This is a genomic window from Sphingopyxis sp. L1A2A, assembly GCF_005502465.1.
GTDB lineage: Bacteria > Pseudomonadota > Alphaproteobacteria > Sphingomonadales > Sphingomonadaceae > Sphingopyxis.
In genome coordinates this window covers 1-57671 of record NZ_SCOT01000003.1, presented here as the reverse complement: position 1 = coordinate 57671, position 57671 = coordinate 1, and the positions used below count along the sequence as shown (strand labels likewise).

Here is a 57671-nt window from a genome sequence, read left to right as displayed (position 1 = left end):
CGCGGTGCCAGACGGACCAACAGGTCGCTCAGCCGCCCCGCCGAAATCTTCAGCGTTTCGACCATGTCGGCGCGAAAGTCGGGTTTGTCGGCATGGCGTTCGGCATTGCGCGCGAGCAAGCCGATCTGGCTCGCCAGATTCTTGATGTCGTGCATGATGAAGGCAAAGCGGCGGTTGAATTCGTCGAAACGCCGCGCCTCGGACAACGCCTCCTGACTTTGCGATTCGGCCAGATAGCTCGCCGCCTGTTGCCCCGCGATGCGCAGCACGTCGAGATCTTCCCAATCCAGCGCGCGCGACACCGGTGGACGGTGCAGCACGACGACCGCGATCATGCGCTGGAAATGCAGGATTGGGACCACGACCCACGCCCGCTGGTCGGCGATCAGCCAATCGGGGATCGCCAGATTCTCGTCCGATTGCCCCCGGCGCTCGGCATCCAGGTCGACGATGTGCCGCGTTTCCTGCAACATGAATGCCGATCGCAACGACAGCGCCGCATCGTCCGCGTCGACATCGACCGGCCAATGCCATTGTTCGGCAACACGAAAGCCGCCCCCGGCGGCGGGCAGCATCAACAGCGCGCCGGGGCTGCCGGTCAGCTCGGCCAGCGCCTTGGCGACCCGGCGATGGAGGTTGCGATCATCCTCGCCGCCGCCCTGACCCAGCGTCGCGGTAAAGCGCATCCACTCGGTCCGATAGTCGTAACGATGTTCGAAAAGATGTTTGGTGATCATCACCGACAGCCAGGCACGCGCCCGCGCCGACGCGATCAGCAATCCGCCGGTGCCCAGCGCCACGACCAGCGATGCCGCCTGGGCCAGTTCGGCATAATCGCCGCCGACCAGCCGCGCGATCGCCCCGGTCAACCCGATGACGATCAGATAGGCGGCGACGGCCAGCAAGATCAGCGTGCGCATCGCGGCGGTCCGCGACAGCTGCATCCGCTCGCGCCCGATATCCATCGCCGCAACGATATAGGTCGGCAGCATCAGCAGCACGACCGCAGGCAGCAACTGGATCAAGGTCGAGGCGCTCTTGCCGGTCAGCGCCCCGATCAGCTGGACGTTGAGTTCATAGGCCCACAGCATCGCAAACCCGCCGGCGACCGCCATCACCGGCGTCCGCAGGCCGGCACTCGCGTGGCGGACCCCGCTATCGACGATCAACAGCCCGCCGGTCGCGACGATCATCGCGGCAAAGGTCAGCGTTGGCGTCATCCACGGCTCTGCCGCGGCGCCGGCCCGCCAATGCGCTGCCGCGCCCAGCACCAGGGTCAGCAGGCAAATTGTCGCCAGCATCCGCAGGATCAGCCGCAGCGGCCGCGACATCGGCGCCCCCGGTGACCAGAAGGTCGTGGCCAGCCAGCCCAGCATCGCCAGGTCGCGCAGCGGCTGCGCCACCATTGCCTGCGACGATCCGGGCGTGAACAGCGCGAGCACCGCGCACCATAGCGCGGTAGCGGCGGCCGAGAGCGTCAGCATCCGCGGCGCCGGCATCAATGCCGCCATCCGCGCTGGTGGTCGCGCCAATAGCCACAGCGCGACCGCGGAAAAGCCGACCATTGCCAGCACCGAGAGAATTTCCGACACGCCGCCGAGCATGATCAGCGCGCGCCGTCAGGCCACAGCACAACGCGCACTGTTTGCAACAGGATCAACAGGTCAAGGAAGGGCGAGTAGTTTTTCGCGTAATACAGGTCATATTCCAGTTTGACCCGCGCATCCTCGACCGACGCACCATATGGATAGTTGATCTGTGCCCAGCCGGTCAGCCCGGGCTTCACCATGTGCCGTTCGGCATAAAAGGGCATTTTCTGTTCGAGTTCTTCGACGAAACAGGGGCGCTCGGGGCGCGGCCCGACAAAGCTCATGTCGCCCTTCAGGACGCACCAGGTCTGCGGCAGTTCGTCGATGCGCAGTTTGCGGATGATCCGTCCGACGCGGGTGACGCGCGGATCATTCTCGCTCGCCCACACCGCCTTGCCCTCGGCCTCGGCATCGGTGCGCATCGAACGAATTTTGAAAATGTCGTAGGGTTCGCCGAACAGCCCGACGCGCGGCTGGCGGTAAAACACCGGCCCGCGGCTGTCGAGTATCACCGCGATTCCGGCAACGATGATCAGCGGCAGGCCGACGACCAGCACGATCAGGCTGGCCAATATGTCGAACAGCCGCTTGCCGACCTTGGAAATCCGTTGCCCCGCCGAAAATCCGTCGGAAAAGATCAGCCCGCTGGGGTTGGTCGTTGCCAGATCAACGCGCCCCGTCTCCCGCTCGATAAAGCTCGCGATGTCGTTAACATGGACGCCGGTCGTCTTGACGCGCAGCAGGTCGTTCAGCGGCAACGCGTTGCGCCGCTCTTCCAGCGCCAGCACGACTTCGCCGGCGCGGAGCGTGACAACATGATCGGAAAGATTGGGGATCGTCTCGCGCGCGACCGCGCCGGAGACTGCCTTTTCGGCGTCGCTCATCGCGATAAAGCCGACCATCTCCAGCCCGCTGCCGGGCGCATTGGCGAGCGCCGCCAGTCGCGCGGCGCGCGGTCCGGCGCCCAGCACCAGGATGCGGCGACGAAACGCCTCCGCTCCCGCCGACTGGGTCAGCGCCAGACGGATGACAAACAGCGCCGCGATCGCCAGCGCCATCGCGTACAGGCTGTTGGCGCGCCACAGCGTCGCGGTCGGCAACAGAAACCCGAGCACCGAGAGGAAAATCACCCCGAGCGAGATCGCGGCGAGCAGGCGCGCGGTGGCAAAGCGCATCGAACGCAGCCCCTCGTTCCCGTACATACCGGTCGCCATCATCGCGAGCGAATTGGCGACGGCAAAGGTCGCGAGCGGCAGCCACCGGTCGGCGAGCGGCCCGGCGTCGAAGCCCGCCTGATGCGCATAAAGATGCCACGCCCCCTCGGCCGAGCCGAGCAGCGCGAAAAATTCGATCAACGCCAGCCAGACGACGGCGTGCGGGACATAATGTTTGAACAGCCGGAACATGAAAAATTACGCAGCCCTTTCGCATCCCCGATACTACAGTCGAGGCGTCAACTGTCGGTTAATTTTACACTTGCCATTTGCCCAAGCAGGGGTGACCCGCGGCGCCGGAGGCGATAGACCGGCGCGATGACCGTGATGATCCAACCCCTCATCTTGTGCGGCGGTGCCGGAACCCGGCTGTGGCCCGAATCGCGCGGCCACCGTGCCAAGCAGTTCTTGCCGCTGACCGGCACGCAAAGCCTGTTCCAGCAGACGGTGCAGCGCACCCCCGCCAGCGCCGCCTTTTTACCGCCGATCATCTTGTGCGGCGACGCCCATGTCGCCGCGGTGCGCGACCAGATGAACGAACGCGAGGCCGCTTTGGTCGTCGAACCGATGCCGCGCGGGACCGCCGCCGCCATCGCGCTTGCGGTTGCCCGCGCCGATGCGGACACGCTGTTGTTGGTGATGCCCAGCGATCATGTCATCGTCGACGTCCCCGCCTTTCACGCCGCAATCGCCAAAGGCGCGCAGCTGGCACAGCAGGATTGGATCGTCACCTTCGGCATCACCCCCGACGGCCCTGAAACCGGCTTTGGCTATATCGCCAATGGCGACGCACTCGGCGAAGATGGTTTCGCCGTCGACCGCTTCATCGAAAAGCCACCGCTCGCCGAGGCGGAGGCGATGCTCGCGGCGGGCGGCTACAGCTGGAACGCGGGCATCTTCCTGTTCCGCGCCGGCCGGATGCGCGATGCGATGCTCACCCATTGCCGCGCCATTTTCGAGGCCGCCGACGCCGCCGTCGCCGCAGCCATTATCGACGGCGACGCGCTCTATGCCGATGCCGTCCATTTCGCGCGGGCTCCGTCGGACTCGATTGACTATGCGGTGATGGAAAAGGACGACCGCGTCGCCGTCATCCCCGCGGCGATGGGCTGGTCCGACCTCGGCAGCTGGCAGGCCGTCCACACGCGCGCGCCAAAGGACGCCGTCGGCAACGCCGTCACCGGCGAAACCTTCCTCCACGACAGTCACGGCAATCTTGTTCGCAGCGGCGGCAAGCGCGTGTCGCTGATCGGCATGGACAATATTGCCGTGATCGTCGACGGCGACGATATTCTCGTCATGCCGCTCGCCCGGTCGCAGGACGTCCGCGCCGCGGCCAAGGCGCGCGAATAGCCGTTGCCGCCCGCATGACGCATCGCTCCGATTTTGCAGCCGCTCCGCTGGGGCTGATGCGCCATGGCGCCAACGAGCGGCGCGAACGCCACCGCCATGACGACAGCTTCGTCGCGGTCGTCCTCGAAGGCGGCTATCAGGAAGCTGGGGATGAGGGTCGCTGGAACGTGCGGCCGGGCGACGCGCTGATCCATCATGCGTTTGAATCGCATCTCGACCGCTTTGGCGCGACCGGCGCGCGCGTCCTCATCCTCGACCTGCCGCCCGGACTTTCCGGCACGACCGGTGTCCGCGGCCGGGTCGGCGACGCCGACCGGCTCGTGCAGCTCGCCGAACGCGACGGCCGGGCGGCGGCGGCGCTCTTTTCAGAAACCTTCGTGGCGACGCCGGCGCCGCCGCTCGACTGGCCGGACCTGCTCGCCGATGATTTGCGGCGCGGCGCGGTCTTCGCGCTGACCGATTGGGCCGATCGCTACGGCGTCCGCCCGGAAACGCTCAGCCGAGGGTTTCGCACCGCTTATGGCTGCACGCCCAAGGCGTATCGCGCCCATGTTCGCGCCCGTGCCGCGCTGGCGGCGATCCGCGCGACGGGCGAAACGCTGGCGACGATCGCCCACCGGCTGCACTTCACCGACCAGGCACATATGACCCGCGCGATCGCCGCGTTGACCGGTAGTACACCGGGGCGCTTGCGCCAGCGTCAATTGGTTACAATACAGGGCTGATGCGCCGCGGATAGACGTCCACGTCAGACGCTATTCTGGAGATCGCACCATGCTCGACCGCCGAACCTTGCTTGCCGCCGCCGCCGCATCCTCCATGCTCGCGGGCCTTCGTTCGCCCGCTCGCGCCGCCCTGGCGACGTCGCCTGCTGAAGAGGGCGCCCGGCTCACGGCGCTATATGAGCGCATCTATGACATGCTGCTCGACCTCGACCCCGAATTCGCCACCGCGCTCGGGCTCGACAAGGGCGACCGCGCCGCCGCAAAATCGCGCCTGGCCGACCGCTCGCCGGCGGGGATCGCGCGCGGCCAGAATCTCTATCGTCAGGGGCTCGCCGAACTGAAGAGCTTCGATCCTGCCAAGCTGTCGGGCATGGACCGGGTCAACTACGACACCTTCCGCGGCCCGTGGGAAACCTATGTCAACGCTTACGATAGCTTCAGCTACGGCCTCCACAGCTGGCCCGAACCGCATCCGGTGACCCAGCTCAGCGGTATCTATCGCCTGATCCCCGACTTCCTCGCCAATCAGCACAGCATCGCCAATGCCGCCGATGCCGAGGCCTATCTGGCGCGCTGCACGGCGTTCGCCACCGAACTCGACCATGAAACCGCGCGGATCACGGCCGAACATGCCGCGGGCATCATCCCGCCCGATTTTATCATCGACCGCACGCTTCAGCAATATCGCGCCGTCATCGCGCCGACGCCGCAGGCCAATCTGCTGACCACCAATCTTCAGACCAAGACCAAAAACATCCCGGGCGATTGGGCGGGCCGCTGCACCGCGATTGTCAAAGACCAAATCTATCCCGCGATGCAGCGCCAGATCGCCGCACTCACCGCCGTCCGGCCCCGCGCCACCCACGACGCGGGCGTCTGGCGGCTACCAAAGGGCGACGAATATTATGCCTATGCGCTGGCCTATGCGACCACGACGACCAAAGGCGCGGCGGAAATCCACCAGCTCGGGCTCGACCGCATCGCCGAACTGTCGGCGCGCGCCGACGCGATCTTTCGCAAACAGGGGATGACGAAAGGCACCGTCGCCGAACGGCTGCGCGCGCTGGGCAAGGATCCGCGCTTCATCTTTCCCAACACCGACGAGGGCAAGACGAAGCTGATCGCCGAACTCAACGACCAAATCCAGAAAATGCAAACGCGGCTGCCCGAAATGTTCGGCCGCCTGCCCCAGGCCAAGGTCGATATCCGCCGCGTCCCGCCGGAGATTGAGGCGGGCTCGCCCGGCGGCTATTATCAGGTTCCGGCGCTCGACGGTTCGCGCCCCGGCGCTTATTATATCAACCTGCGCGACACCGCCGAAAACCCCTCGTGGACGCTGCCCACCCTCACCTATCACGAAGCGACCCCGGGGCATCACCACCAGATCGCGCTGGCGCAGGAGGCGACGGGCATCCCGCGCCTCCGCCGCCTGCCCGCTTACTCGGTCTATACCGAAGGCTGGGGTCTTTATGCCGAACAACTCGCCGACGAAATGGGTGCCTATGCCGACGATCCGTTCGGCCAGCTTGGTTATCTGCAATCCTATATGTTCCGCGCTGCGCGGCTCGTCGTCGATACCGGGCTCCACCATTTCCGCTGGAGCCGCGAAAAGGCGATCGCTTATTACAACGAAGTGCTCGGCACCTCCGAAGCGTCGAACGTGACCGAGATCGAGCGTTATTGCGTGTGGCCGGGCCAGGCGACCAGCTATATGGTCGGACAGGTCAGCTGGGTCGCGATCCGCGAAAAGGCGCGCGCCGCACTGGGCGACAAATTCGACTTCCGCAGCTTCCACGACACCGCGCTCGCGGCGGGGGCGATGCCGATTTCGGTGCTGGAGTCGGTGATCGATCGCTGGGTCGCCGAGCGGCAGGCCTGATCGCTGGACGTCCATGCCGCCACGATCTCATGACCCGGTACGCCACTGGATTTGAGCGGCGGCACCGGATTGCTTAAGCCGCGGCGCAGCAGAGCGCGAAGGCGCCGGGTCGCCTCGGTCGGGGGATACAGATGGACGGGCTAATCTCGATCGCCGCGATTATCGTCATATTGCTCGTTACCGGCACCGCGCTCGGCCTGATCCGCCGCGACAGTTTTTCGATCCGCTGGCTCCTTGTCGCCGCAGCACTGGTGTTGATCAACGATCTGCTGCTCACCCGCGCCTATGGGCTGATCCCCAGCGTCCTGCCCGACAGCGACTGGAACTGGGAGGGCAAGATACTGGCCCTGACCGCGACGCTCGCCATCGCCGCGCTGCCGGCCTTTGGCTGGCGGCGGGTCGGCCTGACCCTGCGGCAGGCACCGGGAAGCTGGAAAGCCGCAATCCCGGTCGCCATCCTCTATTGCGCTTTCTTCGCCGCGCTGGCGCTGGCGTTTCCCAGCGAGGCGGGGTCGCCCGAATCGATCGCCTTTCAGCTCACCATGCCGGGGTTTGAGGAAGAGCCCTTCTATCGCGGCATCCTGCTGTTCGCGCTGGCGCAGGCGTTTACGGCGCGCGTCCGGTTTCTCGGCGTCGAGTGGAACTGGGGCGCCATCCTGTCGTGCGTCCTGTTCGGCCTCGCCCACGCCTTCGGCTATTCCGACGGCACCTTCTCGTTCGATCCGCTCTTCTTGGCGCTGACCGCAGTGCCGTCGCTCCTCGCGGTCTGGCTGGTGCTGCGGACGCGCAGCCTGGCGCTGCCGATCCTCCTCCACAACTTCGGCAACGCCATATCCTATTTGCTGTGACGCGGGGGCTGCGCCGCAATCTAGGGCTGCGGATCAACGTCCGGCGTCGCCGCCAGCACCCGCTGCACCATCGCCGGCCAGTCGTCAAAGCGCCAGAATGTTGGACTCGCGCGGCCGACAATGCGCGGCTCGCGGGCCGTCGGCGGAATTTCGCAGTCGACTGGCGCACATTCCGCCAGCAGGTCGCAATCGAAAAAGACGCGCACGACAATCGCCTCGCCATTCTCGCTCGCGCTGCCGGTGACAATGCCCAACACGCCGGTCGATAGGCTTACCAGCGTGCCGACCGGAAATATGCCCAGGCTGTCGGCGAACTGGTCGAGCAGGCGCGGGTCGAAATGACCCGGCCAGCTTTGCATCGCGCTCAGCGCCTCGCACGGCGTCCACGCCGCTTTATACGGCCGGTCCGACGTCACCGCGTCATAGACGTCGCAAATGGCCCCCATCCGCGCATAGAGCGACAGCGCTTCACCGCTCAAACCGCCGGGATAGCCCGTCCCGTCCATCTTTTCATGGTGGCGCAGGCACACCTCCAGCGCCGCGGTGGGAATGTCCGACGATTGCGCCAGCAAGCTATGCCCCGCCAACGGATGCCCCTCCACCGACACGCGCTCGCCCAGCGTCAATTTGCCGGGCTTGAGCAGGACGTCGTCGGCAATTGCGACCTTGCCGACATCGTGCAGCAGCCCCGCGACCCCCAATTCCTGAACCTCGGCCTCGCTCAGTTTCAGGTGACGGCCAAAGTTGATCATCAGCGCGCACACCGCAACCGAGTGGAGATAGGTATATTCGTCCTTCTGCTTCAACCGCACCAGATTGAGCAGCACCCGCGAATGGCGTGCGATCGAATCGCTGATCGCCTGCGCCAGCGGGGCTATTTTGTCGCCATCAACCGCGCGGCCCAGTCGGGCGGATTCGAACAGGTCGATCACCGCCCGCCGCGACTTGTCGATCACCCGCGCGGCGCGGCGGCGCTCCTGAGCATAGGTCGCGGGCCGGAACGCACGGGCGCGCGGCGACGGCGCAAATATCGCCGCGCGGCGTCGCTCAACCCCGCGATAGGGCGGTGTCATGCCGCTGGGGATCGTGGTCCGCCGCTCGACGGGAAACATCTCTTCGCTGGCGCCTGACACGACGCGACTGCGGTCGCGATCGACGATCACCGCGGTCACGTCGGACTCGCGAATGCGCGCCAATTGGTCGGCCGTTTCGACCAGAAACCGGCTGCGCCAGAACGGGTGATCGATCCAGCGCCCGTCGAACCCGCCGACGAACATGCCGATTTCGACCTGTTCGGGTTTGAGATGAAGCAACATCGGGTCCGGTCCTGAGCGGCGAATGCCACTCTCGCTTAACGACCGGAGAGGCCATGCTTTTAAGTGGGTTAGATATCTTGCGCCGTAAGAACCGGTCGCGGCCGTCCTTCTTCGACGATGGGGCGTCCCGGCACCGCCAAATGCGACGAACCGGCCCAGCATCTATTGCTAATGCGACTGCATCGCATTAGTCAGAGGCGCGACTCGTTTTAATCTTCAGGGGAATATCCACGTGAAAACCGCGCGTATCGGCATGCTTGTGTGCACCGCCTTGGCGAGCGGCGGCGCCTTCGCCGCCGAGGCTGCCTCGGCGGAGATCGAGGATCAGGATCAGATTGTCGTCACCGGCTATGCCGGAACCAAGACCGACACCGCGCTGATGGAACTGCCACAGCCGGTGAAGATCATCACCGCCGACCAATATGAGGCGCAGGGGGCGATCAACATCAGCGACACGGTGAAATATGCCGCCGGCGTGCTCGCCAACCCCTATGGCCGCGACACCCGGGTCGATGGTTTCAACGTCCGCGGTATCGACGCGCTGCAGTTTCGCGACGGAATGCGCGACATCTTCTCTTTCTATGCCAGCATCACCTCTGATCCCTATAATTTCGATCGCGTCGAAATCGTGCGCGGCCCGGCCTCCGTCCTCTTCGGACAGGGCTCGATCGGCGGCCTCGTCAACCTCGTGTCGAAAAGCCCCGACTTTGACACGCAGGGTGAAATCAATCTTGTGTACGGCAGCTATGATCGCAAGGAAGTGCTGGCCGACGTCAATCTCGCGCTATCCGATAGCTTTGCGATCCGCGCTGTCGGACGGGCTCGCGACGCCGATACCTATGTCGACCATGTACCTGATGACCGGGTGATGTTTGCGCCCTCGCTGCGCTGGAAGCCGACCCCCGACACCGATATTGTGCTCACCGGCCTTTATCAGGAGGATGACACCGGATCGACGTCACAGTTCCTCCCCATCGTCGGCACCTTCCGCCCCAATCCCGGCGCGCCGCGGCAACTCGACCGGTTCACCTTTGTCGGCAAGCCGGGCTGGGACCGTTATGCAGGCCGGTCGCTGCAGGGCATGGCGAGCGTCACGCACGACTTTTCCGACGCGGTGCGGCTCAGCCTCAAGGCGCGCTATATCGATAGCGACTTGGAGTATTTCACCCATTACACGAACAGCTACAGCAATCCGACCGATCCGTTTGCCGCCGACCGCCGCACCATCGGCCTCTATGCCGATGCCAGCGACGCGCGAATGAACGTGTTTTCGACCGACAATAACCTGCAGTTCAATTTCAACACCGGTGACAATATCGAGCACAAGTTGCTGATAGGCGTCGACTACAGCTGGAACGAGGTCGGAAAACGCGGCGTCTTCGGGTTCGAAACCATCGATCTTTACGACATCGATTATGATGCACTGCGGACCTATGATCCGACCGGCCCCTTCGCCGAGACGTCACAGAAACAGCTTGGCGTCTATGTGCAGAACCAGATCCGCTTTTTCGACCGGGTCTCGGTTGTCCTCGGCGCGCGGCGTGACCGCGTAACATCGTCGGTGGGGAACAAGGACAATGCCACCACGTTCCGCGCTGGCATCATCGGCGATATCGGCGCCGGCATCTCGCCCTTTTTCAGCTATACCGAGAGCTTCCTGCCCATCGCGGGCTCGCTGACCGACGTCAACGGCAACATCGGCGATCCCTTCAAGCCGCAGACTGGAACCCAGTTCGAAGGCGGTCTGAAATGGCAGCCCGGTCCGGGGACGCTGGTCACGGTCACAGCCTTTCACATCAAGGAGCGCAACCGCGTCCTTTACGGCGCAGGAAGCTCGACCACTCAGTCGGGCGAACTGACCACCAAGGGCATCGAGTTTGAGGCGAGCCACAGCCTGCCCGGCGATTTCGACCTGCTGGTCAACTATGGCTACAACAAGCTGCGTTCGGAAACGAGCACCGATCTTGACTATCTGCCGCGTCACATCGCCTCGATCTGGTCGACCAAGACCTTCGGTTTGCCCGACGAAGCGCAGCTGCGCCTGGGCGCCGGTGTCGTCTACACCGGCAAGCGCCGGTCGGACGGTCCGGCCTGGAACATCACGACGTCCGCCAACACCACGGTCGACGCGCTCGCCGAGGTCAGCTGGAACAATTGGCGCGTCGCGGTCAACGCCACCAACCTGCTCGGCAACAAGTTTTTCGCGTCTTGTCTCGCGCGCGGCGACTGTTTCGTCGGCGCGCCGCGCAACGTGATGGCGACGCTTGGCTACCGCTTCCGGTGAGCAGCACCGCACCTCTGGTCTGGATCGGTACCGCGGCGATCGTCGCCGCGGTGCTGCAACTCCGCCGTGCGTGGGCGCTGCCGCGCCGGTCGGCGGTGCAGAATGGCATCGGCTGGACACTGATGTTGGCGGGCACGGCGCTTGCTCTCGCGGGTGATGGCGCGTGGGGGGTTGCCGTGGCTTCGCTCGGCGGCATGATCGTCGCGGCGCTGCTGCTCGCCCACGCCGGATGGACAGCGCGACCGGGCAAGGGCCGCGCGTCGGCTCGCAAAGCGCATATGCTGCCCGAAAAGGGCGAGCCACGCCAGATCGGCCGCCGCCTGCTCACGTTCCTGCTCTCTGTACCGCTCGCCTTCGCGGCGTCCTTGCTCGTCGCGCTTGGCGCGCGAGCCCTGGCTGGACTCGCGGGCTGGAACGACGCCGACGGCAACGCCATGGCGCTCCTCCTGCTGCCGCTCCTCTGGGGCATACTCGCCTTCTGGCTGCTGATGCAGACGCATCGCCGCGCCCAATGGGCCTGGCTCGCGGCACCCGCAGCAACCGGCCTTGGCCTGATCTGGATCGGAGGCGCGCTGTGACCCTCGCTTTTTCAAAAGACAGTGTCCAGCGCGCACTGTCGGCGCATGCCGCGATCGGCCTGCTCGCGTCGGCGCTTCTCTATCTTATCTGCCTCACCGGCTCCGTCGTCGTCTTCTATCAGGAATGGCAGCGCATCGAACAGCCGGGCGCTCCCGAAATGGCAGCGATCGATCCCGATGCGGTGCAGCGCGCGGTCGTCGCGGTGCTTGCGACGGAAAAAGGCAAACCCGCCACCACCCACCTCTATGTCCATATGCCCGTCGACGGCCTGCCGCGCACGACGATCACCACCGATCATCAGGCGTTTCACGTCGATGCCGACGGCCGCATCGCCGGACCAGAAGAAAACGCCTGGTCCGAATTTCTGCTCGGTGCGCACTATGCCCTCAACATTCCGGGGCTCGTCGGCATGACGATCGTCGGCATCTTTGGCGTGATGATCCTTGCGCTTGCGCTGTCGGGCGTGGTCGCGCACCCGCGGATTTTTCGGGACGCCTTTCGCCTGCGAGTCCGCGATAGTCATGGCATCGGCCTCGCCGACTGGCACAACCGGCTTAGCGTGTGGACTTTGCCCTTCTCGCTTGCCATGGCGCTCACCGGCGCGATGATCGGGTTGGGCGTCGTCGGCGCCTATGGTCTCGCCGCCGCCTTTTACAAGAATGACGTCGAGGCAGCCTATGCCCCGATTTTTGGCGACGAAGCCAAACCCGATCCAAATCCTGCTCCGCTCGCGACCGTCGCCGCCCCGCTCGCCTGGATCGCGACGCAGCATCCGCAGGTTCGCCCAACCTATGTCATCCTTCACGACCCCGGCACGCGCGGCCAGCATGTCCAGATCGTCGCCGAGCATCCGCGCCGCCTGATCTATGGCGAAACCTATGAATTCGGCGCCGACGGCAGCTATCATGGCAAGGTGGGCCTGTCGGACGGTCATATGGGGCAACAGCTTGCCGCCTCGACCTATAATCTCCACTTCGGCAATTATGGCGGGCTGCTAGTCAAGCTGGCTTATCTCCTGTTCGGGCTCGCACTCACGGTCGTGGTCGCCACCGGCACCTCGATCTGGCTCGGCAAACGGCAGCGGCGCGGACTTCGCGAACCTCGGCTGCGGGCGGGGTGGGACGGCGTCATATGGGGCGTCCCGCTTGCCCTCACCCTCACCTTCCTCGCCCGCATCGTCATTGGGAACGGCGCGCCGATGATCGCGATCTTCTGGACGCTTACGGTGGCCATCCCGCTGCTGACGATGATCATCCGCCCCGAACCGCGCCCGAAGCGACTGCTCCAGCGCCTGCTCGTCGCCGCGGTCGTCGCTAGCATGGCCGCGGCAACGGCGGGCGTCGTCGCCGTCTAATCCCCGGCAAAGTCGAACGCGCTGACCCCGCGTTCGCCATCCCTGAACCGCAGCGGGCGGCCCAGCGGCGGCATCGATCGCTGGACGCAGCCGGTGCGCGTGCAGCGGCGGCAGCCGAGGCCGATCGGCGTTGCCCGCTCGCGCATCAGGTCGATACCGCGCGCCGCGATCAGCGGCGCCGCGACCTTCGCATCGACCCCAACGCACACCGCAAAGCGCGCCGGGGTGCCGCTGCCGCCCGCGCCCGGTGCCGCGACCGACCGCGATTGGGTGAACCAGCGCGATCCATCCTCCAATTCGACCAGGTCGGCGATCACTTCGCCGGGGCGGGCAAAGGCTTCGTGGACGCCCCACAGCGGACAGCGCGTGTCGCCATCGACCAGCGGCGACTGGCTCGCCCCGGCATAGCGTTTGCTCCCCTGCCCGGCGCGGTCGATGCGCAGCATGAAGAACGGCAACCCGCGTGCGCCGACACGCTGCAGCGTCGTCAGCCGGTGCGCGACCTGCTCATAGCCCGCGCCGAAACGCCGTTGGAGCAGCAGCAAATCATAGCCTGTCGCATCGCAGGCGCGCAGAAACCGGCCATAGGGCATCATCAGCGCGGCGGCGAAATAATGCACGAGATGCCGCTCGAACAAGCGCGCCGCTGCAGCCTCGGCAAATTCAGCGCCCGCGACCAGCGCGTCGATCTCGGCCTTCGCTTCGATCTGCGCCAGCGTCGCCGCCGCCTGAAAGGTTCGCGACGCGGGGCGCAGCAACTCGCTCAGCATCAATTGCCGCGCATGCCAGTCGAGCCAGCGCAGCCGGTCGGGCATCACATCGCTCGGCAGGATGCGGATGCCCAGCTGATGCCGGGTGCGCAGCCGCTCCGATATTGTCCCGTACAGATCGCCGCCCGCCAGCCGCAGTTCATCGGCCAGTTCCTCCGCCTTGGCATCCAGATCGGCAAAATGGTTGCGCCATTTCTCGATCGCGCGGCGCACTGCGGCAACTTCGGGGGCTTCTTCCTGTAACGCCGCGCCGCCCTCGGGCGCCGCATCAAACAGGCGGGCGAACGCCGCAGCGGTCGTCGGCGCGGTCTGCAACCACTCCTCGACCTCCTGCGCCCCGATCCCCAGATCGGCAAAGCGCGGATCGGACAAACGCCGCCGCAGTCCCGCCAATCCCCCCGGCAGCGCATCGGCGCCCAACGTCGCCGCATCGAACCCGAACCGCTCGGCCAGCTTGACGATCACCGTGGCGCTGAGCGGCCGCTGGCCATGCTCGATCAGATTGAGGTAGCTTGGCGAAATATCCAGCGCCTCGGCCATCGCCGCCTGCGTCATCCCCGCCTCGCGCCGCACCTTGCGCACTGCCGGCCCCGCAAACACCCGCCGCTCCGCCATCACTTGTAACTTTCTTTACTGCTTTACACGCCAATTTACACCGTTATGCCATATTTCACAAATATTATTGACAAAGATTTTCACTTTCCGCGCCACCTTCGCCAACATCCACCCATCACCTCCTCACAAGGACAAAGACGATGGGCTACCAAGAAGACATGGCGCAGACCGGCCGCCTGATCCGCGATTACGACGGCACCTGGGACGGCATCAGCAGCGAGAGCATCGCCCGCATGCGCGCCCAGAACAAGTTCAAGACCGGCCTCGATGTCGCTCGCTACACCGCGCGCATCATGCGCGCCGACATGGCCGCCTATGACGCCGACCCCGCCAACTACACCCAGTCGCTCGGCTGCTGGCACGGCTTCATCGCGCAGCAAAAGATGATCTCGATCAAGAAGCATTTCGGGACCACCAAGGGCCGCTACATCTATCTGTCGGGTTGGATGATCGCGGCGCTGCGCAGCGAATTTGGCCCGCTGCCCGATCAGTCGATGCACGAAAAGACCAGCGTCCCGGCGCTGATCGAGGAAATCTACACCTTCCTGCGCCAGGCCGACGCCCGCGAGCTCGGCGGCCTGTTCCGCGAACTCGACGCCGCGCGCGCCGAGGGTGACGAACTCAAGGCGAAGCAGATCCAGGCGAGCATCGACAATCATGAAACGCACGTCGTGCCGATCATCGCCGACATCGACGCAGGCTTCGGCAACGCCGAGGCGACGTACCTCCTCGCCAAGAAGATGATCGAGGCTGGCGCCTGCGCGCTGCAGATCGAAAATCAGGTCTCCGACGAAAAGCAGTGCGGTCATCAGGACGGCAAGGTCACCGTGCCGCATGAGGATTTCATCGCGAAGATCCGCGCCTGCCGCTACGCCTTCATGGAACTCGGCGTCGAGGACGGCATCATCGTCACCCGCACCGACAGCCTCGGCGCCGGTCTGACCAAACAGATCGCCTTCTCGAAAACCCCCGGCGATCTGGCTGACCAGTATAACAGCTTCCTCGATTGCGAAGAGGTCGATGGCGCGGGCAACCCCGGCGACGTGCTGATCAACCGCGATGGCAAGCTGATGCGCCCGAAGCGCCTGCCCTCGAACCTCTATCAGTTCCGCGCCGGAACCGGCGAAGACCGCTGCGTGATGGATTGCATCGCCAGCCTGCAGAACGGCGCCGACCTCTTGTGGATCGAAACCGAAAAGCCGCACATCGAACAGATCGCCGGCATGGTCGACCGCATCCGCGCAGTCGTTCCCAATGCGAAGCTGGCGTACAACAATTCGCCCAGCTTCAACTGGACGCTCAACTTCCGCCAGCAGGTGTTCGACGCGTGGGAAAAGGACGGCCGGGACGTCAGCGCCTATGACCGCGCCCGCCTGATGAGCGTTGATTATGACGGCACCGCGCTCGGCGACGAAGCCGATAATCAAATCCGCACCTTCCAGCGCGATTCGGCGAAGCGGGCGGGGATTTTCCACCACCTCATCACCCTACCGACCTATCACACCGCGGCGCTGTCGACCGACAATCTCGCCAAGGACTATTTCGGCGACGAAGCGATGCTGGGGTACGTCAAGGGCGTCCAGCGCGCCGAAATCCGCCAGGGCATCGCCTGCGTCAAGCACCAGAATATGTCGGGCAGCGACATCGGCGACGACCACAAGGAATATTTCGCGGGCGAAGCGGCCCTGAAGGCTGCCGGTAAAGACAACACGATGAACCAGTTTGCGGCCTGAAGGCCGCGGGTGAACCAGTTCGCCGCCTAATTCACGAGCTTGACGCGAGGGCTAGCGACCCAGCCCTCGCGCCTCCCGAGCTTTCCTGGGGAGGAAAGCCTGTCCGTCGGAAGCCGCAAGGCCTCCGGCGGACATTTTTATGGCTGCGCCGCGGCCTCTTCCTCGCGCGTTTTGACCAGCGACCAGATGATGCCGCCCGCGATCAAGCCCACCGTGACGCCCAGGCTGACCAGCGGCGGGAATTTGTCGCCGCCCAGGATGAAATCGGCGACGAAGATCTTCGACCCGATGAACACCAGCACCAGCGCGAGCGCATATTTGAGGTAATGGAAGCGGTGCACCATCGCCGACAGCGCGAAATACAGCGCGCGCAGGCCCAGGATCGCCATGATGTTCGACGTGTAGACGATGAACGTGTCGGTGGTGATCGCAAAGATTGCCGGCACGCTATCGACCGCGAACACCAGATCGGCGAGGTTGATGACGACGAGCGCAAGGAACAAGGGCGTCGCCGCCAGCACCAGCTTGCCGGTCTTGCTATCGGGCACGCGGACAAAGAATTTCTCGCCGTGCAGCTCATTGGTGATCGGGATGTGCCGCGACAGCCATTTGACCACCGGATTGCCCGCGACGTCCATCGGCTTGTCGCCCGCGAACAGCATCTTGATCCCGGTGAACACCAGAAACGCGGCGAACACATAGAGCAGCCATTCATATTCGGTGACCAGCGCCGCGCCGCCCGCGATCATGATCCCGCGCAGCACGATCACCGCGACGATGCCCCAGAGCAGCGCGCGATACTGGTAGCGCGGTGGGATCGCAAAGGTCGCAAAGATCAGCGAGATGACGAAGATATTGTCGATCGACAGCGCCTTCTCGATAAAGAAACCGGTATAATATTGCAGCCCCGCCTCGCCGCCCTTCGCGGCCCAGACCCAGGCGCCAAACGCCATCGCAATGCCGATGTAGAGCGCCGAGAGCCGCAAGCTCTCGCTGATCCCCATCTCCTTGTCCTCCTTGTTGAGGACGCCAAGGTCAAAGGCGGTGAGCGCGATGACCAGCGTGATAAACGCCAGCCAGAACCAGGCCGGGGTGCCCAGCCAGTCGGCAAACAGAAATTCCATGGTGATATTCCCTGGATACGCCAGAAGGCGCCGCCCCGGCGGGACGACGCTTCCGGTCTTGGTTAGGATGGATTAGCGCGCGAGCGCCGGGCGCAGCGACAGCGCCGTCAGGCGCCGCTTGACCGCGAGCTTCAGCGTTTTCAGCCGTAGCAGCCGAAACGGATCGGCCCCGCGCCGCCGCGCTTCGCGGCGCGCCGCCTCGTCGAGCTGGCGGTGCAACATGGTAAGCCGATAAAGATTGGGATTAAGCGTCATGAAAATGGGCCTCCTGATTGAAAATCAAGCAGGTGACGCCGATGCCGGACCCAGGGTTTGAGGGGGGAGGTAGGCCCAGAGCATCGGTGTCACCCGATGCGGTCCGACATCACGTGGCAGGAAAGATCCCGCCGACGCCAGAGGGGCCCGGCCCGCATGAGTCCGATTTAGGTGCGGCATGTGACGGTTTCAAGACCCCGCTCATGGGCTCCAGAAAATTTTCCGAGCGCTGCCGCAGACGTTCAATGCGGCGCCAATCCAATCTCTACACCCGTCTTGTCGTGAAGTGCGAATTTGTCGATGATGTCGGCGCTGGCACGATTGTATCCGACAACCTCCACCCCCCGCCCATCGCGCCGCAGCTTGGCGACAATTTTGTCGAGTGCTCCGACTCCCGAAATATCCCAGAAATGCGCTGCCGAAACGTCGATCAGAACATTGTTGGTCCGGTCCTCGGTTTGAAAAGCGCGGGTGAAGCGATCTACTGAAGCGAAGAATATCTGGCCGGTGACGCGATAGGTCGCGGTCATTCCATCGGCCGACACGTGACGCTCAACCGCGAACATCCGCTGCACCTTGCCGGCAAAGAAAACCCCCGACAACAATACTCCGGCGAGGACGCCGAGCGACAGGTCATGCGTCGCCACCACCACGATCACCGTCGTCAACATGACGATCGACGATGTTAGCGGATGGCGGCGCAAATTGGGAATCGAATTCCAGCTGAATGTGCCGATCGACACCATGATCATCACCGCGACCAGCGCTGGCATCGGCACCTGCCCGACGAACGGACCAAGCGCCGCCAGCAGGAACAGCAGGAATGCCCCCGCAGTAAAGGTCGACAACCGACCGCGCCCACCCGAGGTTACGTTGATCACCGACTGGCCAATCATCGCGCAGCCGCCCATCCCGCCAAAGAAAGCCGCGACGATATTCGCCCCGCCCTGCCCGGCACATTCGCGCTGCTTGTCGCTGTCGGTGTCGGTCATGTCGTCGACGATCTGCGCGGTGAGCAGGCTTTCGAGCAGCCCGACCGCCGCCATGGTGAGCGAATATGGCAGGATGATCTGAAGCGTTTCCCACGTCAGCGGCACATTCGGCAACGCAAAGGTCGGCAGACCTTCGGGCAATTTGCCCATGTCGCCCACCGTATTGACCGGCAGGCCGAAACCGATGCTGATCGCCGACAGGATCAGGATTGCAATCAGCGGCGACGGCACCGCCTTGGTCAGGCGCGGCAACAGATAAATGATCGCCAGCCCGCCCGCGACCATCGCATAGGTTTGCCACCCGACGTTGGTCAGCTGCGGCAACTGCGCCATGAAGATCAGGATCGCCAGCGCGTTGACGAAGCCAGTAATGACCGACCGCGACACGAACTGCATCAACAGGTCGAGCCGCAGCAGCCCCGCGACGATCTGGATCAATCCCATCAGGATCGTCGCCGCGAACAGATATTCGACGCCATGATCGCGCACCAGCGGGATCACTAGCACCGCGACCGCGGCGGTCGCGGCAGAGATCATGCCGGTGCGCCCGCCGGTAAAGGCAACGACCATCGCAATCGCCACCGAGGCATACAGCCCGACGCGCGGGTCGACCCCGGCAATGATCGAAAAGCCGATCGCTTCGGGAATCAGCGCCAGCGCGACGACGATCCCGGCCAGAATTTCGCGGCGCAGCGACGCGCCGTCGGTGAACCACTGCTGGCGATAGGAAGACAAGGAAACAGACATTGAAAATCCACAACAAGGCACATGGCGCCAGCTTGGACGCGAACAGGATTTCATGTGTGATGTCGTCCGGCGGATCGGCGGCCGGAATAGCCACCCGGATTTGCACCGGGTCCATGCGAGTGACGCGGCGCCTAGCTTGATGTCCGATCTAAAGCAAGCCTTGCGAAAGCGCCGCCCAAAGCGGCACCCGCGAGGGGCGTCTCAATTGCCCCAGTTTCTGAGGTAGAAGCCCCCTTACTTCCCCATCAACTTCATCGCCATCGCCGTCAGCGCCTCGGTCGCCGTCGCGATCACCTTGTCCGCTTCGGGTGCCCAGAACGGCGAGTGCAGGCTCGGCAGCGTCCGGCCTTCCTTTTTTGCCGCGTCATATTCGGCCTGCGGCACCCCGCCGACCCAGATGATCAGGCTCTTGATGTCCTTGTCGTCGCGCGAAAAGCGGCCGAAGTCTTCGCCGCCCATTACCGGCGGAATCTGCATCACGCGCTTGTCGCCGAAACTGGTTTTCAGATGCGCCGCCATCTCTTCGGTGAAATCGGGGGTGTTGAAGGTCGACGGGGTGAACTCGTCCTTCGCGACGCTCACCACCGGCATCTTGTCGTCGGGAATTCCTGCCGCAATCGCTTCGCCCTTGGCAATCCGCGCGATGCCGTCGAGCAGGTGATTACGGACCTCGTCGGAATAGCTGCGCACCGTCAGTTGCAGCCGCGCCTCGTCCGAAATGATATTATGCTTCGCCCCGGCGTGAAAGCTGCCGACGGTCACCACCGCGCTGTCGAGCGGGCTGATCTCGCGCGACACCAGCGTCTGCAACGTCGATACGATGCGGCTGGCCAGCACGATCGGATCCTTGGTCGTCTGCGGATAGGCGCCGTGGCCGCCGACGCCCTTCACCAAAATGTCGACGCTATCGACATTGGCGAGCGCATAGCCGGGCGTATAGCCGATCATCCCCGCCGGAAACTGCGCCGCGTCGTGGAACGCCAGGGCGTATTCGGGTTTGGGGAAGCGGGTATAAAGCCCGTCCGCCAGCATCATCCGCGCGCCCGCGCCGCGTTCTTCGGCGGGCTGGCCGATCATCACCAGCGTGCCCGACCAGTTCGCCTTGTTCGCCGCCATCAGCCGCGCGACGCCGACCCAGGCGGTCATATGCGTGTCGTGACCGCACGCGTGCATCACCCCGGTCTCGACGCCTTCAGCCGTGGTGACGCGGACTTTCGAGGCGCCAGGCAAGCCGGTCTGCTCGGTCACCGGCAACCCGTCCATGTCGGCGCGGATCAGCACCACCGGCCCGGGGCCGTTCTTCATCACCGCAACGATGCCGGTGCCGCCGACCTTTTCGGTCACCGCAAACCCCAGCTTGCGCGCCTCGGCCGCGAGGATGCCCGCCGAGCGCACCTCCATGAAGCTGAGTTCGGGGTTGGCGTGCAAATCGTCATAGATTTTCATCAGCGACGGCATCTGCTGTTGTACCTCGCCACCGAGTTGCGCCGCCGCAGGGGATGCCCCCGATACCGCCAGCGCCAGCGCCGCGGCGCCCGTCCACAGATTCCGCATCGTCATTCCCCTGTACCAAGTTGCTATGAGCCTAACCTAATCCGTTCGTGTCGAGCGAAGTCGAGACACGCTTGGAGCGCGCTACGCTGCAGGGTGTCTCGACTTCCGGCAAATGACGGAAGTTTACCCTGAGCGCCTGCAAGGCAGTCGAAGGGCTCGACACGAACGGGAATAAAGAATCCTCCTAAACGGTTGTCAGCCCGCCGGGACCAATTCGATCACGTCGACCAGCGATTCATACGCCGGCGCGGGCAGCACCAGCCGCCAGCGATTGTCGCCGATCCGTTCGACCAGCCCCGCCATGTCGCGCATCCGGTCGCTGCCGTAATTGACCGCCATCTTCTCGTCGCCCAGTTCGAGCGTGCCGAGGAAAATCTGGCGCTTCAGATTGTCGGGAAAGATCAGGCCAACGGGCCGCTGCGATCCGGTCAGCTTGGTCAGGCTCGACAGCCCCTGCTCGGGCGCCACGCGGCAGCGGAACCAGCCATAGGCAACATAGCTCAGCCCGCCGCGCCCCTTGGCGCCGACCTTGATCGTCCGGCAGCGATATTCGCCCGCCGGGACGTGCGGGTTCGGCAGCGCCGCCATCGGCTGGAGCAGCACGCCCTCACGGTCGATCTCGGCGCCATGGCCCTTGGCCCGCGCGTCGGCGAGCGCCGCCTCCCAGCTCGCGTACCAGCCGCGAATCCGTTCCTTGTCCGGCTCGGTCGCGGTGGCACGCCAGCTGCCCGTAGCGGGCGGCTCGTCCGCCGCCGATGGCGGCAGCTTCGGCACCGTCTGGCACGCGCCGACGCTCAGCCCCAGTGCAAGGGCAAAAATATATTTGGTGCGACCCCACATTCTCCGTCTCTCCCCTGATCCGGTTGCATTAACCTTAGGAGGGGAAACGAGAATGCTCAAGGCTTAGGCCGCGGTCCAGCCGCCATCGACGCTCAAATTGGCGCCGGTGATGTTCGCCGCCTCGTCGCGGGTCAGGAACGACGCCAACGCCGCGACCTGTTCGACGGTCACGAACTGCTTGGTCGGCTGGCCGGCCAGCAGGACATCGTTGATCACCTGTTCGCGCGTCATTCCGCGCGCCTTCATCGTGTCAGGGATCTGCCCTTCGACCAGCGGCGTCCACACATAGCCGGGGCTGATGCAATTGGCGGTGATCCCGGCATCGGCGACTTCCAGCGCGACGGCCTTGGTCAACCCGACCAGCCCGTGCTTGGCGGCGACATAGGCCGATTTGAATGGTGAGGCGACGATCGAGTGCGCCGAAGCCGTGCCGATGATCCGGCCCCATTTCTTTTTGCGCATCCCCGGCACCGCATGGCGAATGGTGTGGAATGCCGACGTCAGGTTGAGCGCCAGGATCAGGTCCCATTTGTCGACCGGAAAATCTTCGACCGGCGACACAAACTGCGTCCCGGCATTGTTCACAAGGATGTCGACCCCGCCCATGTCGGCGTCGGCGCGCGCGAACATGTCGGCGATCGCATCGACCTTGGTCAGGTCGGCGTCATCATAAATCGCCTTGCCGCCGCTCAGCCCCTCGATCGCAACGCGCTCGGCCTCGATCGCCGCCGCATCGCCGAACCCGTTGATGATGACATTCGCGCCCTCGCTCGCCAGCGCCTTGGCAATGCCAAGTCCGATGCCCGACGTCGATCCGGTGACGAGGGCGGTTTTTCCTTTAAGACGCATATTGGGAGTCCTTTCGGTGGGGGAGTATCAGCTGATGTCGGGGTCGGCCTTGGGCCGCAGGGCGTCGGATTGCACCGCAAAGCTGCCCGACCGCCCCTCGGCGATGCTGTCGGCGAGCAGGTGACCGTCCTTCATCGCGGCCTCGACCGCGGCGCGGCCCAGCGCCCAATTGACCTCCATCGTCGAGCGCGAAAATTCAAAATCGCGCGCCCCGGTCTGCCACACCGGCGGCTGGTGGATCAACTGGACGACATTCAGCGCCTTGCAATCGACCATCCGCTGCACCGCCTTGACCTCTGGCAGGTCGAGCGACTCCGGCGGCAGTTTCGCCAGCATCCGGTCGATCAGCCGATGTTCCTTGCGCCGCCGCACCAGCCCGTCCGAAATCCGCCGGGTGCGGCTGGAGTAGCGAATATCCTTCTCGCGCGACCAGGCTTCTTCCATATCGTGCGGCCGGTCGCCGCGCGCCGGGAACAGGTCGACCTGGAACACCAGCATATCCTCTTTCGCGGCATCGACGACATGCTCGAGCGGGGTGTTCGACACGAGGCCGCCGTCCCAATACCAGCAACCGTCGATCTCGACCGGCGGCAGCCCGGGCGGCAGCGCCCCCGACGCCAATATGTGCCGCGCATCGAGCGTTTCTAACTTGGTGTCGAAATAGCGGAAATTGCCAGTTTCGACCGCCACCGCGCCGACCGACAGCCGGACATTGCCCTTGTTCACGCGGTCCCAGTCGACCAGCCGATCGAGCGTCTGGGCGAGCGGCGCGGTGTCGTAAAAACTCACCGCCTCGGGGGTCTGCCGCTCGGCAAAGCTCGGCGGCGGCCAGCGCGGGGTAAAGAAACCGGGCACCCCGAACGCCGCCACCTGCCCCGCGGCGGCCATATGCGCCCACTCGCGCGCCCAGTCATTGTCGGCGGTCGGCAGCGACGGCAGCACCGACGACACCCCGTCCCAGAATTCGCGCAGCTTGCGCACCGCTTCATCGCGCGGATTGCCCGCGATGATCGCGGCGTTGACCGCGCCGATCGAAATCCCCGCGACCCAGTCGAGCTCGATCCCCAGCTCGATCATCGCCTCATACACCCCCGCCTGGAATGCGCCGAGCGCGCCGCCGCCCTGCAGGACGAGCACGACGAGGTCGGGGAGCGGAAGCGCGGCAGGGATGGCACGGCGTGGCATGGACTCGGTGGTTCCTTTGGTCCGCGAAAGCGCGATTGGTGCGCCGCAGCATAGACGAATGCAAGCGCCGCGTCGCGCGCGAAGTCTCTTTCAATTGCCGGTCGCTGCTGTAACTGTCGGGATGAAACAGACACTTTAGCGGCGGAGAACCCCCATGCGCCTCGACGATTATGATCCCGGCGACGACATTCGCGACCTCGGCCGCGGCGGTGGCGGCGGCTTTGGCGGGGGTGGCGGCGGCCTTGGCGGGCTGTTGATCGGTTTCCTGCCGATGCTGCTCGGGCGCAAGATGGGCTGCGGCACGATCCTGCTGATCGGTGCGGTCGCCTTTTTCCTGCTCGGCCCCGGCGCCAATATGCTCAGCAGTGGCGGCGGCACCGCCGACCCCGCGGCCGACAGCCGCGGTGGCGGCGGCGTTGCCTGCGACACCGCGTCCGAACGCTTCGCCTGCAACGTTTTTGGATCGACGCACACAGTATGGGAAGGGCTGGTCAGCGGCTATCAGAGGCCGACGCTCAACTTCTTCACCGACCGCAACAGTTCGGACTGTGGCCCGGCACAGGCCGCGATGGGCCCCTTTTATTGCCCCGCCGATCAGGGCGTCTATCTCGACACCAGTTTTTTCCGCGAGCTCGAACAAAAATTCGGCGCCGCGGGCGACGCCGCGCAAGCCTATGTGATCGCGCACGAGGTCGGCCATCATATCCAGACGATCAGCGGTATTTCCAACCAGGTCCGCCAGGCGCAGCAACGCGCGTCGCAGGCCGAGGGCAATCAGTTGCAGGTTCGCATGGAATTGCAGGCCGATTGCTACGCCGGCGTCTGGGCGGCGCGCGCGCGCAACAGCGCCGGTCAGCCGGTGCTCGAAGCGGGCGATATGGAAGAAGCGATGCGCGCCGCCAACGCGATCGGCGACGATACGCTGATGCGTTCGGCGGGTCAGCGTCCGGTCCCCGAAAGCTTTACCCACGGCACCAGCGAACAGCGGATGAGCTGGCTGCGCCGCGGCCTGCAATCGGGGGATCCGCGTCAGTGCAACGCGTTCGACACCGCCATCTGATCGCGGCGTTCGCGGCGGCGCTCACCGCGACGCCCGCCGCGGCGCAGTCGCTCTATGTCCAGGCCGGGCGGCTGATCGACGGCGTTTCGGACGACGCGCGGACCGGCCAGTGCATCACGATCGAGGCCGAACGGATCAAGGCAGTCGCGCCATGCGGGGAGCCGCCCGCGGGCGCCACCCAGCTCGACTGGTCGGGCTTCACCGTGCTGCCCGGCCTGATCGACCTCCACACCCACCTCGCCGACCTTGGCCAGAGCGCCGATCTGGCCGCGCCGATCAAGGCGTCGCCCGCCGAAACCGCGCTCGTCGGCGCGCGCAACGCCCGCGTCACCCTGAACGCGGGCTTCACCAGCGTGCGCGACGTCGGCACCTATCGCGGCCTTACCGACGTGACGCTGCGCAACGCGATCGAGCGCGGCGACGTGCCGGGGCCGCGGATGTGGGTCGCGGGCGCCTATCTGACCATCCCCAAGGGCGGCGGCGAATTGAACGGCGTGGTTCCGAACGAGGAACTGCCGCCTGACATGCGCCTCGGCGTCGCCGCTACGCCCGAGGAAGCTGCGGCAAAGACGACCTATTTGCTCGACCATGGCGCCGATTTCATCAAGACGATCGCGACCGGCGCGGTGCTCGCGATCGGCACCGAACCCGGCGCCCCCGAACTGACCGTCGATCAGTTGCGCGCCATCGTCCGCGTTGCTCATGCGCGTGGCAGAAAGGTCACCGCGCACGCGCATGGGGCGATTGGCATCCAGAACGCGATCAACGCCGGAGTCGACAGCATCGAACACGCGAGCCTCGCCGACGAAGCGACGCTCCAACTTGCAAAAAAGCACGGCACGTGGCTCGCGATGGACATCTACAACGGCGATTATATCGAGGATGTCGGCACCAAGGAGGGCTGGCCCGCCGAATATCTGCGCAAGAACCGCGAGACTACCGACGCCCAGCGCGCCGCCTTTCGCCGCGCCGTCGCGCTGGGGATCAATATCGGTTTTGCGACCGACGCCGGCGTCTATCCGCACGGGCTGAATGCGCGCCAGTTCCGCTACATGGTCCGCTATGGGATGACCCCGATGCAGGCGATCCAGTCCGCCACCGGCCGCGCCGCGGTCGAGATGGGCCGCGATGACATCGGCGCGATCGTGCCGGGCCGTTTTGCCGATATAGTGGCGGTCAAGGCCGACCCGCTGGCCGACATCGCGGCGCTGGAAAAGATCGACCATGTGATGAAGGGTGGCGGGCTCGTTCGTTAGCGACATTGTCCGGACAACGCGGGCGCCGCCCCGGATTGCTGCGCTAATATTCGACGATGATCCGGACCCGATTGGCGCTGAGGCCGACGGCGCGGGCGATCTGATCGCGGCTACGGTTGATCAGTTCCTGAACGTCCTCGGGCGCCGCATCGCCGAGCAAGTCAGCGACCGGGACACCCAGAATGGCGGCGAGTTTCACCATGCGGCCGCGCTTGGGGCGCGACCGATCCTTTTCCCAGCTGGAAACCGTCGGCGCGCTGACGCCCATCTGTTTGGCGACATCGGCCTGACTGAGCCCGGCTTTGGTGCGGAGCCGCTGAAGGCGGACGCCGAAGGTTTCGTGGATCACCGGCGCCGCGCGGCTTTCGTCGGCGCTGGGCGCCGGGTCGGCGGCGCTAGCCAGTTCGGGGGCCGGTTCAGGGACTAATTCGGGGACCAGTTCGGGCATCGGAGCGACGGCGCTTTTCAGTTCCACCGCGCTCAGCGTCGCCGGGGATACCGGACCTTCAAACTGGCAGCCGAACAGCCGCCCGCTGGCCCAGATGACGACCGCCGTTATATCACCGCCATGCGGAAGCTCGATTTCGATCCGGTCGCAGGCCGCCAGCTTGATATCGCTTTCAAACAGCAAGCCCGTTCCCGAGATATTGTGGATCTGCACCTCGATGCCGGTGCCGTCATGCTGCACGCCGCGCGCCAGCAGGCTGAGTTTTCGGCGCGGTTCATGACGTTTGTCGCCACTGGACGTCGATGGCAGAAAATGTCCGAAAATTGGCATATGCGACTGTTGGAGTTCGCTGGTTAAAAGAAGGTTAGCAAGCATCGCGAAAGGTGGCGAGCTCAGCCGCTAGCGACGCCGGGCGGCGGCATGAATTTCGGCGCGCTCCAGCAACAACGCCAGATCCTCGCGGCTGATGTCGAAGGTTTCACCCAGATCGGCGAGCGCGCCGTCGATGTCGTCCATCAGCAAACCGGCGGGCTCCTCGGCAACCGCCTTGCCATCGACCGGCCTTGCCCGGTGCGGATAGCTGTGTCCCGAAAAGCGGTGGAACAGCATGCCGATCGCAACGAGAATCAGCGAGTTGAGCAGCACCGGCACGAGGAAATCACCGATATGACTCGAAAAACTCGGCCAGCCGAGAACCGCGCTGAGCGCGACGGCGCCGCCGGGGGGATGGAGGCAACGCGCCAGAGACATCACCAGGATCGCCGTCGACACCGCCAGCGCCGCGGCAAATGCCGGTTCGCCAATCGCCTGCGCCACCACGATCCCGAAAATCGCGGATATCACATTGCCGCCGACGATCGACCAAGGCTGCGCCAGCGGGCTCGCCGGAACCGCAAAGAGCAGTACCGCCGACGCGCCGATCGGGGCGATGATCCACGGCATTGAAACCGGAAACAGGGCGGCGCAGATCATGCCCGCCAGACTGATCCCGACCAGCGCGCCAACACTCGCGACGAAGCGGTCGCGAAGGCTGGCGCCCGCTAACAGGGGAACAAAAATCCGACTCGAATCGGGCTTGGCCACACATGCCTCCTTTGGAAGCGGCCCGATGGCGTGCCAGGCATCGCAGCGCCAGAGAGGTTTGGTTTATCATCGCCAAGCCTGCTTTTCGGTCACCTCCCGGGACCGGATGGCAACCGCGACCGGTTCGTCCTTGAACCCACGCGCCACCCCGCTAAACCGCTTTCATGCGAAACCATATCCTGACCAGCGCAATCGCGCTCGCCGCCGCCCTGTCCACTCCCGCTTTTGCCCGGCCGATGACCGAGGTCGATCTGGCAATGCTCAAGCGCGTCGCGGCGCCGACCGCGTCGCCCGATGGCCGCTGGGTGGTGTTCCAGATGACCGAGACCGACACCGCGACTTACAAGCGCGCTACCGGACTGTGGCTGGTCGACCGCAATGCCAAGGACGCCGCGCCGGTGCGCGTCGCCGATACCGCCGACAAGAATGAAACCGCCCCCACCTTTCACCCCGATGGCAGCCTTTATTTCCTCTCGAACGCCTCGGGCAAAAGCCAGGTTTGGCGGGTCGATCCCCAGGTCGGCGGCGCCGCGGCGCAGGTCACCGACACCGCGGCCGACGTCTCGGGGTTCAAAATCTCGCCCGACGGCAAGCGCCTGCTCGCGTGGGGCGATGTGCCGCGCGAATGCACCGACTTCGGCTGCGAGGCGAAAGACAAGGGCGCCCTGCCCGGCCCCGGCACCGGCCGCCTGTACAAGGATGGTGCGGGTTTCGTGCGCCACTGGGACAGCTGGGAAACCCCCGGCACCTATAGCCGCCCCTTCGTCTTCAATCTCGACGGTGGCAAGGCCAGCGTCGCGCGCGCGGTCGATGGCGGACTGACCGGTGACAGCCCGTCGAAACCCTTCGGCGGCGGCGAAGAACTCGCGTGGGGCGCCGACAGTCGCACCGTGTTCTTCACGCTGCGCAAGGCCGACAAGGACGAGCCGACCTCCACCAACCTCGATATCTATAGCTGGCTGGTCGACAGCCGGATGATGCCGCAGAATTTGACTGCGGATAACAAGGCCACCGACACGCTGCCCACCCCCTCACCCGACGGCAAATGGCTGGCCTATGCCGCCATGGCGCGTCCGGGGTATGAGGCCGACCGGCAGGTGCTGATGCTGCGCGACCTGTCGACCGGCGAAACGCGGAAACTGACCGATGCATGGGACCGTTCGGTGGGTTCGATCGCGTGGGCGGCGGATGGCAAGTCGCTTTATGTCACCGCGCAGGATGTGCTCGATCACCCCGTGTTCCGCGTCGATGTGAAGACCGGCAAGGTGACAAAGCTCAAGGCTACCACCGAAGCCTATGAGGGCAATATCGGCGACGTCACCCCGCTGCCCGGCGGCGCGCTTCTCTATTCGCGCAATAGCGTCGAGGTACCGACCGACCTGTTCTTCCGCGATGCGAAAGGCAAAGTCACGCGCCTGACCGACGTCAACCGCACCCAGCTCGCCGAAATCGATCCCGTCGATGCGAAACGCTTCAGCTTCAAGGGCGCGAACGGCGACACCGTGTGGGGGCAGATCGTCAAACCCGCCGATACCAAGGGCAAAATCCCCGTCGCCTTCCTCGTCCATGGCGGTCCACAGTCGAGCTTTGGCAACAGCTGGTCGACGCGCTGGAACCCGCGGCTGTTTTCGGCGCCCGGCTATGCCGCGGTGACCGTCGATTTCCACGGCTCGACCGGCTACGGACAGGCCTTCACCGACAGCATCAACCAGGATTGGGGCGGCAAGCCGCTCGAAGACCTCAAGCTCGGCCTCGTCGCCGCTGGGACGCAGGACGCCAATGTCGACACCGCCAACGCCTGCGCGCTTGGTGGCTCTTACGGCGGCTATATGATGAACTGGATCGCGGGTCAGTGGCCCGACGGCTTCAAATGCCTGGTCAACCATGCTGGCGTGTTTGACCTGCGCGCCATGGCGTTCGAGACCGAGGAAACATGGTTCGACGAATATGATCATGGCGGCCCGTGGTGGCAGCGCGCCGAGGGCGAGAAATGGAACCCGGTGAACCATGTCACCAAATGGAAGACCCCGATGCTGGTGATCCATGGCGAAAAGGACTTCCGCATCCCTTACAGCCAGAGCCTCGCTGCGTTCCATGCGTTGCAGCGGCAGGGCGTCGAAGGCGAATTGCTGGTCTTTCCCGACGAGAACCACTGGATCCTGAAAGGCCAGAACAGCGTGCAATGGTATCAGACCGTGTTCGGGTGGATGGGCAAGCATCTGAAGAAGTAAGAACCTCTCAATTCAGTTCGTGTCGAGCGAAGTCGAGACACCCCGAAGGCGCGCGCCCACGATGGACATCTCGACTTCGCTCGATGCGAACGGAAACTCTATGGGTTCCCCCTTGCCGCGCCGCACCATGGCTGGCAAAGCGCGGCGCATTATGCCGATGGAAAAAACATTCGATCCCGCCGCGATTGAGGCGAAATGGGCCACTGAGTGGGAAAGCCGCGGGCTGTTTCGCCCGCATCGCCCCGACGCCACCCCCTTCACGATCGTCAACCCGCCGCCGAACGTCACCGGCGCGCTGCACATCGGCCATGCGCTCGACAACACGTTGCAGGACGTCCTCGTCCGCTACGAACGCCTGCGCGGCAAGGACGCGCTATGGGTCGTCGGCATGGACCATGCCGGCATCGCGACGCAGATGGTCGTCGAACGCCAGCTGGAGGCGCGCCAAGACAAGCGCACCAATTACAGCCGCGAAGATTTCATCGACAAGGTGTGGCAGTGGAAGGCGGAAAGCGGCGGCCAGATCACCGGCCAGCTGCGCCGCCTCGGCTGCTCAATGGACTGGAGCCGCGAGCAGTTCACGATGGACCCGCATTTCACCGCCGCGGTGGTCAAGGTGTTCGTCGACCTTCACAAAAAGGGGCTGATCTACCGCGACAAGCGCCTCGTGAACTGGGATCCCAAGCTCAAGACCGCGATTTCGGACCTCGAGGTCGAGACGCACGAGGTGCAAGGCGGATTCTGGCACTTCAAATATCCGCTCGCCGACGGCGTGACGCTCGACGACGGGCGCGATTACATCGAGGTCGCTACGACGCGCCCCGAAACGATGCTCGCCGACATGGCGGTCGCGGTGCACCCCGACGATGGGCGTTACCAAAGCGTGATCGGCAAATTTGTTGAACTGCCGATCACCGGGCGCCGCGTGCCCATCGTGGCCGACGAACATGCAGATCCCGAGCTGGGTTCGGGTGCGGTGAAGATCACCCCGGGACATGATTTCAACGACTTCGACGTCGGCAAGCGTGCGGGCTTCAAACCCGCCGAGATGCTCAACATGCTCAACGGCGACGCGAACGTCATCCAGACGAGCGACGGGCTGATCCCGGCCGAATTTCTGGGCCTCCATCGCTTCAAGCGCGATGGCAAGGACGGCGCGCGCGAACTGGTCGTGCAGCGGATGAAGGAAGCCGGCTTCCTCATCCCGCATATCGTGACTTCAAAAGAGGGGGACGTCGTCGAGCACGACGCCGAGCCGCGCACGATCCAGACCCCGTTCGGCGACCGCGGCGGCGTGGTGATCGAGCCCTGGCTGACCGACCAATGGTATGTCGACGCCGAAACGCTGGCGCAGCCGCCGATGGCGGCGGTGCGCGACGGGCGGATCAACATCGTCCCCAAGACGTGGGAAAAAACTTTCTTCAACTGGATGGAGAATATCCAACCGTGGTGCGTCTCGCGCCAGCTGTGGTGGGGACACCGGATTCCGGCTTGGTACGCCGACGACGGCCGTATCTTCGTCGCAGAAACCGAAGAGGCAGCACAAGCGGAGGCCGGTGCCGGCGTTGGGCTTACGCGCGACGAGGACGTCCTCGACACCTGGTTCTCCTCCGCCCTTTGGCCCTTCGCCACCCTCGGCTGGCCCGAAGACACCGACCTCGTCAAACGCCATTACCCCAACGACGTCCTGATCTCCGGCTTCGACATCCTGTTCTTCTGGGATGCGCGCATGGCGATGCAGGGGATGGAGTTCATGCGCGATAACAACGGTGACGGAATTGTCCCGTGGAAGACGCTCTACCTCCACGGCCTCGTCCGCGCGCCCGACGGCGCCAAGATGTCGAAGTCAAAGGGCAATGTTGTCGACCCGCTCGGGCTGATCGATCAATATGGCGCCGACGCGCTGCGCTTCTTCATGGCGGCGATGGAAAGCCAGGGCCGCGACATCAAGATGGATGACGCGCGCCTTGCGGGCTATCGCAATTTCGCGACCAAGCTGTGGAACGCCGCGCGTTTCTGCGAAGCCAATGGCATCTCGGCCTCGACCAGCCTCGTAGCCCCGGCCGCCACCCTGCCCGTCAACCGCTGGATCATCGGCGAGGTGGCGGCGACCGTCACCGCGATGGAAACCGCCTTCGCCGCCTACCGCTTCGACGAAGCCGCGAACGCGATCTACAGCTTCGCGTGGGACCGGTTCTGCGACTGGTATCTTGAGCTGATCAAGCCCGTTCTTTCTCCCCTCCCGCTTGCGGGAGGGGTCGGGGGAGGGCCTGTTTCGGAGGATGGGACGGCTGATCACATGCCCTCCCCTAACCCCTCCCGCGAGCGGGAGGGGGACGATGTCGCCGAAACCTGCGCCGTTGCCGGCTGGGTGCTCGACCAGATCCTCGTGATGCTCCACCCCTTCATGCCCTTCATCACCGAAGAGCTGTGGACCGGGCTGGGCGACCGCGCAGACTATCCGCTGATCACCGCCAAATGGCCTGCGCCGGACGGCGTGCGCGATAGCGATGCCAGCGCCGACATCGACTGGCTGATCAAGCTGGTCAGCGAACTGCGCGGCGCGAAGGCCGAACTCGGGCTCCCGCCCGGGGCGCGCCTGACCGCGCATTTCCCGGCGTCACTCAAAGGCCGCACCGACAGGCTCGCCGCGCAGCTCGACCGCCTCGCGCGCCTCGAAACCATCAGCTTCGATCCCGCCCCCGCGGGCGCCTCGGCGCAGCTCGTCGTCGAGGGCGAAACGATCATAGTTCCCCTCGAAGGCGTGATCGATATCGCCGCCGAACGCGACCGCCTGAGCAAGGCGCTCGCCGCCGCGGCGAAGGAACGCGACGGCCTTGCGGGCCGCCTGAACAACCCGTCGTTCGTCGAACGCGCCAAGCCCGAAGCGGTCGACAAGGCGCGCGCCGATCACGCCGCGAAAGAAGCCGAAGCCGACCGCCTGACCGCCGCCTTGGCAAGGCTCGGTTGACCGACAACACGCCCGTCACGCCGACCCCGGTCGCCGCGGCGGCCGACCCCGCCGCCAATCCCGTCCCGCCGCGCCAGACCGCGCGCGGCGGGATGGACCTGACCAGCGGGCCGATCGCCAAGACGCTGATCATCTTCGCCCTCCCGACGCTCGCCTCGAACATCCTGCAAACTCTCTCGGGCTCAGTCAATTCGATCTGGGTCGGGCAGTTCCTCGGCAACAGCGCGCTTGCCGCGACCGCCAATGCCAACATCATCATGTTCCTGATGTTCGCCACTTTCTTTGGCTTCGGAATGGCCGCGACGGTGCTGATCGGACAAGCGATCGGGCGCGGCGACATCGATGCCGCGCGCCGCGCCGCGGGCGGTGCGATCGGGCTGGCGGCGTTGTTCGCAGTGGTCATCGCGGCCGTCGGCTGGTTCGCCTCCGACGCGATCTTGCGCCTGCTCGAAACCCCGCCCGAAGCCTTTGCGCTGGCACATGATTATCTGCGCGTCACCTTTGTCGCGATCCCCGCCAGCATGATTTCGGTCACGCTGATGATGGCGTCGCGCGGCGCGGGCGATGCCGTCACCCCGCTGCGTTTCATGGTGCTGACCGTTGTCATCGACATTGTCCTGAACCCGGTGCTGATCCTCGGGCTCGGCCCCGTCCCGCGCCTTGGCATCGCGGGCAGCGCGCTCGCGACCGCGATCGCCGGGACGATCAGCCTGATCGGCATGATCATCTGGTTCTATGCCAAGGATCACCCGCTCCGCCTGCGCGGCCGCGAATTGGCCTATCTGGCGCCCAGCTGGCGCGAACTGCGCTTCATCATCGCGCGCGGGCTGCCGATGGGCGCGCAGATGCTGGTGATTTCGGGCGCGGGCCTCGTCATGGTCGGGCTCGTCAATCGCGAGGGGCTGGTCACCGCCGCCGCTTATGGCGCCACCCTCCAACTGTGGAACTATGTCCAGATGCCCGCGCTCGCCGTCGGCGCCGCGGTCAGCGCGATGGTCGCGCAGAATATCGGCGCCAACCGCTGGGATCGCGTGTCGACGATCACCAACAGCGGCATCGCCGTCAACCTGGCGATGACCGGCGTCCTGATCGCGCTGCTGCTCGTTTTCGATCGCGCCGCGCTCGCGCTGTTCCTTGGCCGCGAAAGCCCGGCGATCGATGTCGCGCGCCATATCCAGCTGATTGCGACATGGGGTTTCCTGCCGTTCGGGACCACGATCGTGCTGATTGGTACCTTGCGCGCCAACGGTTCGGTTGTCCCGCCGCTGATCATCCTGTTTCTGTCGGCGTTCCCGATCCGCCTCGGCCTCTATTACCTGACGTACCCCTATCTTGGCGGCGACGCGATCTGGTGGAGCTTTCTGGTTTCCATGCTCGCGTCGATGACGATGGCGTGGATTATCTATCGTCGCGGCAATTGGCGCCGCGACCTGCCCCAACCCGCCGCTGGCTGACGCTGCGGCTTTCGACCAAAGCGCGCGCCGCTTCGACTGGCGGCCCGGTGCCTGCTAGCCTTCCTGCCGGTTTTGGCGCTAAAGCAGGCGCAATGAACATGACCCCTCGCAAAGACGCGCTGCGCGACCAGCGTGCCAAGATGCTGGCGGCGGCGCCCGACTGGCGCGCCTCCGACGCCCGCGTCAACCCGCGCGTCGCGATCGGCTCGATCGTCGCGATGTGGCTGATCTATTTCCTGATCACCACCGGGCTCGGCCTGCTCACCGGCGTATCCGAACAATGGTCGTCGGCCGGCCGCCGCGGCATTGTCGTCGTCGCGGGCATCCTGTGTACCTTTGTGCTGTACCAGCTGCTTCAGCGCGCCCAGCCGCAAAGTTTCGGCGCCCGCCTTGCGGCCGCCCTCGGCGCGGCGGTGCCGCTCGTCATCGTCTATGCGTCGGTCAATTTGCTGGTTTTTTATTATTGGTTCCCGGTATCCGAAGCCGCCAGGATCATCGAAGAAATGCAGGCGAAATATCCGGGCGCCTGGGAAACGGTGCTGATCCTCGATAGCTCGATCCGCTGGTATTTCTTTTTTGCGGTGTGGGCGGCGCTCTATGTCGCGTTCGGCTATGCCAATGAAATGCGCGCGGTCGAACGGCGCGCCAATCACTTCCGGCTCGAGGCCAAAAATGCCCAGCTGCGGGCGCTGCATTACCAGGTCAATCCGCACTTCCTGTTCAACACCCTCAATTCGCTGTCGACCCTGGTCCTCAAAGGATCGAAAAGCGAGGCCGAGACGATGATCATGAATCTGTCGTCCTTCCTGCGATCGAGCCTGGCGGTCGATCCCGAACAGCTGGTCAGCCTTGAAGAAGAAATCGCGCTGCAACGCTTGTATCTCGATATCGAACAGACACGCTTTCCCGACCGGCTGCAGGTCGAGGTGACGATGCCCGACGAGCTGAAAAATGCCTGTGTCCCGGTGCTGATCCTGCAACCGATCATCGAAAATGCGATCAAATATGGCGTCGCGCCGACCAAGGGCAAAATCGCCATCCGCCTGCACGCCAGCGCCGAATATGGCCTGTTGGTGCTGCGGATCGACAATGACATCGACGCGAAGGCGCCGGCGCCGCCTTCGGGGACCGGCCTTGGCCTCGGCAATGTTCGCGAGCGGCTGCTGACCCGTTACGGCCCAACCGCCGGGTGCGAATGGGGACCGTCGGACGATGGCGGGTTCGTCGTATCGTTGTGGCTGCCGCTGTCACGAGAGGCCTGCCCATGATCCAGACGCTGCGCACCCTGATCGTCGACGACGAACCGCTGGCGATCGAGCGTCTGCAAATCCTGACCGGACAACAGGATGGGGTGTCGCTGGTCGGCACCGCCAGCGACGGCGCCTCGGCGCTCCGCATGGTCGATGCGCTCGCTCCCGACCTGGTGCTCTGCGACATTGCGATGCCCGATCTCAACGGGCTGGAGGTTGCCGCCGCGATCGACCGGCTCGACAATCCCCCCGCGGTGATCTTTGTCACCGCGTTCGACCAATATGCGGTCGCCGCCTTCGACGTCGCGGCGGTCGATTATCTGCTCAAACCGGTATCACCCGATCGCCTCGCCCGCGCGCTCGCGCGGGTTCGCGAGTGGCGTGCGACCGAACGCGCGCCAAGTCAGAAAAGCAAATGGATCAACGAATTCTGGGTCCAGAACCGCGGCGAAATGCTGCGTATCGACGCCGGCCAGGTCGACCTGATCGAGGCCGAGCGCGATTATATGCGCCTCCATCTCGGCGCGCGTAGCTGGCTGATCCACCAGACGATCAAATCATTGGAAGCGCGAATGAACCCCGATCAGTTCATGCGCATTCACCGCTCGAAAATGGTCCGCCGCGACGGCATCGTCGGGCTGAAACATCATGGCGACGGCGCCTGGAGCGTCGACCTCGGCGAAGGCGGCGTCCACCGCATCGGCCGCACCTATCTGCACGACGTCAAGGCGATCATGCACGCCTGAACGGCAAAAGGCGGCCATGCCACCGGGGGTGCACGGCCGCCTTCCTCTTTTGCTCGCCGTTGCCGCGCCGTCAGGGCGCGGAAACAAAGATCGTCTGGCTGCGATCGGCCAGCCGGGTGCCGCTGCCATTCAGCAGGCTCGCCAGCTTGACGTCGGCATCGGCCATTGTGGCGGCCTCACAAGTCTCGGCGATCGCGCGCTCCTGCAGGCTGGGCCGATACTGCGGGCGGCTGTTGCACACCGTCCGCACCGCCGATTTGACGCGCGCATTGAGCCGCTCGCGGCCTTCGACACTGGCCAGATTCAGGTCGTTGTAGCGCACGACAACGGTCCGTCGTTCGCCAAAGTCATCCTCGGCCGCGGCCGGAACGCTCAGGCCGACACACGCCACCGGCGCGCTCAGCAGGATCAGGGAAAGTTTCGCCATGGGGGAGTCCTCTCTTCAAGGGATGCGGGATACCGGATCGCGGACCGGGGAGACCGTCGGTCCGATATCCCGCAAAGGGGTGATACCCCCTAGACGTCATCAAAATCGCGTTTGGATCGATCGGCGCAAACGGCCGCTCGATTGACGGACGAAAGCCGTTCACCGATCGACGAACGGACGACCGATGGGAAATTTCATGGCGTCCGGCTTGCATCCGACATCCCGACATGACCAAATCCGGCAATGATGCGGAAATTATCTTTCACCGCGAGTCGATCGCGCGGCAACCGGCGAGGCGGCAACCGGTTTGCCCGCTGGTCGGTCGTCGCGCTGGCCGGTACGGTTGGCGGCATCATCCTGGGCAATATTGCCGTCGGCCCCCTTGCTGACCAGCGCGCCGCCGCGACCGCGTCTTTTTCAGGCCTCAGCGCCAATCCCGACGCACAAAACGCGCAGGGCAAAAGCGCCACACCCTGCCTCGATTGCCCCGACAGCTATGGCGTTGGCGCCAGACTGCGCGCCGATCGCGACCAGCGGATGAGCGATGAATTTCGCGAACTGGGGGCGGTGGATGTCGATCCGCCGCTGCCGGTGGACCCCATCGACGACCATCGATACGGCGGCCGTTTTCCGGACCCCGAACCGCACGAGCAGGGCGCCGCGCCGTCCGTAGATCCGATTACCGCAGCACCGCCGACCAATGATGGGATGCCAGCGGACGCAATCCCGTCCCCGCCCGCGGAATAAGGATCGTTCAGCATAAGGATCGTTCAGCGCGGCGGCGTCGCCGGCTTGGCGCAGCGCGTCGTATCGCCGACCTTGCAAGCCGCGACATCGGCCTCCCACTTCATCCGCTCTTCGGCCGACATCGCGGCCACGCGCGCTTTTTCGGCTTCATAAACCGCGGTTTCTTCGGCAAACTCGCTCTGGTCATGCGCAACCTGCTGCGCCGCGGCCGACACTTCCTGCTGATAGGTCACGGTTTCCGCCTTCGCCCGCGATGCCTGCTCGGCGTTCAGCCGCGCCGTGTTGGACCGTTCCTCAGCCGTCGTGCCGTCTGGCAGCTTCTTCGCGGCAGCCGTTGCGGGCGTTGCGGCCGGTGACGCCTCGGTCGGCGCCTGAAAGGCCGCAGCCTGGCCAGCGCCCATCAGCGCCAGCGCGGCGGTGGCGGCCCAAATTATCCTGGTCATCGAAGCTCTCCTGCAATCCAATTCTCTGCCGCTCCAACGCTTGGCCCGATGGGGCGTTCCCGACATCGAATTGACCTTGCCGCGGGCAAGCGCCATGTTGCCGCCTCACCCTGTCCGATCGGCCCACCATTTGCCAGCATCGTCGAAGCATCCGCTCAATCGTCCGGTATTTTTCACCCCGCTCGCGATCCTGCTCGCCGCGGTGATCCTCAGCCTGTGGCAGGGTGCCGCGGTCCTCGCCGCCGAAACCGCGATCAACGACTGGATCCTGCGCTATTTCTCGCCGCTGTTCGCCTGGGCCGGACTCGCCTTTCTGGCGCTGCTCGCGGGCATTGCGCTCTCGCCCCTGGGCGGGCGGATCATCGGCGGGCCGCTGGCGAAGCCGATCTTGAGCCGCTGGCGCTGGTTCGCGGTCACGCTCTGCACCACCATCGCGACCGGCATCCTGTTCTGGGGCGCTGCCGAGCCGCTGTTTCACCTCAACGATCCGCCCGCGATGCTCGGCTTGCAACCGGGCAGCGATGCCGCCGCGACCTTTGCGATGTCGACGATGTTCCTGCATTGGACGCTGACCCCCTACGCGATCTACACCGTCGCCGGGCTCGCCTTCGCGCTCGTCTATTACAACCGCCGCGAACCGTTCAGCCTGTCGTCGCTGTTCGTCCCGTTGCTCGGTCGGCGCGCGCATGGGCCGGTCGGCACCGGCGTCGATATCATCTGCCTCTACGCGCTCGTCGCCGGCATGGCGGCGTCGATGGGCGCGGGCATCTTGGCGCTGGCGGGCGGGATCGAGGGGATTGGCGGCTTTGCGGGCGGCACCGCGCTGCGCTGGGCGATCGCCGCGGCGATCGTCGGCAGCTTTCTCATTTCCGCAGCGACCGGCCTGCAAAAGGGGATCGCCGGGCTGTCGGTGCTGAACACCTGGATTTTCTTTGCAATTATTGCCTTTGTGCTGATTGCCGGACCGACCGCCGAGATGCTGGGGCTTTCGCTGCGCGGCGGTGCCGATTATTTTCAAACCTTCATCCCCCGCAACCTGGGCCTCGACGTCGATACCGACTGGCACCGGCAATGGACGATCTTCAACTGGGCCAACTGGTTCGCCTGGGCGCCGGTGACGGCGTTGTTTCTCGGCCGTCTCGCCGTCGGCTACAGCGTCCGCGCCTTCATCCTTTACAATCTGATCCTGCCGTCGCTGTTCGGCGCGGTGTGGATGACCGCAATCGCGGGGGCGACAATCGCGCTCGACCAGCAAAGCGGCGCCAGCCTTTATGCGATCCTGACCGCGCAAGGCCCCGATCCGGTGCTGTTTCGCCTGTTCAGCGCGCTGGGCGGCGGCCCCGGCGTCGCGGCGGTCGTCCTGTTCGCGATTTTCCTCTCTTACGTCGCGGGCGCCGACGCCAATGTTTCGGCAATGAGCGCGCTGTCGACACGCGGCATCACCCCCGATGCCCCCGAAGCTCCGTTCGGGGTGCAGGCGGTGTGGGGCATCACCGTCGGGCTGGTCGCGCTGGTGCTGGTCGCGGGCGGCGGCATCGACGGCATCCGCATGATGTCGGTATTGGGCGGCTTTCCCGCGCTGTTCGTGATCATCGGCGCGGCGCTGTCGCTGACCGTGACGGCAGCACGGGGACGGCACGAAGCCGCCCCCGCCCAATCCTGAGAAAGCGGCATCAGGACTTACCAGATTTTGGTGCGCTCCTCGGGCTTCAGATAATATTTCGCCCCGGCCTGAATACCGAAGGCCTTATACCATGCGTCCACGTTGCGCACCGGCCCGATGATCCGCCAGCGCGCCGGGCTGTGCGGATCGCTCGCGACCTGCTGCTTGACCGCGTCGTCGCGCGCCTTGTCGCGCCACGCCTGCGCAAAGGCGAGGAAAAAGCGCTGGTCGCCGGTCAGACCTTCGATCACCGGCGCTTCCTTGCCGCCGAGCGAACGGTGGTAGGCGTCGTAGGCAACCTCCAGCCCGGCCAGATCGGCGATATTTTCGCCCATCGTCAGATCGGGGTTGATGAACGCGCCCGGCGCCGCCTCATAGGTCGCATATTGCGCGCCGAACGCCTTAGCCGCGGCGTCAAACTTTGCGGCATCCTCGGCGGTCCACCAATCGCGCACCGCGCCGTCCGCGTCGATCTTGCGCCCCTGATCGTCAAAGCCGTGGATGATCTCATGGCCGATGACGGCACCGATCGCGCCATAGTTGACCGCATCGTCAACGCTCTCGCTGAAATAGGGCGCCTGCAAGATGCCCGCCGGGAACACGATCTTGTTTTCCAGCCCGCCGTTATAGGCGTTCACTTCCTGCGGGTTCATCGCCCATTTCTTGCGATCGACCGGCTGGTTCAGATCGCCCAGCGCATAGGCATATTCGAACGCGGAGCTGCGCTTCACATTGCCGTAAAGGTCGGCCGGATCGATCCGGAGCGCCGCATAGTCGCGCCATTTGTCGGGATAGCCGACCATGACGTCCATCTTTGCGAGCTTTGCCAGCGCCGCGTCCTTGGTCGCCGGCGCCATCCAGCTGTTCGCACGAATACGATCGCCCATCGCCAGCTTCAGATTGGTGACCAGCACTTCCATCTTCGCCTTGGCGCTCGCCGGGAAATATTGCGCCGAATAGGTTTCACCGACCAGTTCGCCCAGGCTGCCGTCGACCAGCGTCAGCCCGCGCTTCCACCGCGGCCGCAGTTCGGACACGCCGCTCAGCGCCTTTGAATATTCGAACCGGCTGTCGACGAAGGGCTTGGACAAATAAGGCGCGGCATTGTCGGCGACGTGGAACTGCTGCCACAGCTTGATCGTGTCGAGCGGCGTTTTGGCATAAAGCGCCGCGATGTCGCGCACCGCGGTCTTTTCGTTGACGATGATGCGTTTCTGCGGCCCGATCCCGGCGCCCGCGAACCATGCCGCCCAGTCGAGCCCGGGCGCATAGGCGGCCAGCTCGTCCGACGACATCGGGTTGTTGATCTTGCCGATGTCGCGGCGGTCGGCGATCGCCCAGCTGACTTTTGCAATCTCGATCTCGAACGCCAGCACCGCATCGGCTGCCTTTTCTGGATCGGCCTGCCCCGCCATCGTCATCGTCCGCGCGATATAGGCGCGGTACGCATCGCGCTGCGGCTTGAAGCTGTCGGTCAGATAATAGTCGCGTTCGGGCAGGCCAAGTCCGGCCTGTCCCAGCCACAGCACATTGACCGTGGGGTCGGCGGTGTCGGCATAGGGCCCGCCGCTGACGATCGTCGCGCCGAACGTCCCCTGCGTGCCGCCCATGAACCGCGCCATTTCGGCCTTGTCCCTGATCGCCGCGACGGCGGCGATGTCGGCGAACAGCGGCTTGGCACCGAGCGCCTCGACCCGTGCTTCGTCCATGAAACTTTGATACAGCCCGCCGACCTGGCTCGTCGCCGGCGCCCCCGCGACGACCGCACGCAGTTGCCGCTGGGTCAGGTTGTACACGTCGTAACCGACCCCCGCCGACGCCTGGTCCGAAGGAATTTCGGTGCGCGCGAACCAGCCGCCATTGGCATATTTGTCGAAATCGTCGCCAGGCTTGACCCCCGGATCGCGCGCCCCCAGATCGACACCCCAGGTCCCGAAGGTCAGTGCTTTCAGCGATTCAGCGTCGCCCGCCGCTTCCTCGGCACCGGCTGCATGCAGCGATGCGGCCGCGGGTGCATCCTTCGCCAGCGCCGGTGTCGCGGCCAATGCGATAGCGATCGCAAGGCTCGCGGCCCCGCCCAGATATTTCATCATTCCCCAGTCTCCCTATGTCCCCGCGTCGCCCGAAACCGGACAACGGCCATAGTGCGACTGTCCGCCCGCGCTGCCAAAGGGTCAAGCGAGGGGGATGACGCTGGTCGAAGACATTGGGAAGTTGGTGGAAAGTCGGCACGCTACGGCGCTCAAGGCAGTGCGATGCGCTCGGCGATCAGATTTTGACAGACGTCGCAAAATTCGTCCCAGGTTTGGTTCATCCGGCAGCGCAGCATCGGGCGATACAGGCCGTGCGGTGTATATCGCGCGCCCTCGAACGCCGCGACGGTATCGGGATCCTGCGCGAGCGCAGGAATCTGACGCCAGTCGGCGTGGTGCGCCGCGGGGACGTTGACCGGCCATTTCACGTCAGCCAGCGCGCCGGTTCGCGACACATTGCCTTCCAAGGCAATCGCCGGGTCGAGTGGATCGAAGTCGGCGTCGGGATAGGCATGGCTATATTCATCGCCCAGCCCCAGGCCATGGCCAAGTTCGTGCAGGCACATCTGCCACCATTGTTCGCCGCGGCGCGACTTGATCGACGACCAGGAGGGGTAATAATAGTCGTGCCCCTGCCACCGCACGACCGAACCCCCGGCTCCGCCCCCGATCCGGCTGTCGATCAGGACGACCGCGCGCGACGAAGCCGAAGCCAAAGGCCGCAGCAATTCTTCCGCACACGCCCGGTCGCCCATGAACAGCCGTGCGTCATGGTGGGCATCGACACCCTGGACCGGATCGCGCGTTTCGAAATGGCCGTCCGCATCGAACGCGGGTGCAAAATGCCATGCGAGCGCCAGGCCATCGCGGACGCCTTGGCGGTTGAACGGTCGCGCTGCCATGATCGCGCCCCAGAATTCGTCAACCCGCCCCAGAAACCGGTCTCTATCCGAGAACCGTTCCGCCACGACATGCAGGATGAAGCGCGGCGCCGCGGCGCCCATGCGATCCGTCTCATAGCCCGCCAGCGCCGCATAACCGGCTGGCGGCGGTGGTCGCATCTCCTTTTTCGCCAGAAACTCGCCGGCGAAGAACAGGCGCGCCGCGACCGCACCTGCTGGCGGGGCATCGGCCATGCGCAAAGGCTGCGGCAAGGCGGTGGCGGTCATCGAACCGGGAAGCCCCGGATGCTCGACCGCGACCACCGGCGGTACCGGCACGGAGTATCGCGATCCGATCGCTTCGTCATTGTCGTCGAGCCATTCGATCGTCAGCGGCGATGAGGCTTCGGCCCAAGACGCGCCCCGATCACGCTCGCGCTGTTCGCGCAAACGAAGCTCGCTCCACAGCCCCGCATGAAACAGATCGAGGTCGCCCATGGGTTCACCCTTTCATTTCGGATTGCCGCTATCGCACGCGGTGGCGGCTTAACCGACCGGCACCATCGTCGCCTGCGGCAGGTTGCCCGATTCGCCCCGAACCCCTGCGGGCTGACCGCCCTGCCCCTGCTGGCCTTGCTGACCCTGCTGGCCTTGCTGCCCCTGGCCGTTGCCGCCGTCGCGCTTGTCCTGAACCTTTTGGTTGAGCGTCTCGGTCTTGTCGGCGACCGATTTCGCGACCAGCTGACGCATGCCCGTAAAGGAACAAATGCCGGCATAGGATTCGATCACCGACCGGGCCCCGGCATAGGTGGCGGGAAAGGCTTTTCCGTCGGTCGCGAAGACGGTCTGTTTGAACAGCGTCTGTTCGGCTTTCACCAGCCGTTCGACCTCCGGCATGTCGGGCCCCACCATATAGGCGGCGTCAAAGCCCTCCAACGTCCCGTTGATCAGGCCGAACGAGCCGTTGGCGATGCCGATCGCAGTATCGCCCGCGCTCGCCAGCGTCAGGATCGAGCCGACCAGCGTATCGACCCCATTGGTCAGATTCCGCCCGAAAATGCGATTCTGCTGGGACTCGCTCGCGATCGTGAAGAAGCGTTTGCAATAAAGGTCGGTCAGCCCGAAACCCGCGGTCAGATAGTTGGTCAACGCGGTCTTTCCGGAGCTGTTCGTGCCATCGACCGTCTTGAAGTTGACGCAGGGATCGTCCTTCATGAAGTTTTCGGGATCGTCGGTTTCACGATAACCCTGTGCCAGTTTCGCCTTGAACGCCCGCAAATCCGCGCCGGTAAAACAATGCGTGGCGGTGGAAATTTCGTAAGCGCCGCGCAGTGCGTTGATATAAGCGATCTCGTCCAGACGGCTGGGCAAGGGCTTGGCCGCGATGTCGGGGCGCAATCCTTCTACGCTGGTACAGCCCGGCAGCAACGACGCCACCGCGCAGGCGGCGACAAGCGAACGTAAAGACGCAATTTTCATGACAATTCTCCCCCCAGAACGGTGGGAGTGAATAAGCGCACGCGATAATTGTATTGGACCGAAACGCCAAATTTGTTCCATTGTGGCAGCATTTCCGCGTCACTATGTTGCGGCCACCGCGCCCCTTGCGCATCAAGAACAAATCTGGAACATACCCCTCCCATGAGTCTCACCCACATTTCCGTGCGCGGTGCGCGCGAACACAATCTTAAGGGCGTCAACGTCGATCTGCCGCGCGACGCGCTGGTCGTCATCACCGGTCTGTCGGGTTCGGGCAAATCGAGCCTCGCGTTCGATACCATCTATGCCGAAGGGCAGCGGCGCTATGTGGAGTCGCTCTCCGCCTACGCGCGCCAGTTCCTCGAAATGATGCAAAAGCCCGACGTCGAGCATATCGACGGACTGTCGCCGGCGATCAGCATCGAGCAGAAGACGACGTCGCGTAATCCGCGCTCGACCGTCGCGACGGTCACCGAAATCTACGACTATATGCGCCTGCTGTGGGCGCGCGTCGGCGTGCCCTATTCGCCGACCACCGGCGAGCCGATTTCGGCGCAGACGGTCAGCCAGATGGTCGACCGTGTGATGCAATTGCCCGAAGGCACCCGCGCTTACCTGCTCGCCCCCGTCGTGCGCGGGCGCAAGGGTGAGTATAAGAAGGAGTTGGCGCAGTGGCAGAAGGACGGCTTTACGCGCGTCCGCATTAACGGCGCGTTTTACGAGATTGGCGAGGCGCCGACGCTCGACAAGAAGTACAAGCATGACATCGAGGTGGTTGTCGACCGCATCGCGGTGCGCGAGGGGCTGGGGACGCGGCTCGCCGACAGTTTCGAGACCGCGCTGAAGCTCGCCGACGGGCTCGCCTACGTCGATCTTGCCGACGGCCCGGTGCCAGGGCGCGAAGAGGAAGACACCGGCGGCGCGATGAAGGGCGCGGGCATCCCCGCGAACCGGCTGATCTTCAGTGAGAAATTTTCCTGCCCGGTCAGCGGTTTCACGATCGCCGAGATCGAACCGCGATTGTTCAGCTTCAACGCGCCGCAAGGCGCCTGCCCCGCGTGCGACGGGCTGGGTGAGCGGCAGGAGTTCGACCCCGATCTGGTCGTGCCCAACCATGCGCTGAGCCTGAAAAAAGGCGCCGTGGTGCCGTGGGCGAAATCGAACCCGCCCTCGCCTTATTATATGCAGGTGCTGGAAAGCCTGGGCAAAGCCTATGGCTTCGAGCTGACCACGCCGTGGCAGGATCTGCCCGGTGAGGTGCAGCTGATCATCCTCTATGGCAGCGGCGGCAAGCCGGTCGAGCTGACCTTCAAGGACGGGCGCCGCAGCTATACGACGCACAAGGCGTTCGAGGGCGTCATCGGCAACCTCAATCGCCGCCTGCTGCAAACCGAGAGCGCGTGGATGCGCGAGGAGTTGAGCAAATATCAGACGCCGCAGCCGTGCGAGACCTGCCATGGCGCGCGACTGCGCCCCGAACCGCTGGCGGTCAAGATCGCCGGTGAGGACATCAGCCTGTCGGCGCAGCGGTCAGTGGCCGACGCCCTCCACTGGTTCTCCACCCTCGAGGAAAAGCTGAACGACACCCAGCGCCAGATCGCCAAGGCGATCCTCAAGGAAATCAACGAACGGCTCGGTTTCCTCAACAATGTCGGGCTCGATTATCTCAACCTCAACCGCACCAGCGGGACGCTGAGCGGCGGCGAGAGCCAGCGCATCCGCCTTGCCTCGCAAATCGGCAGCGGGCTGTCGGGGGTGCTCTACGTCCTCGACGAACCCAGCATCGGGCTCCACCAGCGCGACAACGACCGGCTGCTCGCGACGCTCAAGCGCCTCCGCGACCTCGGCAACACCGTCATCGTCGTCGAGCATGACGAGGATGCGATCCGCCACGCCGATTATGTCGTCGACATGGGCCCCGGCGCGGGGCTGCACGGCGGCGAGATCGTCGCCGAGGGAACGCTGGAAGAGGTGCTGAAAAGCGACAAGAGCCTGACCGCGGCGTATCTCAACGGCACCAAGCGCATCGAGATTCCGAAGCACCGCCGCAAGGGCAATGGCTTCGACCTGGTGCTGAAGGGCGCGCGTGCCAACAACCTGAACAATGTGACCGCGAAAATTCCGCTCGGCACCTTCACCTGCGTCACCGGCCTGTCGGGCAGCGGCAAGTCGAGCCTGATCATCGACACCCTCTATGCCAGCGCGGCGCGGGTGCTCAACGGGGCGCGGATGATCGCGGGGCCGCACGACAGCCTGAAAGGGCTGGAGCATTGCGACAAGGTGATCGACATCGACCAGTCGCCAATCGGCCGCACCCCGCGCAGCAATCCCGCGACTTATACGGGCGCCTTCACGATCATCCGCGACTGGTTCGCCGGGCTGCCCGAAAGCCAGGCGCGCGGGTATAAACCGGGGCGCTTCAGCTTCAACGTCAAGGGCGGGCGGTGCGAAACCTGCACCGGCGACGGCCTGATCAAGATCGAGATGCACTTCCTGCCCGACGTCTATGTGACGTGCGAGACGTGCCACGGCAAACGCTACAACCGCGAAACGCTGGAGGTAAAGTTCAAGGGCCACAGCATCGCCGACGTGCTCGACATGACGGTCGAGGATGCCGCCGAATTCTTCAAGGCGGTGCCGTCGATCCGCGAGAAGATGGCGATGCTGGTCCGCGTCGGCCTCGGCTATATCCATGTCGGGCAACAGGCGACGACGCTGTCGGGCGGCGAGGCGCAGCGGGTCAAGCTGGCCAAGGAATTGTCGCGGCGCTCGACCGGGCAGACGCTGTACATCCTCGACGAGCCGACGACCGGGCTGCATTTCGAGGATGTGAGGAAGCTGCTCGAAGTGCTCCAGCAACTGGTCGAACAGGGCAACAGCGTGATCGTGATCGAGCATAATCTGGATGTCATCAAGACCGCCGATTATATCCTCGACCTCGGCCCCGAAGGCGGGGTCAAGGGCGGCGACATCGTCGCCAGCGGCACGCCCGAACAGGTCGCGAAAAACCCGCGGAGCTTTACGGGGCAGTATCTGGCGCCGATGCTGACGGCGGGGTAAGAGGTCGGCACACCGCGCAACGGGAGTTTGCCGCATGCCCCTTGGTCCCAGACAGCTCGCCCTTCGCTTCGCCCTTCCCTGCGCGCTGCTCGTCCCCCTCCCCGCGGAAGCGACGACCGGCGCGGCTACCCCCGAAGCGGCACTCGAAGCCTATGTCGGGGGTTTGCAGGCGGGGCGCGTCGACTTGCTCGAGACGCTGTTCCTGCCCGACGGCCAATTCTGCAGGCTCCCGCAGGACACCGCGGCGCCGATCGATTGCCAGCGCTTCGCCGAGGTGCTGGGCAGCTGGGCCGCGCATCCCGACCCCCAGGCGCGCGGGCGCGTGCTCGACCGGCGCGACGCCACGCCGGCGATGAGTGCGGTTACCTATGAGCTGCATTTCGGCGACGATACCTATGTCGACCAGCTGCTGCTGTATCGCACCGCGGCCGGGTGGCGCGTCGTCGCGAAGACCACGGCGGTTCGCTGAACGCGCGCCGCGGCGCGCCCTGACGGTCCAAAGTTCAGCAAAGTTCAGCCTTGTGCGCTGATTTGCCGCCGCCGCATCCCGGAGGCGGGATGATCGGTCGCCAAGGTTGCGCGCGCTGGGCGACGACCGCTTTTGTCCATGATTTGAAAGAGCCGGGATAAAGGCTGGCACAGCGAAATAATGTAGGAAAGCGGTATTTGCTTCCTCGTCTTCCTCAGCCGAGGCACGTGACTCGGCCGCGGGTGACGAAGATATCCAATCCCGTTCGCATCGAGCGAAGTCGAGATGCCCCTCGGCCGGGCGCATGATAGATGGGTGTCTCGACTTCGCTCGACACGAACGGATAGCGAGGTTGCCCTACCCCATCACCTTCGCGCTGATGTCGCTGGCCTCGAAAATCCGCATCACCGGCGGCTGCGGCGAGAGGGCGCGCACGTCATCCCGGACTTGATCCGGGATCGGCGACGAAGGCGCCCGACGCGGGGACCGCGATCCCGGATCGGGGTCCGGGATGACCTGGGCGCGCACCACGGCCATATCCGCCCCGTCACCCCGGACCTGATCCGGGGTCGACAAAGACGAGGCGACTTTAGTCCGACTGTCCCGAGCGAAGTCGAGGGATATGGCAGTTGTTCGCCAGACACCCCGCCTCGCCGCGCGACCGCGCGCCGTCACCCCGGACTTGATCCGGGGGCGGCGCCGAGCGCGATCATGCGCTCGCGATGCTCGGGGGTCAGGATTACGTGGCCGGTGATAAGGATCACACCTAAAAAAAACGCTTCAGAATCGGGTCGCTCGAAAGCTTAATCTTTATGCCATTCAGGAATTGCTCTTTAGCTACATTCTCAACCAAAAGGTTATCGGCAATTACCGTTGCGATCCGTTCCAAAGCTAAGTCCATGTGTGCGGGCATGTTCGAGGCGATGTCGTTTACAACTTCATCTGTGACTTCCAACCCGCCATTTGCAGATTTCCATGCTCCAACCTCTTGTTTTAAACGTCGAATCTGTTCTTTTGTAAGCCAGTACGAGCCAGGGCGATCCAAAACTTTGGCGACATAATCATCTATGACCTGTTTGTGATCCACGTCTGCCTGCTCTTCGATCGCGGCCGTGGCGACACCGCCATACAAATTAGACGTAAGGTCGCCAACTCGCGCCGCGAAAATATCATCCAACTGGAGATATTTTGCACTCGCGCATACCTCGTAGTGCGAACTTCTCAGGGCTATGGATAACAGAAGAAAAGCACATCTATCGATGTTGTCAAAAAACAACTCTCCGGGCAGAAAGAGATATCCCTCTTCAGTGTTATGAATTATCCTACTTACAAAACGCTCAGCATCAATGCGCTTTGCACGATCGAGGCATGTTCCTGGAAATGAAGTGCTCTGCTTGTATTTTTTTAGCTGCCGGTCCACCAAGACCTCAAGCGGGCGCACAGCCGCCAATGTAATGTATCGAGCATTACATTTCCCACTTCGCATAACAAGATCGCATGTCGGTGTAAGCACCAGAAAAAAGTCGTAACAATCGGCATCGGCATAATAAGCATGGGCTTGACGAATAGCGTCTGCTAGCGCCTCATTTCGTTCAATAATGTCTCCCTGACGCAACTCGGTACCAGCGAACTGGCCATCGCGACACAGCATGAACGAAAAATTCTTCGACATTTTGGCGACGCGTTAACCGGTTTTCGTCTCAGCTTTTACCGACTTATGACCTTGAGACGACATGACACGGAAGCGACCATTCGATGAGAGCTTCACGCTAACGCTTTCATTGCGAGTGCTTGAAGCACCTCCCCGTGTGGCACCGGACTGTACATTACGCTCCGTTACTTCAACCATCGGCCTGCCCCTTCGCGTTTCGATTTAATGCATTCTGAAAATCAACTTCATCCAACTCGGGATAAAAGCCTTCCTTCAAAATCCTAACTGCATCAGCAAATTTTGCCTCGACACGACCATCAATTAGCGCGCCGACGGATTGAAGATTGACGGTGTCGGCATGAAAATTAAACCCTGCAACAAAGTTGTTCTGGTCATCAAATCCGCGCGTAAAATTCAATTTGGATTTATCGTCCGTTATGATGGTTGCCACCGACATCGCACGTTCAATCTTTCCATACTTTTCCGGTTCATCTCTCTGAGCCAGTAAATCAGCTACCTTCTCGTCAAAATCAGCCGATAAGAATCGGAAATTGACGCCAAACCCGCCAACCGGGGTGTGAGGGAGCGCGTCGCAAAGATTTGATGCAACCATCGAAGCCAAACTGATCGTTGGAGCCTCCCACCGGTCTATGAAAATCGACAGTCGATGTGGTTCGGCAACCACTGCGATATCTCTCATATAAGGTCGGCTTTGCTGCGTTTCGGTATCGAGCAGCATTACGCCGTCGATATCTTCGCCTTCTGGAATCTTATACAGAACAGCCGCGATCCACTCCGGCGTAAAGATAGCTGGATTGAACGCACCAGCAATCACCATCGTCGGGTGTCGAAGATCAAGAATCACAAATTGGCCACCTCTCAGCCCGAACCGATAATCTGCGCGGAGGGTAAGCGCAAACGATTCGAGTTTTTCCGTTCCTATTAAATGTTGAAATGTTTCCACGACCGCTGCTCACTCCATGACACTTCCATGACACTCCCTGTCACAAACACGTCACACAAAACCCCCAAATGGCGCTCAGCGAGTCGCCGCGGGGGTGGTGGCTTGGTTCGGTAACGACCCCCATCAACAGGATTTTCCATGGCTCAGAAATTCGCGCCCCGCACTTTTGGCGTCGTTGGCGCCGCCGTGTGCGCGCTGGCGCTTTCCGCCTGTCAGGATCAGGCTTCGTCGGGTGGCGGCGCGCGCGATTATATCAGCGCGGTCGGATCGTCGACGGTCTATCCCTTTGCCACCGCGGTCGGTGAAAAATTCGCCGAAGCGACGGGCAACAAGACGCCAAAGATCGACAGCACCGGCACCGGTGGCGGGTTCGAGCGTTTCTGTTCGGGCGTCGGCGGTGAAACCCCCGACATCGCCAACGCATCGCGCCGGATCAAGAAGAAGGAATATGACAGCTGCGTCGCCAATGGCGTCAAGGACATCGTCGAAGTCCAGATCGGCATCGACGGCATCGCGCTGGGCGAAGCGACGCGCGGCCCCGGCTTCAAGCTGACCGAAGAAGATGTGTACAAGGCGCTGGCCGCGACCCCCTATGGCAAGCCCAACACCGCCAAGACGTGGGCCGACGTCAACCCGGCGCTGCCCGCGGTGGCGATTTCGGTGTTCGGCCCGCCGTCGACCAGCGGCACCTATGATGCGTTCAAGGAGCTGATCCTGGGCCGCGGTTGCGACGCGAACCCCGAGATGAAGGCGCTGAAGGACAGCGACAAGGACAAGCATGAGGCGGTGTGCACCGCGCTGCGCGGTGCGCCCTTCTATGTCGAGCAGGGCGAGAATGATAATTTGATCATCTCGAAGCTCGACAAGAACCCGACCAGCCTGGGCATCTTTGGCTTTTCGTATCTTGACGCGAACAAGGACAAGATCAAGGCCGTCCCGGTGCAGGGCGTTGCGCCCAGCTATGCGGCGATCGCCGACGGCAGCTATCCGGGTTCGCGCCCGCTGTTCATCTATATCAAGAAGGCGCATGTCGGCGTCGTCCCCGGTCTCGCCGAATATGTCGCCGAGTTCCTGAAGGGCGCGGGCGAAGGCGGCTACCTCAACGCCAAGGGCCTGATCGTATCGCCCGCCGCGATCGCCGCGACGGCGACGGCGAACGGCACCGCCATGACGGCGCTGAACGGCGCCGATCTGAAGTAAGTTTCCCCCCGCTGGCGACCGGGGCGGGTTTCGGCCTGCGCCGGTCGCCGGTTTTTTCTCTGTCGTCATTGCGAGCGAAGCGAAGCAATCTCCAGCGAGGTCCCGCCCTTCCGATGGCTGGAGATTGCTTCGTCGCTTCGCTCCTCGCAATGACGGGTATGGTTGGATGAGGACCAAGTGACCTTCAACGCCGCCGCCCTGCTACTTCTGATCGCGGGCCTCGCGCTGATCGGCTGGATTGCCGGTCGGCAGCGGTCGAACCTGCTGGCGGGGCGCGCGGGGACCAAGCTCCATTCGCGGCCGCAATATCATGGCTGGTACGTCGCGCTGTGGCTGTTCGCCCCCGCGGCGCTGTTTCTGGCCGTCTGGTCGTCGGTGTCGCCGGGGCTGATCACCAACGAAGTTTTGACCGACGAGGCGGCGCAGTCACTGCCGTCGTTCGGGTTCGAGCGCGGCGCGATATTGTCCGACGCGCGCAGCGTGGCGCTGGACAAGCAGGACGCGGTGCGGCTGCCCGCCGCGGCGCCGCTGGTCCAGCCCTATGCCGATGCGGCGCATAAATATGCGTGGATCGGCATCGCGGCGATGCTGGCGCTGGCGCTGGCGGGCGGGCTGTACGCCTTCACCCGCATCAAGCCCGATTTCCGCGCCCGCACCCGGGTCGAACGCATCGTCATGGCGGTGCTGCTGCTCGCGTCGCTCGTCGCGATCCTGACGACGTTCGGCATCGTGCTGTCGCTGCTGTTCGAATCGATCCGCTTTTTCCAGCTGGTATCGCCGCTGGAGCTGTTGTTCGGGACCAATTGGGCGCCGCAGAGCGGCGCGCCGCAGCCCGATACCTTTGGCGGCATTCCCTTGTTCTGGGGCACGGTGCTGATCGGCGCGATCATCGCGATGATCGTCGCGATCCCGATCGGGATGATGACCGCGGTGTATCTGACCCAATATGCCGCGCCGGTGGTGCGCCGCTGGGTCAAGCCGATCCTGGAGATTTTGGCGGGGGTGCCGACCGTCGTCTACGGCTATTTCGCCGCGCTGACCGTCGCCCCGGCACTGCGCAATTTCGCGGTGCTGATCGGCGTCCCCAACGCCTCGACCGAAAGCGCACTGGCGGCGGGCATCGTGATGGGGGTGATGATCATCCCGTTCGTATCATCGATGGCCGACGACAGCATCAACGCGGTGCCGCAGGCGATGCGCGATGGATCGCTGGCGCTGGGCGCGACCCCGAACGAGACGATCCGCCAGGTGCTGATCCCCGCCGCCTTGCCCGGCGTGATGGGCGGCATATTGCTCGCGGTCAGCCGCGCGATCGGCGAGACGATGATCGTGGTGATGGCGGCCGGCCTGTCGGCGAACCTGACCGCCAACCCCTTTGCCAGCGTCACCACGGTGACCGCGCAGATCGTCAAGCTGCTCACCGGCGACCAGGAATTCGACAGCGCCAAGACGCTCGCCGCCTTTGCGCTGGGTCTCGTGCTGTTCGTCGTCACCCTGCTGCTCAACATCGCCGCGCTGCGGATCGTCAAAAAGTATCGCGAAGCATATGAATAGAGCAACCGCCCCCACCGACTGGAAAGGCGCCGCGATGCAGAAGCGCATCGCGGGCCGCTACGCCGCCGAACGCCGCTTCCGGCTGATCGGGCTGGGCGCGGTGCTGCTGTCGGGCGCGTTTCTGGCGTTCCTGCTGTTCGTGATGGTCGGCAACGGCGCGCGCGGCTTTACCTATACCCATGTCGCGGTGCCGATCGATTTCCAGTCGACCCCGCTGGCGATCGACACCACGCGGCTGGGCGATGCCGACGCCGATCAGGTGATCGCGAACGCGGGCCTCGCCGACATCGTCGCCTTTGCCGCCGACGAGGCGCTGGGCGATGGCGGGTCCGAGCTGATTTCCGAAAATGCGTGGAAAGAGGTCCGGTCGCAGATCAAGGACGACCCCGAATTGCTCGAGGGCAAGACGGTGTTTGAACTGCCCGCCGACAGCGCGGTCGACATCATGGCCAAGGAGGGCAGCCGCGGCGCGCTGGGCGCGCGGGTCGATGCGCTGGAGAAGGACGGCAAGCTGTCGACCGGCATCCACTGGCCGTTCTTCAAGAACGCCGATGCGACCGACCCGGCGGTGGCGGGGATCTGGGGGGCGCTGAAAGGGTCGGTGCTGACGATCTTCATCGCTTTCATCATCGCCTTTCCGACCGGGGTGCTCGCGGCGCTGTATTTGGAGGAATATGCGGCGAAGAACCGCTGGACCGACCTGATCGAAGTGTCGATCAACAATCTGGCCGCGGTGCCGTCGATCATCTTTGGCCTGCTCGCGCTGGCGGTGTTCATCAACTGGTTCGGCATCTGCCAGGCGAGCCCGCTCGTCGGCGGACTGACGCTGGCGTTGATGACGATGCCGGTGATCGTCATCGCCAGCCGCAACGCGATCAAATCGGTGCCGCCGTCGATCCGCGACGCCGCGCTGGGGGTCGGAGCCAGTCCGGTGCAGGTCGTGTTCCACCATGTCCTGCCGCTCGCCCTGCCCGGCATCCTGACCGGCACGATCATCGGCATGGCGCGCGCGCTGGGCGAGACCGCGCCGCTGCTGCTGATCGGCATGCGCGCCTTTATCGGCGACGTGCCCGGCGGCATCTGTTCGCCGTCGACCGTGCTGCCGATGCAGATCTTCCTCTGGTCGGACGAAGTCGACCGGGGCTTTGTCGAGAAAACCTCCGCCGCGATCATCGTGCTGCTAATCGTGCTGCTGTCGATGAACGCCTTTGCGATCTATCTTCGCAACAAATTCGAAAAACGCTGGTGAGCCCCATGACCCAAGACGATCTTACCATCGCCGATCCCAAGATGAAGGCGCAGGGCGTCGATGTCTTTTACGGCGACAAACAGGCGATCAACAATGTGTCGATCGACGTCGGCACCGACCTGGTCACCGCGTTCATCGGCCCGTCGGGCTGCGGCAAGTCGACCTTTCTGCGTTCGCTGAACCGGATGAACGACACCGTCGCCAGCGCCAAGGTGACGGGCCGCATTGAACTCGATGGCGAGGATATCTATGCGCCGTCGATGGACGTCGTCCAGCTGCGCGCCCGCGTCGGGATGGTGTTCCAGAAACCGAACCCCTTCCCCAAGTCGATCTATGACAATGTCGGCTATGGCCCCCGCATCCACGGGCTGGCGCCGACCAAGGCCGATCTGGATGTCATCGTCGAACGCGCGCTGGTTCGCGCCGGACTGTGGGACGAGGTCAAGGACCGGCTGCTCGAAAGCGGCACCGCGCTGTCGGGCGGGCAACAGCAAAGATTGTGCATCGCGCGGGCGATCGCGGTCGATCCCGAAGTCATTTTGATGGACGAGCCCTGTTCGGCGCTCGACCCGATCGCGACGGCAAAGATCGAGGAGCTGATCCACGAACTGCGCGGCAAATATGCGATCGTGATCGTCACGCATAACATGCAGCAGGCGGCCCGCGTGTCGCAGCGCACCGCCTTTTTCCACCTCGGGACGCTGGTCGAATATGGCAAGACCACCGACATCTTCACGAACCCGAAGCAGGAACGCACCAAGGATTATATCACCGGCCGCTACGGTTGATCCGTAGCCGCGAAAGGACAAGACGATGGCAGTAGTCAACGATCATACGGTCAAGGCTTTCGACGAGGACCTCAACCGCCTGCGCGGATTGATCAGTGAAATGGGCGGGCGCGCCGAACAGGCGCTGCTCCAGGCGATGACCGCGCTCCACAAGGGCGACCTCGACCTGGCGGCGCAGGTCGTGCGCGACGACAAGAAGATCGACGCGCTGGAGGCCGAAGTCGAACAGCTGGCGGTGCAGACGATTGCTCTCAGGGCTCCGATGGCCGACGATCTGCGCGAAATGATCGCGGCGCTGAAAATCGTCTCGGTCGTCGAGCGGATCGGCGATTATGCCAAGAATATTGCCAAGCGCGTGGCGCTGATGGATCAGACGCGGTCGATCGAGGCGATCCCGCTGCTGATGTCGATGTCGTCGATCGTCGCCGAACTGATCCACGATGCGCTCGACAGCTTTGCGGCGCGCGATGCCGAACTCGCGGTGCGGGTGACCGTCCGCGACAAGAATGTCGACGATTTCTACAACAGCATCTTTCGCACCCTCGTCACCTTCATGATGGAAAATCCGAAATATATTTCGGAAAGCGCGCATCTGCTGTTCGTCGCCAAGAACCTTGAGCGGATGGGCGACCATGCGACCAACATCGCCGAGATGGTCTATTATGTCGTGACCGGCGAACATATGGAGGAACGCGAGCGCGGCGAGCAGCCCGAAGATGGCGCCGCGGAGCAGGAGCAAGGCTGATGCCGCAGCCCGACCTGCTGCTGATCGAGGATGACGAGGCGATTGCCGAACTCATCGTCTGGCATTTCGCACGCGAGGGTTTTTCGGTCCGGCAAACGCCCGACGGCGAACAGGCGCTGGTGCTGGTCGAGGAGCGTGTCCCCGACATCGTCCTGCTCGACTGGATGATCGAAAGCCTGCCCGGTATCGAAGTGTGCCGCCGCCTGCGCCGCAACCCCAAATCGGCGAACGTCCCGATCATCATGCTGACCGCGCGCGGCGAGGAAGAAGACCGCATCCGCGGGCTGGAAACCGGCGCCGACGATTATGTCACCAAACCGTTCAGCCCGCGCGAACTGGTCGCGCGCGTGTCAGCGGTGCTCCGCCGCCTGCGCCCGGCGCTCGCCGGCGAGCTTTTGACCTATGCCGATATCGAGCTGGACTCGGTGGCGCACAAAGTCATCCGCAATGGCCAGACGGTGAACATGGGTCCGACCGAATTCCGCTTGCTGCGTCATTTCATGGAACATCCGGGGCGCGTCTTTTCGCGCGGCCAATTGCTCGACAGCGTGTGGGGTCAGGACAGCGACATCGAACTGCGCACCGTCGACGTGCACATCCGGCGGCTGCGCAAGGCGATCAATCTGCCGGGGACGACGGATATTATCCGCACCGTGCGGTCGGCGGGGTACGCGCTGGATTCGGGGAAGAGTGTCTGAGCCGATCAGGGGTCATTTTGCCGGAGCGGGAAGCAGATATTTCAAGCCGTGGGTGAAGCCGCGCGGTGCAACGGTGAAGTGATCTTCATCGTTCAGCACCTCCGCCTCGATGCGGAGTGAAGGATAGTTGCGCGACCGCAGCGCCTGATCCATGGCCCGGGTATCGGTGACCATATTGACGTCTTTGGCATAGCGCGGGTCGCCCGGCCGCATTTCTTCATATTCGCCGATGTACATATAGATGCGGGCCGGTAGATCCTTGTGCTTCGCCGCATAAGCCTTTTCCCGCTCCGCCATATGATGACGGTCGTACCAGAAGGACGGACTGCCGAGAATATAGCCGTCGAACAGACGGGGTTCGCTGAACAAGATTTCGCTGCCCAACAGCGCGCCATAGGAATGGCCCAGGAAAAGCCGCCGCCGTTCGTCGGTCCGGTAACGCCCGGCCACAAAGGGTAAGACCTGGTCGCGCACATAGGTGGCATAGGCTGCGGCCTTGCCGTGTTCGGCGTCGGCGGGCGCGGTGCTGGGTCCGTTCGGCGTCGGCGTATAATCGCGCCGCCGACTTTGCATCCCGCCCTCTCCTTTTGCGTAGGACAGGCCGACGAGGATGAACTCTTCGACGCTGGGCCGCTCGACGTTCAGCCGTCGGCCGATCTGCTTGATCAGCGGAAAGGCGTACTCGGCGTCGGTGACATACAGGACGGGGTAGCGGCGCTGGGGCTGCTCGCCATAGGAGGGCGGGAGGGCGACGAATATCTGATAGGTGCGACCCGAAACGGGATCGGCGACATCCCAGACTTGGGTGTCGGAGATTTCGTAGGGCAGCCCCTCACCGCGCTGCGCGGGCGCGGATGGTTTGGCGGAAGCCGCCGCCTGCCCGTTGGCGGTGTCGGAACAGCTGGCGAGAAGCAGGCTGGCCACCGCAGCGAACAAGAGGCTTTTGGTCAATTTGATGCTCCGTAGCGACGATCGGCCTGCAAACGATGCGACTGATGAGCCGTCAACGTGATTGTATGAGACGCTCATAAGCTAGCCGCCCGTCGGAGGAAGGCATTTTCTGTACCGGTTCGGCGCTTTACGAAGACGGTTGGCCGCATCAGACCCCGGGTAAGGCGGAGGCGAGAATAATGGGCGGCTTGCCAGTTGTGGTCATTATCCTCCCTGTGGCGCAGCCATGGGGAGGTGGCAGCGCGAAGCGCTGACGGAGGGGCTATGGCGATGCCGCCGCTGCCCCTCCACCCCCGCCTGCGGCGGCGGTCCCCCTCCCCATCGCAAGTCGATGGGGAGGATATGCAATGTCCACTTCCCACCCC

At 64.1% G+C, this 57671-nt stretch carries 47 protein-coding genes and 1 other annotated feature (1 of these 48 running past the window's edge); of the genes, 25 read left to right on the top strand and 22 right to left on the bottom strand.

Annotated elements, in window-relative coordinates; genetic code table 11:
• Both prsK and FFS68_RS02925 read right to left on the bottom strand, forming a co-directional pair.
• Positions 1 to 1592, bottom strand: partial view of an XrtA/PEP-CTERM system histidine kinase PrsK gene (gene prsK, locus FFS68_RS02930; protein ID WP_249339996.1) — the 5' portion only. Its footprint begins 502 nt before the window's first position; only the first 1592 of its 2094 coding nucleotides appear in the window; its start codon is at positions 1590 to 1592; the stop codon falls past the left edge of the window.
• A gap of 14 nt (positions 1593 to 1606) precedes the next feature.
• Positions 1607 to 2995 (bottom strand): TIGR03013 family XrtA/PEP-CTERM system glycosyltransferase, encoded by a 1389-nt coding sequence (locus FFS68_RS02925; RefSeq protein ID WP_137751818.1) that lies wholly within the window; start codon positions 2993 to 2995, stop codon positions 1607 to 1609.
• Positions 2996 to 3121: 126 nt separating this feature from the next.
• Between FFS68_RS02925 and FFS68_RS02920 the strand changes: the two genes are divergently transcribed.
• The 4 genes from FFS68_RS02920 to FFS68_RS02905 all read left to right on the top strand — a co-directional run bounded on the left by FFS68_RS02920 (position 3122) and on the right by FFS68_RS02905 (position 7608).
• Positions 3122 to 4156 (top strand): sugar phosphate nucleotidyltransferase, encoded by a 1035-nt coding sequence (locus tag FFS68_RS02920; RefSeq protein WP_137751817.1) that lies wholly within the window; start codon positions 3122 to 3124, stop codon positions 4154 to 4156.
• A gap of 14 nt (positions 4157 to 4170) precedes the next feature.
• Complete coding sequence (locus tag FFS68_RS02915) at positions 4171 to 4881, top strand: helix-turn-helix domain-containing protein (RefSeq protein WP_137751816.1); 711 nt, start codon at positions 4171 to 4173, stop codon at positions 4879 to 4881.
• A gap of 49 nt (positions 4882 to 4930) precedes the next feature.
• Positions 4931 to 6760: a DUF885 family protein gene (locus tag FFS68_RS02910; RefSeq protein WP_137751815.1), complete on the top strand. Its 1830-nt coding sequence runs from the start codon at positions 4931 to 4933 to the stop codon at positions 6758 to 6760.
• A gap of 131 nt (positions 6761 to 6891) precedes the next feature.
• Positions 6892 to 7608 carry a CPBP family intramembrane glutamic endopeptidase gene (locus FFS68_RS02905; RefSeq protein ID WP_137751814.1) on the top strand — a complete coding sequence of 239 codons (717 nt, stop codon included), beginning with the start codon at positions 6892 to 6894 and terminating at the stop codon, positions 7606 to 7608.
• Between the two features lie 20 nt (positions 7609 to 7628).
• On the opposite strand, the gene FFS68_RS02900 is transcribed toward FFS68_RS02905, so the two are convergent.
• Entirely contained in the window at positions 7629 to 8924 is a 1296-nt protein-coding gene (locus FFS68_RS02900) for an HD-GYP domain-containing protein (RefSeq protein WP_171003724.1), read from the bottom strand.
• A 253-nt stretch (positions 8925 to 9177) separates the two neighbouring features.
• On the opposite strand from FFS68_RS02900, the gene FFS68_RS02895 reads away from it, so the two are divergent.
• The 3 genes from FFS68_RS02895 to FFS68_RS02885 are packed head-to-tail and all read left to right on the top strand — an operon-like array spanning position 9178 to position 13141.
• Complete coding sequence (locus FFS68_RS02895; RefSeq protein WP_137751962.1) at positions 9178 to 11208, top strand: TonB-dependent siderophore receptor; 2031 nt, start codon at positions 9178 to 9180, stop codon at positions 11206 to 11208.
• Complete coding sequence (locus FFS68_RS02890; protein ID WP_137751812.1) at positions 11205 to 11786, top strand: hypothetical protein; 582 nt, start codon at positions 11205 to 11207, stop codon at positions 11784 to 11786. The genes FFS68_RS02895 and FFS68_RS02890 overlap by 4 nt, the downstream gene beginning before the upstream one ends.
• On the top strand, positions 11783 to 13141 hold the full coding sequence (locus FFS68_RS02885) for a PepSY-associated TM helix domain-containing protein (RefSeq protein WP_249339995.1): 1359 nt from the start codon (positions 11783 to 11785) through the stop codon (positions 13139 to 13141). The genes FFS68_RS02890 and FFS68_RS02885 overlap by 4 nt, the downstream gene beginning before the upstream one ends.
• Here FFS68_RS02885 and FFS68_RS02880 read toward each other — a convergent pair.
• On the bottom strand, positions 13138 to 14526 hold the full coding sequence (locus FFS68_RS02880; RefSeq protein ID WP_137751810.1) for a helix-turn-helix transcriptional regulator: 1389 nt from the start codon (positions 14524 to 14526) through the stop codon (positions 13138 to 13140). The genes FFS68_RS02885 and FFS68_RS02880 overlap by 4 nt on opposite strands.
• 140 nt (positions 14527 to 14666) lie before the next feature.
• On the opposite strand from FFS68_RS02880, the gene FFS68_RS02875 reads away from it, so the two are divergent.
• A complete protein-coding gene (locus FFS68_RS02875) occupies positions 14667 to 16259 on the top strand; it encodes an isocitrate lyase (RefSeq protein ID WP_137751809.1) in 1593 nt (530 codons plus the stop codon).
• Between the two features lie 137 nt (positions 16260 to 16396).
• Here the strand turns inward: FFS68_RS02875 and FFS68_RS02870 are convergent, their stop codons facing one another.
• The 7 genes from FFS68_RS02870 to FFS68_RS02840 all read right to left on the bottom strand — a co-directional run bounded on the left by FFS68_RS02870 (position 16397) and on the right by FFS68_RS02840 (position 23805).
• Entirely contained in the window at positions 16397 to 17383 is a 987-nt protein-coding gene (locus FFS68_RS02870; RefSeq protein ID WP_137751808.1) for a TerC family protein, read from the bottom strand.
• Between the two features lie 72 nt (positions 17384 to 17455).
• The gene (locus FFS68_RS02865) at positions 17456 to 17638 is read right to left on the bottom strand and encodes a hypothetical protein (protein WP_137751807.1); all 183 of its coding nucleotides are present in this window, start codon (positions 17636 to 17638) and stop codon (positions 17456 to 17458) included.
• Between the two features lie 242 nt (positions 17639 to 17880).
• A complete protein-coding gene (locus FFS68_RS02860; protein ID WP_137751806.1) occupies positions 17881 to 19377 on the bottom strand; it encodes a SulP family inorganic anion transporter in 1497 nt (498 codons plus the stop codon).
• A gap of 60 nt (positions 19378 to 19437) precedes the next feature.
• Positions 19438 to 19493, bottom strand: a sequence feature (sul1 is cis-regulatory element that is thought to sense ions involved in sulfur or methionine metabolism; They are found in Alphaproteobacteria).
• A gap of 118 nt (positions 19494 to 19611) precedes the next feature.
• Positions 19612 to 20931, bottom strand: a complete 1320-nt coding sequence (locus tag FFS68_RS02855; protein ID WP_137751805.1) for an amidohydrolase — start codon at positions 20929 to 20931, stop codon at positions 19612 to 19614.
• Between the two features lie 195 nt (positions 20932 to 21126).
• Positions 21127 to 21771: a DUF4893 domain-containing protein gene (locus FFS68_RS02850; RefSeq protein ID WP_137751804.1), complete on the bottom strand. Its 645-nt coding sequence runs from the start codon at positions 21769 to 21771 to the stop codon at positions 21127 to 21129.
• 63 nt (positions 21772 to 21834) lie between these two features.
• On the bottom strand, positions 21835 to 22620 hold the full coding sequence (locus tag FFS68_RS02845; RefSeq protein WP_137751803.1) for a 3-hydroxybutyrate dehydrogenase: 786 nt from the start codon (positions 22618 to 22620) through the stop codon (positions 21835 to 21837).
• Positions 22621 to 22647: 27 nt separating this feature from the next.
• Complete coding sequence (locus tag FFS68_RS02840; protein ID WP_137751802.1) at positions 22648 to 23805, bottom strand: patatin-like phospholipase family protein; 1158 nt, start codon at positions 23803 to 23805, stop codon at positions 22648 to 22650.
• A gap of 154 nt (positions 23806 to 23959) precedes the next feature.
• On the opposite strand from FFS68_RS02840, the gene FFS68_RS02835 reads away from it, so the two are divergent.
• Both FFS68_RS02835 and FFS68_RS02830 read left to right on the top strand, forming a co-directional pair.
• Positions 23960 to 24865 carry a neutral zinc metallopeptidase gene (locus FFS68_RS02835; RefSeq protein WP_137751801.1) on the top strand — a complete coding sequence of 302 codons (906 nt, stop codon included), beginning with the start codon at positions 23960 to 23962 and terminating at the stop codon, positions 24863 to 24865.
• A complete protein-coding gene (locus FFS68_RS02830) occupies positions 24838 to 26121 on the top strand; it encodes an amidohydrolase family protein (protein WP_137751800.1) in 1284 nt (427 codons plus the stop codon). Before FFS68_RS02835 ends, FFS68_RS02830 begins: the two co-directional genes overlap by 28 nt.
• Before the next feature lie 43 nt (positions 26122 to 26164).
• On the opposite strand, the gene FFS68_RS02825 is transcribed toward FFS68_RS02830, so the two are convergent.
• Positions 26165 to 26899: a helix-turn-helix domain-containing protein gene (locus tag FFS68_RS02825; RefSeq protein ID WP_171003722.1), complete on the bottom strand. Its 735-nt coding sequence runs from the start codon at positions 26897 to 26899 to the stop codon at positions 26165 to 26167.
• A gap of 69 nt (positions 26900 to 26968) precedes the next feature.
• Positions 26969 to 27652: an HPP family protein gene (locus tag FFS68_RS02820; protein WP_249339994.1), complete on the bottom strand. Its 684-nt coding sequence runs from the start codon at positions 27650 to 27652 to the stop codon at positions 26969 to 26971.
• Positions 27653 to 27816: 164 nt separating this feature from the next.
• Between FFS68_RS02820 and FFS68_RS02815 the strand changes: the two genes are divergently transcribed.
• The 5 genes from FFS68_RS02815 (at position 27817) to FFS68_RS02795 (ending at position 36304) form a co-directional block, all read left to right on the top strand.
• Positions 27817 to 29883, top strand: coding sequence for a S9 family peptidase (locus tag FFS68_RS02815; RefSeq protein ID WP_137751798.1), 2067 nt, complete (start codon positions 27817 to 27819; stop codon positions 29881 to 29883).
• A 151-nt stretch (positions 29884 to 30034) separates the two neighbouring features.
• Positions 30035 to 32854, top strand: coding sequence for a valine--tRNA ligase (locus FFS68_RS02810; RefSeq protein WP_137751797.1), 2820 nt, complete (start codon positions 30035 to 30037; stop codon positions 32852 to 32854).
• Positions 32851 to 34308 carry an MATE family efflux transporter gene (locus tag FFS68_RS02805; protein ID WP_249339993.1) on the top strand — a complete coding sequence of 486 codons (1458 nt, stop codon included), beginning with the start codon at positions 32851 to 32853 and terminating at the stop codon, positions 34306 to 34308. The genes FFS68_RS02810 and FFS68_RS02805 overlap by 4 nt, the downstream gene beginning before the upstream one ends.
• Positions 34309 to 34406: 98 nt before the next feature.
• A complete protein-coding gene (locus tag FFS68_RS02800) occupies positions 34407 to 35576 on the top strand; it encodes a histidine kinase (RefSeq protein ID WP_249339992.1) in 1170 nt (389 codons plus the stop codon).
• Positions 35573 to 36304, top strand: a complete 732-nt coding sequence (locus FFS68_RS02795) for a response regulator transcription factor (RefSeq protein WP_137751795.1) — start codon at positions 35573 to 35575, stop codon at positions 36302 to 36304. Before FFS68_RS02800 ends, FFS68_RS02795 begins: the two co-directional genes overlap by 4 nt.
• Before the next feature lie 70 nt (positions 36305 to 36374).
• Here the strand turns inward: FFS68_RS02795 and FFS68_RS02790 are convergent, their stop codons facing one another.
• Positions 36375 to 36731, bottom strand: a complete 357-nt coding sequence (locus FFS68_RS02790) for a UrcA family protein (RefSeq protein WP_137751794.1) — start codon at positions 36729 to 36731, stop codon at positions 36375 to 36377.
• Positions 36732 to 36977: 246 nt separating this feature from the next.
• Here FFS68_RS02790 and FFS68_RS02785 point away from each other — a divergent pair, with 246 nt between their 5' ends.
• A complete protein-coding gene (locus tag FFS68_RS02785) occupies positions 36978 to 37478 on the top strand; it encodes a hypothetical protein (RefSeq protein WP_137751793.1) in 501 nt (166 codons plus the stop codon).
• A 23-nt stretch (positions 37479 to 37501) separates the two neighbouring features.
• On the opposite strand, the gene FFS68_RS02780 is transcribed toward FFS68_RS02785, so the two are convergent.
• Positions 37502 to 37921 carry a hypothetical protein gene (locus FFS68_RS02780; protein ID WP_137751792.1) on the bottom strand — a complete coding sequence of 140 codons (420 nt, stop codon included), beginning with the start codon at positions 37919 to 37921 and terminating at the stop codon, positions 37502 to 37504.
• A gap of 94 nt (positions 37922 to 38015) precedes the next feature.
• On the opposite strand from FFS68_RS02780, the gene FFS68_RS02775 reads away from it, so the two are divergent.
• Positions 38016 to 39584 (top strand): BCCT family transporter, encoded by a 1569-nt coding sequence (locus tag FFS68_RS02775; protein WP_137751791.1) that lies wholly within the window; start codon positions 38016 to 38018, stop codon positions 39582 to 39584.
• Positions 39585 to 39601: 17 nt separating this feature from the next.
• Here FFS68_RS02775 and FFS68_RS02770 read toward each other — a convergent pair whose 3' ends face one another.
• The 3 genes from FFS68_RS02770 to FFS68_RS17780 form a co-directional block, all read right to left on the bottom strand.
• Positions 39602 to 41677, bottom strand: a complete 2076-nt coding sequence (locus tag FFS68_RS02770) for a M13 family metallopeptidase (RefSeq protein WP_137751790.1) — start codon at positions 41675 to 41677, stop codon at positions 39602 to 39604.
• 149 nt (positions 41678 to 41826) lie between these two features.
• The gene (locus tag FFS68_RS02765) at positions 41827 to 42996 is read right to left on the bottom strand and encodes a M64 family metallopeptidase (RefSeq protein WP_137751789.1); all 1170 of its coding nucleotides are present in this window, start codon (positions 42994 to 42996) and stop codon (positions 41827 to 41829) included.
• Between the two features lie 48 nt (positions 42997 to 43044).
• Complete coding sequence (locus FFS68_RS17780) at positions 43045 to 43977, bottom strand: hypothetical protein (protein ID WP_171003721.1); 933 nt, start codon at positions 43975 to 43977, stop codon at positions 43045 to 43047.
• Between the two features lie 162 nt (positions 43978 to 44139).
• On the opposite strand from FFS68_RS17780, the gene uvrA reads away from it, so the two are divergent.
• Entirely contained in the window at positions 44140 to 47037 is a 2898-nt protein-coding gene (gene uvrA, locus FFS68_RS02760; protein WP_137751788.1) for an excinuclease ABC subunit UvrA, read from the top strand.
• A gap of 34 nt (positions 47038 to 47071) precedes the next feature.
• The gene (locus tag FFS68_RS02755; RefSeq protein WP_137751787.1) at positions 47072 to 47506 is read left to right on the top strand and encodes a nuclear transport factor 2 family protein; all 435 of its coding nucleotides are present in this window, start codon (positions 47072 to 47074) and stop codon (positions 47504 to 47506) included.
• A 357-nt stretch (positions 47507 to 47863) separates the two neighbouring features.
• Here FFS68_RS02755 and FFS68_RS02750 read toward each other — a convergent pair whose 3' ends face one another.
• The 3 genes from FFS68_RS02750 to FFS68_RS02740 form a co-directional block, all read right to left on the bottom strand.
• Complete coding sequence (locus FFS68_RS02750) at positions 47864 to 48043, bottom strand: hypothetical protein (RefSeq protein ID WP_137751786.1); 180 nt, start codon at positions 48041 to 48043, stop codon at positions 47864 to 47866.
• 229 nt (positions 48044 to 48272) lie between these two features.
• A complete protein-coding gene (locus tag FFS68_RS02745) occupies positions 48273 to 49178 on the bottom strand; it encodes a hypothetical protein (RefSeq protein WP_137751785.1) in 906 nt (301 codons plus the stop codon).
• A gap of 169 nt (positions 49179 to 49347) precedes the next feature.
• Complete coding sequence (locus tag FFS68_RS02740) at positions 49348 to 50121, bottom strand: hypothetical protein (protein WP_137751784.1); 774 nt, start codon at positions 50119 to 50121, stop codon at positions 49348 to 49350.
• A 138-nt stretch (positions 50122 to 50259) separates the two neighbouring features.
• Between FFS68_RS02740 and FFS68_RS02735 the strand changes: the two genes are divergently transcribed.
• The 6 genes from FFS68_RS02735 to phoB all read left to right on the top strand — a co-directional run bounded on the left by FFS68_RS02735 (position 50260) and on the right by phoB (position 56355).
• A complete protein-coding gene (locus FFS68_RS02735; RefSeq protein ID WP_137751783.1) occupies positions 50260 to 51321 on the top strand; it encodes a substrate-binding domain-containing protein in 1062 nt (353 codons plus the stop codon).
• Positions 51322 to 51498: 177 nt separating this feature from the next.
• Positions 51499 to 52875 carry a phosphate ABC transporter permease subunit PstC gene (gene pstC, locus FFS68_RS02730; protein WP_137751782.1) on the top strand — a complete coding sequence of 459 codons (1377 nt, stop codon included), beginning with the start codon at positions 51499 to 51501 and terminating at the stop codon, positions 52873 to 52875.
• Positions 52868 to 54124, top strand: coding sequence for a phosphate ABC transporter permease PstA (pstA, locus tag FFS68_RS02725; RefSeq protein WP_137751781.1), 1257 nt, complete (start codon positions 52868 to 52870; stop codon positions 54122 to 54124). Before pstC ends, pstA begins: the two co-directional genes overlap by 8 nt.
• 5 nt (positions 54125 to 54129) lie before the next feature.
• The gene (pstB, locus tag FFS68_RS02720; RefSeq protein ID WP_137751780.1) at positions 54130 to 54912 is read left to right on the top strand and encodes a phosphate ABC transporter ATP-binding protein PstB; all 783 of its coding nucleotides are present in this window, start codon (positions 54130 to 54132) and stop codon (positions 54910 to 54912) included.
• Between the two features lie 25 nt (positions 54913 to 54937).
• Positions 54938 to 55657, top strand: a complete 720-nt coding sequence (gene phoU / locus FFS68_RS02715; protein ID WP_137751779.1) for a phosphate signaling complex protein PhoU — start codon at positions 54938 to 54940, stop codon at positions 55655 to 55657.
• Positions 55657 to 56355, top strand: coding sequence for a phosphate regulon transcriptional regulator PhoB (phoB, locus tag FFS68_RS02710; RefSeq protein ID WP_137751778.1), 699 nt, complete (start codon positions 55657 to 55659; stop codon positions 56353 to 56355). The genes phoU and phoB overlap by 1 nt, the downstream gene beginning before the upstream one ends.
• Before the next feature lie 12 nt (positions 56356 to 56367).
• Here phoB and FFS68_RS02705 read toward each other — a convergent pair whose 3' ends face one another.
• Positions 56368 to 57306: an alpha/beta hydrolase-fold protein gene (locus FFS68_RS02705; protein WP_212742311.1), complete on the bottom strand. Its 939-nt coding sequence runs from the start codon at positions 57304 to 57306 to the stop codon at positions 56368 to 56370.
• Positions 57307 to 57671 lie beyond the last annotated feature (365 nt).

What these genes read in the sequence shown, in the direction of transcription:
- FFS68_RS02825 (WP_171003722.1), bottom strand. Translation starts at nt 26,899, where the DNA reads ATGCCAATTTTCGGACATTTTCTGCCATCGACGTCCAGTGGCGACAAA.
- phoU (WP_137751779.1), top strand. Translation starts at nt 54,938, where the DNA reads ATGGCAGTAGTCAACGATCATACGGTCAAGGCTTTCGACGAGGACCTC.
- uvrA (WP_137751788.1), top strand. Translation starts at nt 44,140, where the DNA reads ATGAGTCTCACCCACATTTCCGTGCGCGGTGCGCGCGAACACAATCTT.
- FFS68_RS02845 (WP_137751803.1), bottom strand. Translation starts at nt 22,620, where the DNA reads ATGCGTCTTAAAGGAAAAACCGCCCTCGTCACCGGATCGACGTCGGGC.
- FFS68_RS02810 (WP_137751797.1), top strand. Translation starts at nt 30,035, where the DNA reads ATGCCGATGGAAAAAACATTCGATCCCGCCGCGATTGAGGCGAAATGG.
- FFS68_RS02920 (WP_137751817.1), top strand. Translation starts at nt 3,122, where the DNA reads ATGACCGTGATGATCCAACCCCTCATCTTGTGCGGCGGTGCCGGAACC.
- FFS68_RS02755 (WP_137751787.1), top strand. Translation starts at nt 47,072, where the DNA reads ATGCCCCTTGGTCCCAGACAGCTCGCCCTTCGCTTCGCCCTTCCCTGC.
- FFS68_RS02910 (WP_137751815.1), top strand. Translation starts at nt 4,931, where the DNA reads ATGCTCGACCGCCGAACCTTGCTTGCCGCCGCCGCCGCATCCTCCATG.
- FFS68_RS02835 (WP_137751801.1), top strand. Translation starts at nt 23,960, where the DNA reads ATGCGCCTCGACGATTATGATCCCGGCGACGACATTCGCGACCTCGGC.
- pstB (WP_137751780.1), top strand. Translation starts at nt 54,130, where the DNA reads ATGACCCAAGACGATCTTACCATCGCCGATCCCAAGATGAAGGCGCAG.
- FFS68_RS02815 (WP_137751798.1), top strand. Translation starts at nt 27,817, where the DNA reads ATGCGAAACCATATCCTGACCAGCGCAATCGCGCTCGCCGCCGCCCTG.
- FFS68_RS02855 (WP_137751805.1), bottom strand. Translation starts at nt 20,931, where the DNA reads ATGCGGAATCTGTGGACGGGCGCCGCGGCGCTGGCGCTGGCGGTATCG.
- FFS68_RS02790 (WP_137751794.1), bottom strand. Translation starts at nt 36,731, where the DNA reads ATGGCGAAACTTTCCCTGATCCTGCTGAGCGCGCCGGTGGCGTGTGTC.
- FFS68_RS02765 (WP_137751789.1), bottom strand. Translation starts at nt 42,996, where the DNA reads ATGGGCGACCTCGATCTGTTTCATGCGGGGCTGTGGAGCGAGCTTCGT.
- FFS68_RS02770 (WP_137751790.1), bottom strand. Translation starts at nt 41,677, where the DNA reads ATGATGAAATATCTGGGCGGGGCCGCGAGCCTTGCGATCGCTATCGCA.
- FFS68_RS02875 (WP_137751809.1), top strand. Translation starts at nt 14,667, where the DNA reads ATGGGCTACCAAGAAGACATGGCGCAGACCGGCCGCCTGATCCGCGAT.
- FFS68_RS02865 (WP_137751807.1), bottom strand. Translation starts at nt 17,638, where the DNA reads ATGACGCTTAATCCCAATCTTTATCGGCTTACCATGTTGCACCGCCAG.
- FFS68_RS17780 (WP_171003721.1), bottom strand. Translation starts at nt 43,977, where the DNA reads ATGAAAATTGCGTCTTTACGTTCGCTTGTCGCCGCCTGCGCGGTGGCG.
- FFS68_RS02850 (WP_137751804.1), bottom strand. Translation starts at nt 21,771, where the DNA reads ATGTGGGGTCGCACCAAATATATTTTTGCCCTTGCACTGGGGCTGAGC.
- FFS68_RS02840 (WP_137751802.1), bottom strand. Translation starts at nt 23,805, where the DNA reads ATGCCACGCCGTGCCATCCCTGCCGCGCTTCCGCTCCCCGACCTCGTC.
- FFS68_RS02870 (WP_137751808.1), bottom strand. Translation starts at nt 17,383, where the DNA reads ATGGAATTTCTGTTTGCCGACTGGCTGGGCACCCCGGCCTGGTTCTGG.
- FFS68_RS02785 (WP_137751793.1), top strand. Translation starts at nt 36,978, where the DNA reads ATGCGGAAATTATCTTTCACCGCGAGTCGATCGCGCGGCAACCGGCGA.
- FFS68_RS02905 (WP_137751814.1), top strand. Translation starts at nt 6,892, where the DNA reads ATGGACGGGCTAATCTCGATCGCCGCGATTATCGTCATATTGCTCGTT.
- FFS68_RS02880 (WP_137751810.1), bottom strand. Translation starts at nt 14,526, where the DNA reads ATGGCGGAGCGGCGGGTGTTTGCGGGGCCGGCAGTGCGCAAGGTGCGG.
- FFS68_RS02750 (WP_137751786.1), bottom strand. Translation starts at nt 48,043, where the DNA reads ATGGCCGTGGTGCGCGCCCAGGTCATCCCGGACCCCGATCCGGGATCG.
- pstA (WP_137751781.1), top strand. Translation starts at nt 52,868, where the DNA reads ATGAATAGAGCAACCGCCCCCACCGACTGGAAAGGCGCCGCGATGCAG.
- FFS68_RS02900 (WP_171003724.1), bottom strand. Translation starts at nt 8,924, where the DNA reads ATGTTGCTTCATCTCAAACCCGAACAGGTCGAAATCGGCATGTTCGTC.
- FFS68_RS02780 (WP_137751792.1), bottom strand. Translation starts at nt 37,921, where the DNA reads ATGACCAGGATAATTTGGGCCGCCACCGCCGCGCTGGCGCTGATGGGC.
- FFS68_RS02925 (WP_137751818.1), bottom strand. Translation starts at nt 2,995, where the DNA reads ATGTTCCGGCTGTTCAAACATTATGTCCCGCACGCCGTCGTCTGGCTG.
- FFS68_RS02800 (WP_249339992.1), top strand. Translation starts at nt 34,407, where the DNA reads ATGACCCCTCGCAAAGACGCGCTGCGCGACCAGCGTGCCAAGATGCTG.
- FFS68_RS02895 (WP_137751962.1), top strand. Translation starts at nt 9,178, where the DNA reads ATGCTTGTGTGCACCGCCTTGGCGAGCGGCGGCGCCTTCGCCGCCGAG.
- FFS68_RS02860 (WP_137751806.1), bottom strand. Translation starts at nt 19,377, where the DNA reads ATGTCTGTTTCCTTGTCTTCCTATCGCCAGCAGTGGTTCACCGACGGC.
- FFS68_RS02745 (WP_137751785.1), bottom strand. Translation starts at nt 49,178, where the DNA reads ATGTCGAAGAATTTTTCGTTCATGCTGTGTCGCGATGGCCAGTTCGCT.
- FFS68_RS02775 (WP_137751791.1), top strand. Translation starts at nt 38,016, where the DNA reads ATGTTGCCGCCTCACCCTGTCCGATCGGCCCACCATTTGCCAGCATCG.
- phoB (WP_137751778.1), top strand. Translation starts at nt 55,657, where the DNA reads ATGCCGCAGCCCGACCTGCTGCTGATCGAGGATGACGAGGCGATTGCC.
- FFS68_RS02795 (WP_137751795.1), top strand. Translation starts at nt 35,573, where the DNA reads ATGATCCAGACGCTGCGCACCCTGATCGTCGACGACGAACCGCTGGCG.
- FFS68_RS02915 (WP_137751816.1), top strand. Translation starts at nt 4,171, where the DNA reads ATGACGCATCGCTCCGATTTTGCAGCCGCTCCGCTGGGGCTGATGCGC.
- FFS68_RS02735 (WP_137751783.1), top strand. Translation starts at nt 50,260, where the DNA reads ATGGCTCAGAAATTCGCGCCCCGCACTTTTGGCGTCGTTGGCGCCGCC.